This window comes from Prochlorococcus marinus str. MIT 9201, from assembly GCF_000759955.1.
GTDB lineage: Bacteria > Cyanobacteriota > Cyanobacteriia > PCC-6307 > Cyanobiaceae > Prochlorococcus_A > Prochlorococcus_A marinus_G.
The window spans coordinates 1-53,588 of sequence record NZ_JNAL01000011.1 but is presented as its reverse complement, the minus strand read 5'-3'; the positions used below and the strand labels follow the sequence as shown (position 1 = coordinate 53,588).

Sequence of the window (53,588 nt, the reverse complement as noted above, 5' to 3'; positions counted from 1 at the left end):
TTAAATCTCAAAATGAGTCTGCTCCTAATGTTGATTTAAAAAAAGAAAATGCTGCACCCTCTGAAAATAATCTTAAATCTCAAAATGAGTCTGCTCCTAATGTTGATTTAAAAAAAGAAAATGCTGCACTCTCTGAAAATAATCTTAAATCTCAAAATAAGTCTGCTCCTAATGTTGATTTAAAAAAAGAAAATGCTGCACCCGCTGAAAATAATCTTAAATCTCAAAATGAGTCAGCTCCTAATGTTGATTTAAAAAAAGAAAATGCCGCACTCTCTGAAAATAATCTTAAATCTCAAAATAAGTCTGCTCCTAATGTTGATTTAAAAAAAGAAAACAATATTCCCGTTAAAAATATTTCCAAACCAAAAAAAGAACTCCCTGTAGAGAAAAAACCTTTCCAAGAATTTATCAATGATCATTTGATTCCCTCTTTAATAGAAGAAATTAACCTAAGAGGATTAGAAATAAACGAAATAAATCTCGGAAACACCAATAGACCAATCGCAGGGGATAAATGTTGGGTAATAAATTGTGAAATTAAGGATACATGCAACTTTTGGCTTTCTTTTGAAAAGGAGGATATAAGTTCATTAAAAAGTATTTCTTTATCAAAGCCTAATCAAAAACCCAGTATTATTGAATCATTTCTTATTGACGAAAAAAGAATTACCCTAAAATTAATTATTTCAAGAGTGCTTCAAAGACTAAATGGACAAAAATTAATAGGAGTTAACTGAATGAAACAATAACACCAAGTTAACTTTTCCCTCGAAAAAGCAAATCATAGTAAATAATAGTATTAATAAACAAAAAGAGATGTCCAAATCAACTATTGAACCAAAAAATATTAAATCTGTTAACAGAGGAAAGGAGATTGCTAAAGATACAATCTTAACTCCAAATTTCTATACGACAGATTTTGAAGCGATGGAAAAGATGGACCTTACAATTAACGAAGAAGAATTGGAGGCTATTTGTGAAGAATTTAGGAAAGATTATAATAGGCATCACTTTGTAAGAAATAAAGAATTTGAAGGTGCCGCTGATAAATTAGATCCTAAAACGAGAGAACTTTTTGTAGATTTTCTGGAGGGAAGTTGTACATCAGAATTTTCAGGTTTTCTTTTATACAAGGAACTGAGTAAAAGAATAAAAGATAAAAATCCACTTCTCGCAGAATGTTTTGCTCATATGGCTAGGGACGAAGCTCGACATGCGGGATTCTTGAATAAGTCAATGAATGACTTTGGCTTACAGTTAGATTTAGGTTTTTTAACCGCAAATAAAGATTACACTTATTTCCCACCAAGAAGTATTTTTTACGCTACCTACATATCAGAAAAAATTGGTTATTGGAGGTATATAGCAATATTTAGACATCTCGAAAAAAATCCTGAAGGTAAAATTTTCCCACTTTTCAACTTCTTTGAAAATTGGTGTCAAGATGAAAATAGGCATGGTGATTTCTTTGACGCACTAATGAAAGCTCAACCACGTACAGTTAAGTCTTTAAGCAATAAAATCACAATAGGCGGAACTACCTTTACACATCCATTATTTGACTATTTCCATAGGTTTAGATATTTCTTGAACAATCATCCTTTAGTTTCAAAATTATGGTCTAGATTTTTCCTATTAGCTGTTTTTGCAACTATGTACATTAGAGATCAAGGCACAAAGAAAGATTTTTATAGTGCACTAGGTTTAGATGCCAGAGAATACGATCAGTTTGTAATTAACAAGACAAATGAAACCTCAGCAAGAGTATTCCCTGTAGTTCTAAACGTCTTCGATGAGTCTTTCTATAGAAGACTAGACAGTATTGTGGAAAATGGTAAGCGATTAGCAGAAATAGACAAAAACGATAATCAAAATCCAAATAAAGTATTATCAAAATTACCAATCTTTATTTCAAACGGTTACCAACTATTAAGACTATACTTATTAAAACCTCTAGACAGTAAAGACTATCAACCTTCCATTAGATAATCTTATTTAAAGAGTAAATTTATAGACTCAAATGCTTTCGTCACAAATCAAGTTAAATGAAATCGAATTTGGTAGTTGCAATAAAGATTTATTAGAAGAAGTCATATTTTATGGGATGGGACTTGGGGCTGATTTTGTTGAAATATTTATAGAAAATACTGATAACGCAAGTGTACTAGCTGAAGAAGATTTTATTACAAGTGTAAGTCCATCATTTGGAAAGGGTGCTGGAATTAGAATTTTCAAAGACAAAAGGGACGGATTTGTAAGTACAAATGATTTAACAAAACAAGGTTTGATGAGATCAGTATCTCAAGCTATTGAGATGTTGGATATTTCAGACAAAAATAATAGAGAATTATTTAACGGTTTAAATAAACATAAAGATTACAGTTTATCCAAGAAAAAATGGATTAATGAAGTCCCATCGATTCATGAGATAAGTGAAAAACTATTAGCCAGCACAAAGTCACTTAAAAAAAATAGTAAAATAATAACTAGAAAAGGAAGTTATTCAAGAAATCTGCAAGAAGTAATTATAGCCTCCAGCGATGGGACCTATGTCTCAGATATTAGGTTGCATCAAACAGTTGGACTCAACGTGATTGCTAGTGATGCCCAATATAGATCTAGTGGAAGTAGAAGATTTGGATCGTCAGGAATGCCTCATGAATTCAGATTATGGGATCACGAAAAAGCAGCAAATGATGTATTCGAAAGCTCAATGAACATGTTGTATGCAGACTATGTTGATGCGGGTCAAATGCCTGTTGTATTAGCTAATAAATTTGGTGGTGTTATATTCCACGAAGCCTGCGGTCATTTACTTGAAACTACTCAAATAGAGAGAGGAACAACACCATTTGAGAATAAATTGAATGAAAAAATTGCACATGAATCTGTAACAGCAATAGATGAAGGAATTTCAGAAGGATCCTTTGGTTCATTATCAGTAGATGATGAAGGAATGGAACCCGAAAAATCAGTTCTTATAAAAGATGGAATTTTAAAAAAATTCATATCCGACAGAGCAGGTGAATTAAGAACTGGCCATAAAAGAACAGGAAGTGGAAGAAGACAAAATTATTCTTTTGCTGCAGCTTCACGAATGAGAAATACTTATATAGCTAAGGGTGAGCACTCTAAAGAGGATTTAATCAATAGTATAAGTGATGGTCTTTACTGCAAATCAATGGGTGGTGGCAGTGTAGGCGCCACAGGACAATTTAATTTTGCAGTAGAAGAAGGATATCTTATTAAAAATGGCAAATTAACTAATCCAGTAAAGGGAGCAACTTTGATTGGTGAGGCTAAAGAAGTTATGCCAAAAATATCAATGTGCGGAAATGACCTCGAATTAGCTCCTGGATTCTGTGGATCCATCAGTGGAAGTGTCAACGTAACTGTTGGCCAACCCCACATAAAGGTTGATTCAATCACTGTTGGCGGAAGATAGGATATGAATTCAAAAGAAATAACAACTCAAATCTCTGAAGCTGCAGATTCTCTAAATCTCAAAAAATGGGATTATGGTGCAAGCTTTTCTAATGATTATTCTGTGCAAGTAGATAAAGGTGAGGCTAAACAACTTAAGGCATCACAAAAACAAATTTTAACTATAAGAGTTTGGAACGAATCTAATTTAGTTGGTATTACAACAACTAGTGATATCAGTGAATCTGGTATTAAAAAAGCTCTATATCAAGCAAATATTGCATCTGATTTTGGCAACAAGAATGAAAGAACAGAATTCTCACCACTAGCCAAGGACCCTATTGAAGTTAAGGACACAAAAGAAAGAAATCCTGTTGGAATAAAAAAATTACTTACTCTTTTAAGAGAAGCGGAAGTAAAACTATTAGAAAGCCATGAATCCATAAAATCTGTTCCGTATAATGGTCTATCTGAGAGTTTTTATGAGAGAGTCTATGCAAATAGTGATGGTGCCTTTAGGAGTTATACCAAAAGTCAAGCTGCACTTTATTTATATGCAAGAGCAGAAGAGAAAAATAAGAAACCTCGTAGCTCAGGTTCTGTAAAACTTGGATATGGAGTTGAAGATATAGATATAGAGTCGTGTATTAAAGAGGCTTTTAATAAAACAATTTCTCATTTAAATTATTCACCTATAAAAACTGATAAATATTTAATATGTTTTTCCCCAGAGTCTTTTTTAACGATCATTAATGCCTTTAGTTCAATGTTTAATGCTAGAAGCATTTTAGATGGAGTTAGTTTATCTAATAAAAATTCTATTGGAAAGAAACTATCTACAGAAGCACTTAACATTTATGATGATGGTCTTCACGAAAAGAATATTTCTTCATCACCATTTGATGGAGAGGGAACTCCTACCAAAAGGCTATGTTTAATTAATAAAGGGAGACTTGAAAATTTTATACATTCTGAATCAACTGCAAGAATATTTAAAACAATCCCCACAGGCCACGCTGGACTAGGATCAAAGGTCTCAGTATCTCCTGATTGGATAGTAGTTGAGAAATCAGAGGAAAACTCAGCTCTAAAAACATCATTAGATCACTCTACTTATGAGGGAGAATTTGTTTATATTGAAGAATTAAATGCAATCCATGCAGGTGTCAAAGCAAGTCAGGGTTCATTCTCTCTTCCATTTGATGGATGGCTCTATAAAAACGGTAAAAAAATCTCAATAGAATCTGCAACTGTAGCGGGGGATATCAAATATCTTTTGAAGAATATAGTAAATATTGAATCAAACCAGGAAGTAACAACAAGTGGTATTTCTCCACATATATGGGTAGATGAATTATCAATAACTGGTGACGCGTGAGAATTATATTCTGGGGAACACCTGAATATTCAATTGCTAGCCTTGATATTTTTATTAAATCTAAGCACGATGTAATTGCAGTAGTTAGCCAACCAGATAAGAAAAGATCTAGGGGGAATAAATTAATATCCTCACCTATTAAAAGCTTTGCTGAGCAGGAATCAATAAAGATTTATACACCAGAAAGAATCAGGGACAATATACATTTTATAAATGAACTTAAATCACTATCTTGTGATTTATTTATTGTGATAGCTTACGGGAAAATTTTACCCAAAGAGATATTGGAAATCCCAAAATTTGGTTGTTGGAACGCACATGCTTCATTACTTCCAAGATGGCGTGGTGCTGCCCCAATCCAATGGTCCCTTATAAAAGGGGATGAATTTACTGGTGTAGGAATTATGAAAATGGATGAGGGACTAGATACTGGAGACTTATTATTGGAAGAAAAAATTAAAATTGGTAATGACGATAATTTAAATACACTATCGGAAAAACTTAGTATTTTATCTGCAAAATTATTTTTAAATGCCACATCACTACTCGAAGAAAATATTTATAAAAATATAAATTCTCCATTGAAAAAACAAAATTCCGTTGGAAGAGAAATTACTTACGCAAGAATGATTGAAAAATCAGACTTTATAGTTGATTGGGGTAATGAGGCAACTGAAATTACACAAAAAATAAAAGGTTTATACCCGCGAGCAAATACAACTTTTAGAGGTAAGAACCTAAAAATACTCAAAATCAAAGTTTTGAGTAGTGATGAAATTAAAAATGAAAAATACCTTTTAATGATCAATTATTCAAGACCAGGTATTATTCTTGCTGTAATAGAAAATGAAGGAATAATAATTTCAACTAAAACTGATCCAATTATTTTGTTAGAAGCAAAACTTGAAGGCAAAAACATTACTAGCAAAAAGCAATTGATACAACAGTTAAAGCCATCAGTAGGTGAATATTTCTCAGATTAAGTTTTAGATTCTTTTTTGGAGAATCCCCAAATGAAAGCAAAAAGAATCAAAAAATAAAAATAATAGTCTGGAAGAATAGATTCTTTAATTAACGTATTTAGTAAAAGTTTAATCCCCACTATTAAAATTGCTATGTAACCGGCTGTTTCTAATCTAGAAAATATATCCAGAAGTTTTAGAAAAATCCCCGATGTAAATCTTAAGGCTAATACTCCAATCACTGCTCCAAATATAATTAATATGTATTGATCACTGATAGCTACTGCAGTAGTGATACTATCTATGGAAAAAGCAAAATCAGTAATTGAAAGAAGCGCTACAACCCTTAAGAACCTAAAATTATTTTTATCATTATCTGTCCCATTTTCAGTGTTTTCTATATCTGAATTTAAAAAAACATTTGAGAAGAATAAGTATATTAAATAAAAACCAGCAAAAACTCTAATAAGAATAAACTTTAGAAAAGCATTAGATAATATGATCAGAATAATTCTAAATAATAAAGATATTGTTATTCCAATATTTAAGGCTCTTGACCTTAATTCTGAACTGTCGAGGGATTTAGTAAGGGAAGCTAGTGCGACAGCATTATCTGCCGATAATAATAATTCTAGAGCAATTAATATTGGTAAAAGTGTAAAGATTTCGTACCAACTATCTACCTGATCTAGTGTGGGTATAAAAGAATTTATTGCAGCTGAATCCATCAAATATTATTCACAATTAGTATAAAATCTAATATAATAGATCGGATATTTGTAATCAAGATTGATATCTATAAATGAGTTTAAATACTTTAGTGGATTATATTTCGGACTCACAAATTACTTCTGAATTAATAAAAAGAATTTCAAAAAATAACGAATTAAATATTGTTGGTTCAAGTAGATATGCAAAATCAATAATCTTAGATAGCATCGCAAAAAAAGAGGGAAAAAATATATTATTAATTTGTCCTAATGTAGAAATTGCATACAAATGGATTGGTTATTTTGAAAGTATAAATGATAAAGCAGTTTTATATTATCCTCCAACAGAACATCTACCCTACGCATCAATAAATAAATCCAAAGAGATTGAATTTAGTCAGCTTACTGTTTTATCCAAATTAATAAAAAAAGAGAAAAATGAACTTAATATTGTTATATCAACAGAGAGATCATTACAACCTCATCTAATAAATAAAAACTTATTAATTGAAAACAAGTTAGATTTGCAAAAAGGGATTCAAATCGAGATTCAAGAATTAGCAAACAAACTTACTTTGCTGGGTTATAAGAAGGATAATGTAACTTCAACAGAAGGATTCTGGAGTAGGAGAGGGGAAATCATAGATATTTATCCTGTCAATAATGAGTTTCCCATAAGATTAGAATTTTTTGATAATGTAATTGAGAAAATAAGAGAATATGATCCATATACACAGAAAACATTAGAAAATATCAATAATATTGAAATAATGCATGCTGGATTTGATTTGCTAATAAAAGATAAGCTTAATAATTTATCTAAGAACGGAATTTTTAATTCAGAAGATATTAATAAAAATAATCTTGATTGTTATTTAGGAATAATTGAAAAAGAACCCTCAAATATAATAGATTTTATAAATAGGGAAACAATTCTTGTAGTTGATGAATTAGAAGATTGTAAAAAATTTGCTAATAATTGGTATCTTGATTCAGAAAGTAATTTTGATAATTGTGCGTATGAATTAAATAAGAACCTTAAAAATAATGACATTAATCTAGAAGCAAAACCTAATTTGCATTTAAAGTTTGACCAAATATTAAATTCACTAGAAAATTTTAATTTAATAAAATTTTATGAATTTGAATCTAAAGTCAATATTGATAATAGGTTTTTGTTAAACGATAAAAGATTGAATTCATACTCAAAAAATATAGGAAAATTATCAAATGATATTAATAAACATATAAAAAATAATGAAAAAGTATGGATTTTATCAGCACAGCCATTAAGAACAAGGACTTTACTTTTTGAGCACGAATGTAATACAAACTTCTTAAACAATCCTAATATTATTGATGAAGCATTTAAGTCAATTAATAATTCTACTCCTTTAATTTTAAAAAATAAGAACAATTATGAAATCGAGGGTTTTTATCTTCCGATATGGAAAGTTGTCCTGATAACAGATAAAGAATTATTTTCACAACAATCTCTCTTTAATAATGTATTCATAAGAAGAAAAAAAAGAAGTGTCAATTCAAATATAAATTTAAATAAGATTAATCCCGGTGATTTTATAGTTCATAAGAATCATGGAATAGGAAAATTTTTAAAAATTGAAAAAATAAATATAACTGGAGATTCGAGAGATTATTTAGTTATTCAGTATCAGGATGGAAAGATAAGTGTTGCCGCTGATCAACTTGGTAGTGTTAACAGATATAGATCAAGCGGAAAAATAAAGCCCAAAATAAATAAATTAGGAGGGACTGAATGGGAAAGAATAAAAGATAAAAATAAGAAACAAATTAAAAAAGTTGCTGTCGATATTTTAAAACTTTATGCAAAGAGAGAAAAGTTAAAGGGTTACATTTACCCAGAAGATGGACCTTGGCAAGATGAATTAGAGGAATCATTCCCTTATCAACCAACACCTGATCAAATTACTGCTGTAGAGGAGATAAAATCAGATATGGAAAGTGATAAGCCAATGGATAGGCTAATTTGTGGAGATGTAGGATTTGGTAAAACAGAAGTCGCTGTTCGGGCTATTTTTAAGGCTATTACATCAGGCAAACAGGTAATATTACTAGCACCCACAACAATCTTAGCTCAGCAACATTGGAGAACAATAAACAATAGATTTGCACCTTACCCAATAAAAGTATCATTACTCAATAGATTCAAAACCGTTAATGAAAGAAAGGAAATCTATGCAGGTTTGAAAAATAACAAAATTGATTTAGTTGTAGCAACGCACCAAATTTTAGGAAAAGAAATAGAAATTAAAAACCTAGGACTACTTGTTATTGATGAAGAACAAAGATTTGGAGTAAGGCAAAAGGAAAAAATTAAAAAAATCAAAACTAACATAGACGTTCTAACTCTCTCGGCAACCCCAATTCCAAGAACTCTTTATATGAGCTTATCTGGACTAAGACAAATGAGCTTACTAAATACTCCTCCTCCATCAAGAAGATCAATAAAAACATATTTATCTGAAATAGATATGGATGTTATAAGAACTGCAATTAATCAAGAACTTGATAGGGGAGGTCAAATTTTTTATGTTCTTCCAAGAATTTCTGATATTGATCAGGCAGTAAACAAATTAAAAAATATGTTTCCCAACTTAAAATTTATTGTTGCTCATGGACAAATGAACGAAACAGAGCTTGAAAATGCAATGATTGCTTTTAATAATGGAGAAGTAGATCTAATGATATGCACAACGATAATTGAAAGCGGATTAGACATCCCTAAAGTGAATACAATCATTATTGAAGATTCTCACAAATTTGGCCTTTCGCAACTTTATCAACTTAGAGGAAGAGTTGGCAGAAGCGGTGTACAAGCGCATGCTTGGTTGTTTTATCCAAATATAAATAAAATTAATGACGCTGCAAAACAAAGATTGAAAGCAATAAAAGACTTTTCAGAACTAGGAAGTGGATACCAACTTGCAATGAAAGATATGGAAATAAGAGGTGTTGGTAGTTTACTAGGAGAAGAACAAAGTGGAAAAGTTAATGCTATTGGATATGATTTATATATAGAAATGCTCCATGAGGCGATTTCAGAAATCAGTGGGCAAGAAATACCTGAAGTTAACGACACTCAAATTGATCTCCCAATAAATGCATTTATACCTGCAACATGGATATTAAACAGAGAAGAGAAGCTGGAGGCTTACAAATCTGCTACAGAATGTTCAAACAATAATGAATTAATTGAATTAGCTAAGGACTGGGGGAATAGATATGGAACCTTACCCAAACCTGTTGAGTCCTTAATTTTGATAATGAGACTAAAATTACTTGCCAAAAAATGTGGTTTTAATAAGATCAAACTAAAAAAGCCAAACATTTTGATAGAGACCAAATTAAAAAATTCTACTTTTAAAATTCTTAAAAATTCTTTAGCTAGTAGTGTTCAAAATAAATTTAATTTTGATGAGGGAGAACAATTATCAATCATAACCATAAGAGGTTTAGGAGTAACTGAAACTCAAAATCAAATTGATCAATTAATTTATTGGTTTAGTTCATTTGTTGACGAAATAAAAAATTTTGACAAAGACTTAGTAATTAAAAAAGAATAAATTATTAAATAATTATTTAAAATCCGCGAATGAGTTGAATTTCGGTTAGGTTTGTTAAAATTTAATTTTTTTTATGGGTGAATATATAGACGTCGGAATCCAAAATTCAATTTTACCCCTAACAATAATTTTGTCGTCACTAGTTCTTGGTATTTACGCACTTTTTGGAGTTGAAACAGAAAATGATGATGACGATTCAGATTCAGGAAGTGGTGGCTTAATGCAACCTATTTAAATTATTTATAAATCATTTTTTTTGAATTTCTTGTATAGACCCTAAATAATCGATAAAAACAACCTACCATTAAAATCAAAGCGGTAAAAAATGAGACAAAAATAAAAATCACCAAAAATATTTCGAAAAGATTAGATAAGAGATCAATAAATAATACATAGGATTTATTAAATGTCTTAGGTAGACTTTGTAGTAACAAATTTTTATTAGGAATTAAATAATTTATATAAACTAATAAAAGACTCAATATAAACAAAAAGGCAGACTCAGTAAATAGTCTTCTTTTAGATTTTCTTCTTAAACCTAATTTTTTTTTAAAAATATATTTATCAGATTTCATATTTAAATTTGGTATTTTTAAATCTGCCATACTTCGCTGCTCCAGGAATAAATAAATAATTATTCTGAATAGAAATTTCCCTATACTATCGTGTTTGTATTTAGGATGCTAATGGATCTTTATTTGGGATTTATTAGTTCATTTCTTTCCTTATCTTCAACAGGATTGTAAAAGTAAATAAAAGTAGAGGAGAGCAGAATTAAAGAACAAATTGCTATAAATGGGGGCATAATGAAATTGAAAAATTTAACTTTGTTATTTATCCCAAATCTTACTTTTTTAGGAATATTGATAGATAAACCAGTTTTTTTTGTTATTACTTTTGATGATTCATTTAACTGATCGAAACAATTTATGATGTCTGACAATAATGAATTACCGATCTTAAGAATTAATGGTTTTACATTTTCTTTAGAGCTCTTCAGAACAATATTATGTATGTAAAGATTGTCAGCTTTTATATCAATTAATCTAGATTCATATATGGGATTTTCATTTTTAATTAGAAGACTTGAATAAATATAAAAGGCATTCATGATAGGCCCTAAATGATCAATTTTTCCTTCAATAAGTGGCTTATCAATTATGGTTAGTTTCCATTCTGAAATTATTGATATTTGATCTTTATTGTCATTATTTGAATAATCTGGTAATCCGATTATTTCTAGACTCACCGAAGATTGATGAAATGATAATTTATTTTGGATCATATTAAAAATCAATTAAATAAGCCTTCATTTTTTGATAACCCTGATTTGAGATACAAAGAGATAAGGTAAGCAAAGATCTTATTATAATTTCATCATTTTCAGTTTGATTTAAAAGTTTTTTCACTCTCATACTATCTACGTTAAATCTCTCTTTTATCAACTCAACAAATCTCTTATTAAAATCATTCCAGATAACTTTATCCTTATCAAGCTCTTCTTTAGATTGAAGTATCCTCCTTATATAAGGATATAAATATCTAGACATTTCAACGGTAATTTTAATTAAGGCATTAAATTCATTTATTTTAATATTGTTTTTCACATAAGATTTTCTCAATGGATTGTTATTCCTTAATTTCCAAATGGTAATTTTATTTGGTAAAACATCATTTAAATTAAGTCTATTTGATATGACATATAGAGATTGTATCCCGTTTAAATCGATAGTTTCTAGGATTAATAATAATAAATCAAGCTTTTCTATAGATCGTCTTGATATCTGATTTTCCTTGTTTAAAAATGAAATTGTTCTTGAACAAATTTAGGCTAATTATAACAGAATTATTATTCCATTTTTTGAAATAAACATGAATATAACTTATCAAGTTCTTCAATAGTTAGCATTCCATAACTCCATAATAATATTGGCAATGGAGTATTATTTTTTATAGATAATTTTATACCGAGTGCAATAGAAGAATCATCTAAACCAGCTTCGTTTAATAAATAAATTATCATTTTTCTAGATACACAATTATTCATGAGTTTTATTTAATACTTGAGTAAATGAGAGATTTAGTCATTTGATTTAGGATTAATTTTCTTATAAAAAGAAAATTATTTAAAAGTAAAAATGAAAATTTTCTTATTGGAAATAGAAAAACGTTTCTATTCGCAAAAATTGATATTAATGAGTCAGTTATGAAGATAGTAGCAATAATATCCAAAATCCTGCTTAAAACATACCTAAATTTAAATAAGGTCAATTGCATTTTTGTTATAGCAATGTTTTCATTGAAAAGATCATAAATAGTATTAACATCTCTCCAACAACTATTTAGACCCTGACCACCTACAGGATGAAATGTATGAAATGCATCTCCTACAAAAACTAATTTTTTAAAATTTAAAACTGGTAAATTTAAGGATAATGAAACAGGAAAAATGTTAAATTCGCCAATTATTTGATCCAAGTTAAATTCATCTGGCAAGATTGTTGATAAATTATCCATTATAAAATTCTTGTCAGAATTTAACCTTTCAATTGCCTTTAATGTACTGGATGTCCAAATTACTTGATATAAGTTTTTTTCTAAAGGTAATAATGCAAGTGGTCCTTCTTTTCTAAAAATTTCATAAGCACGCTTTTCACAATGACCCCTAAGAGAAACTTTAAAAGTTAAACAAGACTGACTATAAGATTTTTTTATATCAAGAAAATTTAAGAATTTTTTATCAAGAGAATTTGCTCCTGTTGAAAAGAATTGATAATCAAATAATATTTTTTTACGTAACAATCTCTGTGGTGTCATAAAAAAAATATTTTCATAATTATCAATCTCTTGAAAAAATACCTTCATGAGATCCGAATGTTTAACTACCCAGCCAATATTTTCAGCAGAACTTATATCATCATCTAAGTCAGAAGTGGATAAATTGGTGAAAGCAGAAGTTATGCTATCTGAAATTGAAAGGGTATCAAAGCCAAATAAAAATGGTTCTAATTTTTCCCAAAGTCTGAATTTAGATAAGATTTTTCTTGTTGAGTGAGTAATTGCATAAGTTTTATCTTTTTCAATTAATCTATCTTTTGTTAATAAATCAGTTAAAAAGATATTACAATCAAATTTTGAAAGTGCAATTGAAAGTAATAATCCTGTGGGACCTGATCCAACAATTTTAAAATTGAATTTATTTTTCATCAGATTTTATATAATTATCAACTATCTATTCAAATAAATATAGCAAATTTCCTCAAATGCTGGTCTTAATAAATAGGGGTACTCACCAACCCACAAGTTAATTTCAGGAAGCCAAGCATCGGTCAAATAAAAATCTCTGTCAAAATTACTGTTATCAGATGTTATTAAACACCTAATACTCGAACCCAACCTAATTTGACTGTGCTTATTTTCCATAGGAAAACTTAATTTTGCCAAATAACCTTCTTCATCTTCTAATTCAAGTACTAACCAAGTCCTTTTGTTTTCTATAACTTCTAATCGACCTTGCCTATTAGATTGTTCTCTTGAACTTTCAATCTTTTCTGTTTTATAGATATCTGATATGTAGCCATCAAAAATAGAAAAAAATTTATATTTTCTTAATTGCAAATTTTTTCTACTTGATTCAAGAATTGGGCCCCAGATGATATACAAAAAGAAACCTACACATAGGAATAACCAGAAATTATTAGTTTGATCTCCAGTAGAACTAATAATTAATGAGATAAATCCACCAATTGAAGAAACTATTACTCTTTGAAGAATTTTTCTCGGATTACCCAATGCGTACTTAAATTGGCTTCCTGTACCAACTGCAGGAATAAGTTTTGAAATTTGACTTGAATTAATTGGAATTAACATTTTAAAAAATCAATTTTTCAAGTCCGTAAACTAAAGTTTCATAACTACCAATTTTTTTAATAGCCTGTAAAACTCCTGGCATATATGCTTTTCTATCAATAGTGTCATGCTTAATTGTGTAAGTTTCACCTGGAGACCCCATAATTACTAACTGATGAGCGAGTAATCCTGGTAGTCGTACAGAATGTATATTGATTCCTGAATCTCTTAGCCCCCCCCGTACACCTTTCAATGACTCAGACTCTTTTACTAAATTCTGATTAAATTTCTTAGGATATTCTTCAATCATTTCTGCAGTTTTTATACACGTCCCACTAGGAGAATCAGCTTTTTGATTATGATGCATCTCAATTAATTCAATATTGTCATAAAACCTTGCAGCTACCGATGCGGCCTGCTGAAGAAGAACCATACCTACTGAAAAATTAGGAATTATTGCACAACCAACCGATGCTTTCTGGGCAAAAACAGACAAATCTTTTATTTGCGAAGGGCTTAGACCTGTAGTTCCCACTACTGGTGATACACCATATGCAATAGCTGATCTGGTATTTTCATATACAGAATCAGGATGAGTAAAATCAACCAGCACAGGTTTAATTTTTTCATTTCTATAATTTTGACTAATAGAACATAAAGTTCCTTCAAAATCATTTGAAACAAAAACATCACAATTTTTTACTTTCAATAATTCAGAAATATTTGAGCCATTGTTCTTTTCGTTTATGTCGATTGCTGCAACAAGTTCACAATCTGTAGATTTTAATACAGTATTAACAACTTCGCTACCCATTCTACCTAAAGCTCCGGATACTAGTACTGGTATGGGTTTTTGAGAATTTTGAGTCATTTTTTTAAAAAATTTTTTTTTAAAGGTTGTTACACGCTATTTATATTGCACACAATAACGTCTTTTCATTCGTAGTCTGGTAGAAATACTTAAAGAAATCAATGTTTACGCAGGTCCGCTCAGCAAACCGCAGAGTATCTCCTGTTGAGGATAACAAACACAAAGTTGTAATTAAAGCAGTTTATGTTGTCCTTGAGCCACAATACCAAAATTCCTTAACGGAAGCTGCAAAGTCAATAAATCAGATTAATGGGCCAATAGGTATAGACCTTAGTGGCTATCTTATCGAGGAACTTAGGAATGATAGTAATTTCGAAGATTTTAAAGAAGATATAGCTAATGCTGACATATTCATTGCTTCTCTAATTTTCATTGAAGACCTTGCTCAAAAAGTGGTTGATGCAGTATCTCCATATAAAGACAAACTTAAAGCATCAATTGTTTTCCCCTCCATGCCAGAGGTAATGAGATTAAATAAGCTGGGTTCATTTAGTATGGCCCAACTTGGTCAATCTAAAAGTATTATTGGAGATTTAATAAAAAAGAAAAAAGAATCTGATGGAGCAAGTTTCCAAGATTCAATGTTGAAGTTATTAAATACACTACCTTCAATACTTAAATACCTACCAGTAGAAAAAGCACAAGATGCTAGAACATTTATTCTAAGTTTTCAGTACTGGTTAGGTGGTACCACTGAGAACTTAAAAAACTTCTTGTTAATGATTTCTGAAAAGTACGCTGTTTCAGAGATCATAAAAGATCAAATAGAAGAATTCAAAATTCAAGACCCTGAAACATTCCCAGATTTAGGAATTTGGCATCCTCTTGCTCCTTGCATGTTTGAAAGTCTTAAAGAATATCAAAATTGGGAAAATAATAGGAAAGACATAAACCCTAAAGATGAAAAAACTCCAACAATAGGCTTAGTGCTTCAAAGGAGTCATATCGTTACGGGAGATGATGCTCATTATGTTGCTGTTATTCAAGAATTGGAATACAGAGGTGCAAGAGTACTACCTATCTTCTGTGGGGGGCTAGATTTTTCTAAACCAGTTAATGAATTTTATTATGATTCCATAAATAAGGATCAACCTATAGTTGATGGAGTTGTATCTCTAACAGGATTTGCACTAGTTGGTGGGCCAGCAAGACAAGATCATCCTAAAGCTATTGAGGCCCTTAAAAGGTTAAACAGACCTTATATGGTTGCACTACCATTAGTCTTCCAAACCACACAAGAATGGGAAGATAGTGATCTAGGTTTACACCCTGTTCAGGTAGCACTTCAGATTGCAATTCCAGAGCTTGATGGTGCTATTGAACCTATTATCCTCTCAGGTCGTGATGATGCTACAGGTAAGGCGCATACGCTCCAAGATCGAGTTGATGTAATAGCAGAAAGAGCAATAAAATGGTCAACTTTAAGAGTCAAACAAAGAAAGGATAAAAAATTAGCCATCACAGTATTTAGTTTTCCACCAGACAAAGGAAATGTTGGTACGGCAGCATACTTGAATGTTTTTGGTTCAATTTATAGAGTACTTCTTGAAATGAAATCGAAAGGATATCAAATAGATGAACTTCCAAGTAATTCAAAAGAATTAATGGAAAAAGTAATTAACAACCCTGAAGCGATGGATGGCTCTCCAGAGTTAAATATTGCTCATAAAATGTCAGTAAAAGAATACCAAGAGTTCACACCATATTCACAAAGACTTGAAGAGAATTGGGGTAAACCTCCTGGGAACCTTAATAGTGACGGACAAAACCTTCTTATCTATGGAAAACATTTTGGAAATGTTTTTATAGGAGTTCAACCTACATTCGGTTATGAAGGTGATCCCATGAGATTGCTCTATTCAAGAAGTGCTAGCCCTCATCATGGTTTTGCTGCTTATTACACGTATGTTGAAAAAATCTGGGGTGCTGATGCTGTTCTTCACTTTGGAACTCACGGCTCACTTGAATTTATGCCTGGGAAGCAGATGGGCATGAGTGAAACTTGCTATCCAGATTCTCTCATTGGATCATTGCCTAATTTATATTATTATGCTGCGAATAATCCGTCTGAAGCAACAATTGCGAAGAGAAGAGGATATGCTTCAACTATTAGTTATCTGACTCCTCCAGCGGAAAATGCAGGACTCTACAAAGGACTTAAAGAACTAAGTGAACTCGTTGGTTCTTATCAACAATTAAGAGAAAATAGTAGGGGCATTCAAATTGTTAATGCAATAGTTGAGACTTCAAAACAATGTAATCTTGACAAAGATGTAGAGCTTCCTTCACAAGATGTAGAAGAACTTTCAATAGATGAAAGAGATTTATTTGTTGGTAATGTCTATAAACAGTTGATGGAGATTGAAAGTAGATTATTACCTTGCGGTCTTCATACTATTGGAGAAGCTCCAACAGCAGAAGAAGCTGTTGCAACACTTGTAAATATTGCATCTTTAGAGAGAGAACAAGAAGGATTACGATCTCTTCCTGGATTACTCGCAGAATCCATCGGTCTAACTATTGAACAAATTTATGATGGCAATAATAAAGGTGAACTTAAATTTGTAGAGTTAAATGAAAAAATAATAAAGACAGCAAGAGAGTCTATTTTTGCGATGGTCAACTCTTTAAAAATTGTTGATGGCAGAGTTTATTTAGAAAAATCACTTCTTTCCAAACTTTTCGATTTACTTAAAGTTTTTGGTCTTAATCTGCCTACCCCTTGGCTAAGAGTTTGCAGATTAAATGGATTTAATGAAGTTAATCAGAAGGAATTAAATAAATTATTTGATTACTTACTTTTCTGTCTAGAACAGGTTTGCGCTGACAAAGAAATGGATAGCCTTATTAAAGCACTAGATGGAAATTATGTTTTACCTGGACCAGGTGGAGATCCCATAAGAAATCCAGGTGTTTTGCCCAGTGGTAAAAATATACATGCTCTTGATCCCCAATCAATCCCAACTACAGCAGCAGTAGCTGCAGCAAAGTCTGTTGTTGACAAATTAATTGAAAGACAAAAGGAAGAGCAAGGAACTTGGCCTGAAACAATAGCTTGTGTTTTATGGGGTACTGATAACATCAAAACTTACGGAGAATCACTGGCACAAATCTTATGGTTTGTTGGGGTAAAACCAAAACCAGATTCTGTTGGAAGAATTAACAAACTAGAATTAATCCCTTTAGAAGAATTAGGTAGGCCAAGAATAGATGTAGTAGTTAACTGTTCAGGTGTATTTAGAGATCTATTTATCAATCAAATGGCATTAATAGACCAGGCAGTCAAATTAGCGGCTGAAGCTGATGAACCATCGGAATCTAATTTCGTAAGGAAACATTCACTAGAACAAGCTGAAAAAGAAGGTACTTCTATTAGAGAAGCTTCAGCGAGAGTATTCTCTAATGCAAGTGGAAGTTACAGTTCGAATGTTAATTTAGCCGTAGAAAATTCAACCTGGGAGGAAGAAAATGAATTACAAGAAATGTATTTATCACGCAAAACATATGCTTTTAATGCCGATAATCCAGGTGAGATGAATCAAAAAAGAGAGGTATTTGAGTCAGTAATGAAAACAGCAGATGTTACTTTTCAAAACCTTGATTCTTCAGAGATTTCATTAACAGATGTAAGTCATTATTTTGATTCGGACCCAACAAAGTTGATCAAGACATTAAGAGATGACGGAAAAGAACCAAGTAGCTACATAGCAGATACAACCACTTCTAATGCTCAAGTTAGAACGCTTGGTGAAACTATTAGATTAGACTCAAGAACAAAACTTTTAAATCCTAAGTGGTACGAAGGTATGCTCAAATCAGGATACGAAGGTGTTAGAGAGCTTTCTAACAGACTTAATTACACTCTTGGTTGGAGTGCGACAAGTGGTCAAGTAGATAATTTTGTCTATGAAGAAACTAATGAAACATTTATAAATGACGAAGAAATGAGGAAAAGATTAATGGATCTTAATCCTAATAGTTTCAGAAGAATTGTTGGAACATTGCTAGAAGTCAATGGTAGGGGATATTGGGAAACTTCAGATGAGAATATAGAACAGTTGAAAGAACTATACCAAGAGGTAGAGGACAAAATCGAAGGAGTTAAAGAATAATAAACTTGTTATTTTCTGTAAATCTTATCAGCTACCTTCAGGATTTGATAATTTAGTTTGACGTTGTGAACTCTCACAATGTCAACATTAAATTGAGAACAAAGACAACTTATTGCAAGTGTTCCTATATCCCTTTCTTTTGGATTTTTCTCATTCAAAATTTCTCCTATAAATCTCTTCCTAGATGCACCTATCAAAATTGGCAAATTCCATTTTTTAAATGCATCTAAGTTTCTCAAGATTTCCAAATTATGAATGATATCTTTTGAAAAACCAATTCCAGGATCTAATATTATATTTCTTTCAGATATATTTTTTTCTAAAGCATTCTTTATTAAATTATCTAGCGAGCACTTAACATCACTCAATACATCTTGGTAATTAGAAAGTTGATTCATATTTTGACTATTTCCACGACTATGAGTTATGACGAATGGACAGTTGAATTTTGATACAACATCCAAAATTTTTATATCCCTTCTTCCTCCCGTGACATCATTTATCCAATTAGCACCATTTAAAAGAGCTTCGTAAGCCACTTCAGAATTAAAAGTATCAATAGAAATTAAAACATCTGGAAATTCAGATTTTATTAATTTTAGATATGGGATCAATCTTTTTATTTCTATACTAGAGCCAACTTCTTCAGCCCCAGGTCTCGTACTTTGAGCACCAAGATCAATAACATCAACACCATTGCTCAAGAAATGATTTACTTGATCTAAAACTTTTTTTGAAGAGTTTAACTCCCCTCCATCACTAAATGAATCAGGAGTTAAATTAATAACTCCCATAATTGAAGTTTTTTGTCCCCAGCCTTTTGGCCATGGATTTTTCTTATTGATAATTTGCAATTCTCGCAAAACTATTCGGATCTAACGAAGCCCCTCCAACTAACACTCCATTTATATCACTCATTGACATAATTTCGTCAATATTATTAGGTTTAACAGATCCTCCATATTGAATAATTACATCATCAAAACCAATTAATTTCCGAATCAATGAACATATCTTATTAGCGTCTTCTGCCTCACAAGTTTTACCAGTACCTATAGCCCATATTGGTTCATAGGCAACAATTAAATTAGATGGATCTGTATTTTCTAATCCTTGTTCAACCTGTCTAGTAATAACTCTATCAGCTTCTCCTCTCTCTCTTTGTTCTAATGTTTCTCCTACACAAACTATTGGAGTAAGTCCACTAGATTGAGCAAAAACTGCTCTTTTATTTATTTGTTCATCACTTTCACTAAAATATTTCCTTGGTTCACTATGTCCAACTATTGCATATGAGACACCATGTTCAAGAAGCATTTTTGGAGATATTTCTGCAGTAAAGGCTCCTTGATCTTCCCAATGAATATTTTGACTAGAAATATCTATATAATCAAAATCAGAATGATCAGAAAAGGTTGCAATAGCAGTAAAAGGTGGAGCAATAACAACTTTACGATCGTCTTTTATGTTTTTTATTAAAGGAATAAACTCTTCTAAATAGGATTTAGCTTCAGCACAAGTCATGTGCATTTTCCAATTACCAGCAATTACAGATTTTCTCAAAATACTATCTCCAAGAAAAATATACTAATACAAAGTGAGTGGAATAAGCTAACTATTAAAAAATTAATTCATTTTTTAGAAATATTACTTTATCTCCCTTATTTAACTTTCTTCCTCTCCTAGTCTCAATTACACCATTAACCTTAACAGAACCGGATTTAATAAAAATTTTTGCTTCGCCACCAGAAGATACCAAATTTTTCCATTTTAAGAATTGATCCAATTTCATTGTTTTTTATACCCAAAGATATTGATAAAGTAGGATAAACAATTAAATATATAATATCTTGAGACTAATACCACAAGTCAGACAATATTCAAATAGGTTTTTCAAGGGTTTTATATGCATGCTGATTTACGTAGCTTGTTGGCCTTTATTAGCTTATTTAGCTGGAAACTTAATCCCAGCAATTGGGTCAGGTGATCTCTCAAAAGTTTCTAGCATAATAATTAAGTCTTTATTTGTATTTTTAGTTCAGAAAACTGCTCAATTTGGACAGGATGTATTCATAGCAAAACCATCTTTAGAAATTAGTGAAGTGATGAGAGGAAATTTATTTAGCAGAATTCAGAAAATAAAGATGAATTCTGTTGAAAATATTTCAGCCGGGGACATCACATATAGACTTACAGAAGATGCAGACAGGGTAAGCGAAGTTATTTATAAAACAGCTCAAGATACTATTCCATGCACTTTACAGTTGTTAGCGGTTATAGTCTATATGTTTTATTTAGACTGGTCACTAACAGTATCAACATTTGTTTTAGCACCATTGATTATTCTTTCTGTTAACAGTTTTGGAAGAAGAGTTTTAATAGCGTCAGAAAAAAGTCAAGAATCAACAAGTAATTTAGCAGGTTTAATAGGTGAATCCATCAATGGAATGTCCACTATAAGAGCTTTTGCTGCAGAAAATTGGATTGAGAAAAGATTTTATAAAAGATTAAGTACAAATAAAAAAGCAAAATATAAAACATTAAAACTTCTTGCATTTCAACATCCAGTTGTAGGATTTGTTGAGGCATTTGGAATATTAGCAATATTAGGTTTAGGAGCCGCCAGAATCAATCTAGGCCTTCTAACAAGTGAAGAATTCAGTAGTTTTTTTGCAGCAATATTAATGCTTATTGATCCAATAAGCCATGTAAGTACAAATTTTAATGATTATAAACAGGCAGAAGCCTCAATAAAAAGGTTGAAAAACATAAATCAAGAGCCTGTCGAAGACGATAAAGAAAATTTACGAAGGATATATAATTTTGAAGGCAAAATAAGTTTCAAGAAAGTAAATTTCGCTTACAAAAAAGATAATCAAGTACTTAAAAATATCAATTTAGAAATTAAAAGTGGGGAAGTCACAGCATTTGTTGGAGCTTCTGGAGCTGGTAAAAGTACAATGTTGGCTTTGATATTAAAGTTTATAGCTCCAAATAATGGAGACATTTTTATAGATGATAAAAATCTCAAAATATTAGATACAAAAGATATTAGAAAAAACATTGCACTAGTACAACAACAGCCTTTTTTGTTTTCAGGAACAATTATTGATGTAATAAGAATGGGCAGAAATTTTACAAAAGAACAAGTTATAGAATCAGCAAGAAAAGCAAACGCTCATAACTTCATTCAAAAGCTTCCTGAGAAATATGAAACCGAGATAACTGAAAGAGGATCAAATTTTTCAGGTGGTCAGATCCAGAGGATAGCAATTGCAAGAGCAATACTTGGGAACCCCTCAATTCTTCTTTTGGATGAGGCCACAAGTGCGTTAGATGCAGAATCAGAATCTGAAGTACAAAAAGGACTAAATAGTGCTATGAAAGATAGAACAGTCATAGTAATTGCTCATAGATTAGCCACTACTCAAGAGGCAAATAAAATAGTTGTTTTCGATAAAGGTGAAATTATTGAAGTTGGGAAACACATAGATTTAATAAATAAACCTGGAATTTATAAAGAATTATGTGAAAAACAATTGATTAAAAAATTTTAGTTCTATTTTATTTATTAAAAAAGTAAATCCATGAGCGAAAACACAAATGATTCTGCAAATCCAGTTTTAACCTTTGAAGGCAAAAAATACTTAATAAATGAACTTTCTAATGAAATAAAAGAATCTATAAAAGTACTACAAATAGCGGAGACACAACTTAAGATGCATCAAGATACTCTCAAATTACTTTCAATTAGTCGAAACTCTTTAGTTAATCAATTAAGAGAAAAACTAGAAAACTTAGAATAAAGTTTTAATAATTATGGATTTCTTGTAGAGAGTAAGTATTAATTTTATTGCATTGCAAAGCTTTGATCGCCTTAATGGCTGCCTTTGCTCCAGGAATGGTTGTAAAAGTTGGAATATTATATTCTAAAGCGGCACGTCTTAAATAAGCATCATCATGAAGAGCCTGCGATCCAATTGGAGTATTAATTATTAGTTGAACAAGTCCCGAACGAATTAGGTCCTCAATATTTGGTCTACCTTCATGAACTTTTAACACTTCTTCAACTTGAATTCCTAAATTCACCAAATATGAAGCTGTACCTTTTGTTGCTATTAATTTAAATCCTAAATTCAAAAGTTCTTTAGCAACTTCCTCAAGATTTTTTTTATCTAAATCATTTGTAGATAAAAAAGCAACTCCTTCTGAAGGAACCCCATTACCTGCTGCCAATTCCGACTTGGCATAAGCAATTCCAAAATCTTCAGCTAAACCCATTACTTCTCCAGTAGATCTCATCTCAGGCCCAAGTAATGTATCAGACCCAGGAAATCTTTTAAAAGGTAAAACGGCTTCTTTTACTGCCTGATATTTTGGAGAAAATTCTTCTGTGAAATTAAGATCTTCTAATGTAAAACCTTGCATTAACTGAGTAGCTAATTTTGCAACTGGCTTACCTATGGCTTTTGAAACAAATGGAACTGTCCTGGATGCTCTTGGATTTGCTTCAAGAATAAATAATTTATTTTCTTCATTATTTGTATTTATTACTGCAAATTGCAAATTAATTAAACCAACAACATTTAATCTTTGTGCAATTAATTTAGTCCAGTTTCTTACATTTTCAATTGTTGATGTTGAAAGAGAAATGGATGGTAAGCAACAAGCTGAATCTCCCGAATGAATTCCTGCAGGTTCCACATGTTCCATTAGGCCAGCAATTACAACCGAACCCTCTGAATCGCATAAAGCATCAACATCTATCTCAATTGCATTATTCAAATATTGATCAAGAAGGATTGGATGATCAGGTGATACCTTAACTGCTTCAGAAATGTATCTCGATAATTCATTCTCATCTTTAACAATTTCCATTGCCCTTCCCCCTAAAACATAAGAAGGTCTTACAACTAAGGGGAATCCTATATTTTTTGCTACTATTTCTGCTTCATTTTGATTACGTGCAATACCGTTTAAAGGTTGTCTGATACTTAATTCTTCAAGAATTTTAGTAAATTCCTCTCTATCTTCTGCTAAATCGATAGATATTGGAGAGGTTCCAAGAATTTTTGATCCAGTTCTGATCCCATCATTAGATTTAAGCCATTCAAATAAAGGTAATGATAATTTCAGTGGAGTTTGACCTCCAAATTGAACAATCAAACCATGAGGATTTTCAGCTTCTATTATGTTAAGCACATCCTCCAAAGTAACAGGCTCAAAATATAAAATATCGCTAGTATCATAATCTGTTGATACAGTTTCAGGATTACTATTAACCATTATTGTTTTATAGCCATTTTTAGAAGCTTGAAATGATGCATGACAACAACAGTAATCAAATTCTATTCCCTGACCAATTCTGTTTGGACCTCCTCCTAAAATCATAATTTTTTTTGATTTACTATTTTCTGAAATCTCGCTATCAAAAATTTGAGAATTAAAATTAATGAAAGATTCTTCGTAAGTTGAATAATGATAGGGAGTTGAAGATGAGAATTCTGCTGAACAAGTATCAACAGTTTTATAAATTGGAATTATATTTAGTTTTTTTCTATATCTTCTTACTTCAAAAAACTCAGAATTAGTTAATTTAGCTATCTGTTGATCTGAAAAGCCTAATTGTTTAGCATGTAACATCAAATCCCTATCTAGAGCATAAAGTTCCTTGTCTTTCAAAAAATCATTTTCAAAATTAAAGATATTACGTAATTTTTCTATAAACCATAAATCTATATTTGTAACTTCTTGGATATAATTATTAGTTTTCCCAAGCTGCATAGCTTTTTTAATTAAGAGAATTCTTTCAGATGTAGGGTTTCTTAAACTATTTTTAATTTGACTCTCATCTTTTAATTCATCTTGTGAATCACATTCCCATCCAAAAACACCTACTTCTAATGACCTTAATGCTTTCTGAAATGATTCTTCAAAAGAACGACCTATTGCCATTGACTCGCCAACAGATTTCATGGCAGTGCTCAAAGTATTAGATGAACCTTTAAACTTTTCAAAAGCAAATCTTGGGATCTTAGTAACTACATAATCAATTGATGGCTCAAAACATGCAGGTGTTTTTTTTGTAATGTCATTAATAATCTCATCAAGTGTATAGCCAACAGATAATAAAGCTGCAATCTTAGCTATGGGGAATCCAGTTGCTTTACTTGCCAAAGCAGAGGATCTACTTACACGAGGATTCATTTCTATAACAATTACTTCTCCATTAGATGGATTTATTGCAAATTGAATATTACTCCCTCCTGTTTCAACTCCCACCTCTCTAATAATCTTCAATGACAAATCCCGCATCCTCTGATATTCCTTATCTGTCAAGGTCTGTGCAGGAGCCACAGTAATCGAATCTCCAGTGTGGACGCCCATTGGGTCTAAATTTTCAATACTGCAAACTATTACCACATTGTCAGCAGTATCTCTCATTACCTCTAGTTCAAACTCCTTCCATCCAATGAGCGATTTTTCAATTAATATTTGATTACTTGGACTTTCCTCTAAACCTGATTTACACAACTCAACAAATTCTTCAAGGTTAAAAGCAATTCCACCACCTACTCCGCCTAAAGTAAACGCAGGCCTTATTATGAGAGGATAGGAACTAATTTTTTTTGATACCTCCACAGCTTCATCTAGGTTAGATGCAATACCAGATGGACAAACATTTACATTTATTTTCTCCATCGATTCTTTAAATAATTTCCTATCTTCAGCTTTATTAATAGCTCTTAAATCAGCTCCAATTAATTCAATATTATTTTGTTTTAAAAAATCTGACTCTGATAATTTAACCGCAAGATTCAATGCCGTTTGACCTCCCATAGTGGGAAGAATCGCATCAGGTTTTTCTCTTAGAATGATCTGAGAAACTATTTCAGGAGTCAATGGTTCAATATATGTTTTGCTTGCGATATCAGGATCAGTCATTATTGATGCTGGATTTGAATTTATCAAGACAATTTCATAACCAGCATTTCTTAATGCTTTGCAAGCTTGAGTACCAGAGTAATCAAATTCGCATGCTTGGCCTATAACAATCGGTCCCGAACCTAGAATAAGAATCTTTTTAAGATCACCTCTTTGAGGCATAATTTAAACGTTCATTTATCTCATGCTACTTATAAATCATCAGATGTTAATCAAGTTACTTGAAAAGCAACATTTGTTTCTATAGTATTGAAAGAAATTAATTTTTTATGAGCGAACTTCAGCGACTTAAAAGTTTGTTGCCTCCAGAGAATGAAAGTTGGGTATTTGTTGAAGCTGCTGCGGCTATTGATCCACCTTTAATAACACTTGAGGAAATCGGTCGTGACGAAGTAGAAATTCAAATAGACTTAGATGAATGGGATAACTTTGCTATTGACCATAGAAATTTATTATTTTGGCACGAGGTTGGGAAAATCCAAAATGACGCAATTCCCAGAGATGGATGGGAAATGGCAGCTCTTGCCATAGGACTTGGAGGGGCGATAGGAGAGTTGTGGGTACAAGATGGGTTACTTTTATTACTTGCTCTTGGTTTATCAAGTTTTGCAGGATATAGATTATATTTAAAAAATAATTCTGAAAAAAAGCTTCAAGATGCTATTTATGCAGATGAAAGAGCTATAGATCTTGCTTGTAGATTTGGATATAGTATCCCAAATGCTTATAAAAGTCTTGGAGGAGCATTGAAGGAGTTAATTGAAAAAACAAGAAAAAAGAAAAAAAGAAGTTTCTTTGAAGATAGATTAGATGCTTTAAGAAAAAGTGCCGAAAAAGCTAGGTCGGAATTATCTCAACAAGAAGGTTCAGAAAAATCAGTCTCAAGTGAAAATGTTTATGGACAATAAAACTTTAGTTTTGATGGCAGCTAAAGCTTGTGATGAAAAAAAAGCTAAAGATATAAAACTTATAAAGATAGATAAAGTCTCCTTCATAAGTGAATGGATTTTAATCGCAGAAGGATTATCTGATGTGCAGGTTAGATCTATTACAAATTCTGTAGAGGGCGAGTTAAGAGAGAAAGCCAAAATTGAACCAATAAGAAAAGAGGGGGTTAGCGAAGCAAAATGGGCTTTGCTTGACTATGGTGATTTAATCGTAAATATTTTTCAACCAGAAATAAGAAAATATTATGATCTTGAATCATTCTGGAGTAACGGAGATAATCTTGCATTCCCATAATGAATATTTTATGAAAGAATCTAAATGTCCTGTACCTAGAGAACAACAACCAACAAATGAATTCATTGAATTATCAAAATCAATAATTTTTTCTTGGCCAAAGACAAAAAAATCACTAATTATTGTATTGATAAAAATTTGGTTAGGTGCTTTTGTTTTATTTCTTGTTATTTCTTCAGGAAGTACATATTTCAAAACATCTACTTTAAAATATATTCTATTAAGTTTATTTAGCAGCCTATCAATACCTACTTTACTTTTAATAAGACTATATCTTGGTTGGAATCATGTATTTAAAAGATTGAATTCTGAAAAAGTTGAGTATGAGGAATCTGGTTGGTACGACGGACAAGTGTGGATAAAGCCATTAGTTTTAAAAGAAAAAGAATCACTTATAGCATCAATTGAAGTTAAGCCTATTTTAAAAAATTTAATTCAAATATTTTCTATTATTTTAGCTTTAGCTTTATCAGGTATATTGCTTTTTCAATATAACAATTTCTAAATGAATTCAAACTTCAAAAACCTCTATACATCAAATAATCCTCCTTTGCAGGCAACCTTAATAAGAGGATCGAATATTGAGTCAATACATAAAATTCATGCTGTTATTACCGATAAAAAAGGAAGAGTTTTAATGTGCGCAGGAAATCCAGAATATAAAAGTTTTATAAGGTCAGCACTAAAACCATTTCAGGCAATACCTTTTGTTAGTAGTGGAGCTGCATCAAAAATGAATAATGATGCAAAATCAATCGCATTAGCTTGCGGTTCACATAGTGGATCAAAACTTCATTCAAGGGAAGCCTTCAAGATTTTATGGGAATATGATATCGACATTAATAATCTAAAATGCCCAAAATTAAACACAAGCCCATTAGAACATAATTGTTCAGGTAAACATGCCGCTTTCTTGGCTACATCCAAAAAAATGAATTGGCCATTAGATAGTTATTTAAGAGGGGATCATCCACTTCAAGTAGAAATATTCAGAATTGTTTCTGAATTACTTGAAATTCCAGCATCTGAAATAAATGCAGAACGTGATGATTGTGGGGCTCCAACTCTCTATTTAAAACTATTGCAAATGTCCAAGTTATATTCGCTTTTAAGCAGTTCCGAGAATGCTGAATTAGAACAAATTAGTAGGGCAATAACAACTAATCCAATAATGATAAGTGACAATAATAAATTTGATACAGAAATCATTAAAGCATCCCATGGACAAGTTATTGGGAAAGGTGGCGCCGAAGGAATACAATGTTTATGTAAGGTAAATGAAGGTATTGGATTGGCTTTAAAAGTAGAGGATGGTTCTAAGAGAGCAAAACATGCAGTTAGTCTTCACTTACTAAAACAGTTGGAGTGGATATCTGACTTAAGAGTTCAAGACATTGAAGAAAAGATATTTAATTTTTCTCAAGGAGTGCGAATTGAAGTTAAAGGTCAACTAAAATTCCAAGAATCCTAAAAAAAAAAAAAAAAAGAACCCATTCAGATGTATGCTATGTATATGTCGCGGGGTAGAGCAGTCTGGTAGCTCGTCGGGCTCATAACCCGAAGGTCGGAAGTTCAAATCTCCCCCCCGCCACCATTTATAAGCAGCCTTAAGGCTGCTTTTTTATTATTTATTATTCTTTCAGGAATGAACAAAGATACTAGTAACTGATGGAATATATCTTATTAAAAAGAACTAATTACAAATCCTTTTGCATTGAGAATTTAAAATCAACTCTAACTAGAATACCAATAATTATAAAGAAAATTCCAATATAAGAATTAAAAGAGAGCTCCAAAATATTTATTTATGTTGATATCTAAATCTTAGCTTATAAATCATTTGTATTAAATAGCCCCATAATAAATTAGTAGGAAAATATCAGAATGTTGAACTTTTTCCTATTCGAATGATTAAGTCTTTAAGGTAAAGTAACATTCATTAATTTATAAATTCATGCAGAATTTGCTTCAGCGTGATCTAGGTTCAAGCTTATTATCAATAGCTGTTATTCTGGGTTGGTTTGGACTATTTTTTGTCTTCTTGAGAATATTAACAATTTCAATAAAAAGAATCCTTGAAGTATTATTCAAAAAGTCATAATTATTGAAATAAGTCAATAATTCTGAATTAATCGCATAAATCTTCTATCACTAAGTATGATAACCTAAAAAATGTCAATTTTAGATAAGGCTAAAATAGGGAGTTCAGTTCAGGTAAATTTAGAACTATCTAAGGATAGACTTACCAAAGAAACTATTGATGCAATAAATATTTCTTCATTGGGTAAGATAAGTGATTTCAGAATAACTGATGGTAAAGGTATTGGAGTTGTCTTGATATTATCCAATGGAAAAGAGCAATGGTTTTTTGAAGATGAAATTGATCTTCTCGACAAAAATGGTAATGTAATTAAAAAAAATAATGTTAAAAAAGAAAATAGTAATTTTATATTTAATTTTTTAAAAGGATTAAATTATGAAAACAAAAATAAGGTAAGCGAGTTATTAAATCCAATTAACTTTTTCATCTGGCTTGTTGTATCTTTTAAAGATATTTTTTAATTCGTTAAAAAATTTTCTAAAATAAAAATAATTTAACTATTTATTTAAATATATAACTTTAGTAATTAAATCTTTAAATGGTACAAAATATTATCGATGTAAAAAATTTATCTAAGTCATTTGATATTTCTTCCAAAGAACCAGGATTAAAAGGAACAATTAAACATTTTTTTAGAAGACAAACAAAAAGTTTAAAAGTTATAAAAGATATAAGTTTTGAAATTAAAGAAGGAGAGATAGTAGGTTTTTTAGGTGCTAATGGAGCAGGGAAAACAACAATATTAAAAATGCTTTGTGGCTTAATTTATCCAAGTGAAGGTTCGATTTTGGTTTCAGGTTACTTACCTTTCAGGAGAAAAGAAAATTTCCTAAAGAATATCACCTTAATAATGGGACAAAAGCAACAGCTTATCTGGGATCTTCCGCCAATTGAATCATTCTATTTGAATGCATCAATATATGACTTAGATAAGTTCGAAGCTAAAAAGAGAATAAAAAAGCTATCGGAAATGCTTGAAATTGATGAAGAGCTATACATACCTGTTAGGAAACTTTCACTAGGTCAGCGTATGAAGTCAGAATTACTAGCAGCTTTGATACATGAACCAAATATTCTATTTTTAGACGAGCCTACACTTGGATTAGATATTAATGCACAGAGAAATTTAAGAAAATTCCTTCAAAAATATAATAAGGAAACTAATGCAACGATATGCTTAACGAGCCACTATATGAAAGATATTACATCTCTATGCAAGAGAGTTATATGCGTCCACCAAGGGGCGATATCATATGATGGAAAACTTGACCTATTATTAAAAAAACTATCTCCCGTTAAAGAAATATTAATAGTTTGTCGCTCAGAAGACGATGCAATTAAATTAGGAAATTCCGGTTTTACTGTTAAAAATAAAATAAAGAATGAAATCACTATAAAAATTGAAAACAAATCTATTACCTCTTCACTAAAAACTATCCTAAATAATTTTGATATTTTAGACCTTTTTATAAATGAACCACCTATAGATGAAATTATTGGGAAGGTATTAATCAAAAAAGACTATGATATCTAATTTGATTAACAGTAAAATATTCACCTTATTAAAAGTCCAATATTCAAACATGTTGGAATATAGGGTAGAAATTGCATTATGGGCAATTTCAGGGATTATTCCTTTTTTCATGTTGAACATTTGGACAAATAATAATCTGAATGAATCCATAAACATTAGTGATGTTATGCTTTCTAGGTATTTCTTATGTGCTTTTTTTGTAAGGCAGTTTTCTGTAGTTTGGGTTGTATTTAGTTTTGAAGAGGATTCTCTTTTGGGGAAAGTATCTCCTTATTTAATCCAACCTTTAAATCCATTTTTTAGATATTTTGCACAACATCTTGCTGAACAAATAACAAGATTTCCTTTCGCACTAATAATCGCATTTTTCTTTTTTATTTTTAATCCAGAAAGTATATGGATTCCAAATTTAAGTCTTTTACTATTATCGATAGTATCTACTTTCTTATCCTTCTTGATTCAATTTTTAATACAGTCAATAGTTGCATGTCTATGTTTCTGGACAGAGAAAGCATCATCGATAGAAAGATTGTTATTTATTCCAACTTTATTTCTTTCAGGTCTTTTAGCTCCAGTAGTTTCATTTCCCGCATATGTTAAATCTTGGATTTATTTAACTCCTTTTCCATATCTAATTGATTTCCCTGCGAACTTATTATCTGGTAATGAAACAAATATTAGTGGAGGCTTAAGTATGCAAATTCTATGGATTTTTATACTTTTCCCATTATTTAAGAAAATCTGGTCTGAAGGAACGAAAAAATATACAGCTATGGGGTCATGAATTTAAGAAAATATCTAAAAGTTTATAAAAAATTCTTACATACTTCTTTGGCTTCTGAATTGGAGTATAAGACAAATATATTAGTTGATTTAATTACTGCAATTTTAAGTTTAATAGGGAGTATTTTTCTATTATCTATTTTCTTTCAAAATAATGGATATATTGGAGGGTGGAAATTTGAACAGGCACTAATAATTCAAGGTATTTATACAATTTTGAATGGAATAACAAATACATGGTTCAATCCTAATCTTACAGAAATAGTTAAACACATAAGGGAAGGAACATTAGACTTCGTACTTATAAAACCTATTGATAGTCAATTTTTTATTTCATTAAAAAAAATAAACCCATCTGGATTTTTAGAAATAATGCTTGGATTTTTGTTGTTGTTCTTCTGCATAAGAATAAATCAAATAAATTTAAATTTAAGTTTTATGACCCTATCCTTGATTACGATAAGCTGCTCAATTTGTATTTTATATAGTCTATGGTTTTTTATCTCAACTACTACTATTTGGTTTGTTAAGACTTGGAATGCAACAGAAGTATTAAGATCATTCCTTTATATTGGAAGATTTCCTCTAAATTCATTTTCATTTTCTTTAAGAATTTTTTTCAGTATTTTCATTCCTATTGCTTTCATAACTACAATTCCTTCTGAAGTTTTTCTTGGACTTTCTCAATTTTGGAAAATATTGCTTGAAGTTATTGTTGCTTCAGTATTTCTTATAACTTCAAGAAAGTTCTGGTTATTTGCATTAAAATTTTATACATCTGCATCTAGCTAATTATTATTTTATAGAGTCCCTGCAAAATTCCCAAATTTGTTGTTTACTTTTCAAATTAGAAAGCCTAGATAATTTCTTAAAATTAGGTTTAGATTTCTCAACAGATAAAAGTCTACAGCCGTATTCAATTTTATAATTTCTAGATATGATTCCTAATTTGAGTGCTACGTCACAAAGGATAATTATTAAAGTGATAAAAAAAAATATACCAATAAATTGTAAAAATGATTTTGAATAATTTTCTTTTTCAGTTTTTAATTCAAACTTCATTACTTAACTATATGCTGAGGGCACTTAACTGCAGCAATAGCAACAGCAACAACTTTAAAATTTTCTGACTTTTCAATAACCTTTTTAACCTCTAATGGTCCAAATTTATTACTTGCATCACTGTAAGAGAGAAGTAAAGATTTATAGTTATCATGACCAAGATTTCTATACTCACAGAAATTATCACCAACATAATTCAAAAGAGTTAGTAAAGTTAATTCAATCATTAAATCTTTTTACTAGCAAAGTTATTACGAATGATACTGTGCAGGACATTTTTAACAAGTAAAATTACCATAAAACATTTGAAATCATAAAATAAGATTTTTACTCATAAATTTTAAAATTACAAAAATATTTCGAAATTTTTAAATTTCCAAGGAAGAAAACCATAGAAGCACTACCTGTAGTGTTTATAGTTGGTAAGAGTTGCGCTACAGATAGGGGGTTGCATTTTTTATGAAATTGGTTTAAAAATAAGTTTCCCCATCACCCGGCCTCGCATATGTGAGGCTTTTTTTTTGGATTTAAAATAAGGTCTCTCAAAAAGTAATAATTAATTTATTTTTTCAATTAATAAAAATGCTTTAGACTTTTTTTATCAAATTGTACTGCTATTCTCAATTAATTTATAAAAAACTTTTTATGGATTTAATCAATAAGCTAATACCAACCAAAATACAAACTGTTGTAAAAGTTTTCTTAATTAGTATATTCCCTTTTAATTTTGACAGGTGAGCTCCGAAATATCCTCCTGTAAAGGAACCAATTATTAATACTATCAATATATTTGAAGGAACCGATCCTATTCTTGCCAAAAAAACTGCTCCGACAAAATTCCAAAAAATTCCAACAGTAAAGAATGTCATACTTATAGCTCGAAGAAAATCCATTTCAAAAGTTTTTATTAATAGTATTGTTACGAGCAATCCTGTTCCTGAAGAAATAGAACCATTTAAAATACCTATAAGGAATATAAAAATTAGAAATCTAATTTTATGAACAAAATTAAGCTTATTATTCCCAGATGACAACCCTAAATCTGGCTTAAGGAATGAGTAAAAAGCTAATAGTATTGATAATATTCCTAAAATTAAGTACAAATACTTTTCTGATATGTACTCAACTATTAAAGACCCTAAAATTACTCCTGGTAATCCATAAATTAAAATTTGCCAAGCAACACTCATATCATTACCTAAAGATTTGTAATTTCTTAATGAACCACCTATCCCTAGAGCTACTGTTGCTAATTTATGGCTAGCCAGAGCTTGATAATAAGGGATTCCAGATAAAATCAATGCTGGCAATTGTAATAATCCTGCTCCTCCTCCAGAAATCGCTGAGAACGTATTAGAAAAAAAGGATATCAAAAAGATATAAAAACTTTCAAATATGTGATGATCAATACTCTCCATTGATATTGTCAGTAGATAAGGGATAAAATACAAAACTTACTATTTAAATAATTAAAAAAATATTAAGACTTATAAAATCTTATTTTATCTTTTTCAATCAAATTTAAAAAAAACTGTTATTATCAAAAAAATTTTCAAGAATACTATGCATAGTCAGGATGCAATTTACCTTGATCAGTTTTGTCCTAAAATAAGTAATAAAAATTGGAGAGAGTCACTTAATAAACTCACTAAGTTTAAATGTATTTATTGTGGTAACCCTTCAGAATCACTTGATCACCTTCATCCAATGTCAAAAGGTGGTATTAGCAGTACAAGCAATTGTGTCCCATGTTGTTTGTCATGTAATGGTAAGAAATCAGATTCAGAAGTTCTTAGTTGGTACAGAAAACAAAATTTTTATGATCCTCGAAGGGCTATGGCGATACGAGCATGGTTTAATGATGATTTAAAACTAGCGGCAGTTCTTTTGAAATACTTAAATTAAACAATAAAATGATTATTTAATTGAGCATTAGAAAAATATTTTTGTATTTAGTTGGATATGATCTTCCTATTTTGGTAAATTATGAATATTTACTTAAATTATACTTTTACTTTCTGAATTTATTTTATTACTATAAACCCTAATATTAGAATAATCATCTTTCCACATTATTGGCGATTCTATAACCTTTCTCTCTGGGGACTTTATTGAAAAAATTAATCCAAACACAAAAAGAATAGTAATCAATATTATAGTCAATACTAATTTGTCTGAAATATTATTCATTAACCCAATTTATCTTGAAAAATTTTTATCAGGAGTGGTTTTTTCGTAAATTTCTAGAAAATATGATTTAAAATAATCAACTCCCTCCTTTCCAATTAATCCAAATGACCATCCACAATCATTTACTACTTGCAATGAAATTTGATTAGCCAAGTCACTCTTCTCAATCCATTTTTTCTGTGGATTGTAAGAGAAAGATATAATGTTTTCAGTTTTTACAATGGCTGATTTCATTGCTTCATCTTTAGAAAAACCATTTTGAATAGCATTGCAATATTTCTTAGAGAAATTATTAGAGATCCTATTTTGTAGCAAACTAACACTAGGATCTGACGTATCAAAAGCAAAACCTATTGCAGGTCTCAATTGAAAAAATATAATTAAAAGTAAGACAAAAAAGAATTTTAACAAACGCTATTAATCAATATTTATAATTAATATAATAGTATTTTAAAATTGTCTTTTCAATTAAATCTGATAATTATTAAAACCAAATTAAATTTCAATTTATTAAAAATTAAAAGTATTGCGATAAGTTCAGTAATAATAGTCAGAGGTTTATTTGACTACTTATATGTACGAATCATTGATGACATTGCTATTTTTTCCTGATTGGACAAATGGACTACCTTCAGATTTCTTACTACTTCACTTTTTTGTAGGAGCTGTGATTTTTCCATTCAACATGATTCATGCTAAAGCAAGAAAATTTGACAGTCAAAACCCACAGGAAGCAGCTAATGGTTATAAAAATTCAGATAATGTTTCATTTTTTGGTTACGAGGAAATCAATTAGATTTCCAATTCTTTAAGGAATTAGTTTATTGATGATAATTGCCCTTAATTCAGCTTTAGATCTCAAAATTTTTAGTCCTAGTGAACCCATAGGAATATTAATCATTTTTTTAGGGTTAATATTTACTGGTATGATTTTCTACATTATTTATGCCGTAAGTACTAATAAAGAATCACTAGAAGATAAAAAAATAAGAACTAAAAGAGAGTACTTGCAAAAAGAGAAAATAGGAAAATTGTTTCCTAAGAAAAAATAAATTTAATTGTTTTATTACTATAAAGGTATTTATTAATATTGTTAATGATCAAATCAGTAGGATCCAAAAACATAAGTTTTAGTTCTCTTAAATCAAACATTTGGTTAAAAAATCTATATTAACAACAAAAACATTTTTACGAGGAGTTTATTTTGTTAATTGCAAAGGAAAATTATTTTCATATCAAGCAAAAAATGTTAAAAATGGGAAAAATAATTCAAATCTTGCAGAATTCACCTCAATATCTATTTCTTGCTAGTGGAGTAAATAATGGAGAAGGTTTTTGGATTATAGGAATAAAAAATTGCGATGAAAATATTTCTGAGGATGAAAATCTTTTAGATTGTCATAGAAAAGAATTATTAGGTAATGAATCAGCAAAAGATATTCTTTTAGCTATAAATCTAAACGTAAATAATTTATTAAATGAACTAAGAAACAAAAATCATTTAATGGAAAGACCTTCAATGGGAATTTCATTTGATATACCTTTAGAAATCTTGGAAAATATCTTTGATTTTTGGTTAGAAATTTATAAAAATCAAGAAGCCTGGGAAACTTGTCTAGGTCTTCTTAAAGTTAGGAAAAGGATTCCTCTTACAAACCTAATTGAAAGCGAAAGTTTAAAGGGTAACTCAAAAAAATGGGCTATAAAAATTGAAACTTTACATACCTATGTTCCTTCTTCACTTAGAATTGAAAAATTAAATAATCCCATGTGGGAATAATTTTATCTTTAAATACTCAAAATATTTACTTCGTTGGAAATTTAAGTAAAAATAAAATAATTAATAATTTAAATATGAATAAACCCTATTCTTTTAGTATCGATCAAATGAACGGGATTGTAGAGGATACATACTCCAAGATAATAAATGAATGTGAAAATTTAAAAAAAAATACCAAATGTCCAAATGAGCAAGTAGTAGCACTATTAAGTGTAATTGCTTCAAATTATGCAACTACAAAAGAAAAAAAAGAAAATTAAGATGATTAATTATTTTTCCTGGAGCGAATTTGATAAGAGCGTAGAACAAATTGCTAATAAATGTAGTTTTAAGAAGTTTTCTGGTATATATGGAGTTCCTCGTGGTGGATTATGTCTTGCTGTAGCACTAAGCCATAAATTAAAAATTAAATTAATTTCAGAACCAATAAAAAATTCATTAATAGTAGACGATGTTTATGAAACTGGTCTTACATTAACTAACTTCAAGGATATAGAAGGAGCAATGTTTTTTGTCTTATTTAGTAAAATCAAACCTATATGGTGGAATACAGTATTTATATCAAAAAAAAGCGAATGGATAGTTTTCCCCTGGGAAAATACTTCAAATTCAAAAAGTGACCGCGAAGAGTACATCAAAAAAAGAGGTTTAAATTGAGAAAGAAATTATATTTAGCAAATCCATATGGATTTTCAAAACAAACAAAAACACTTTTAAATGAATTTATTGAAATCTTCAATGATTTAAATGTAGAAGTATTTGAACCTTTTGAGAGAACAAAACCTTTAACTCATCAAGAAAATGAATGGGCATATGACGTTGCAATAAGTAATTTCAATGATTTAAAAGAATGTGATTGTATTTTTGCGATTGTTAATGGAAATCCACCAGACGAAGGTGTAATGATCGAATTGGGTATCGCAATTGCTCTAAAAAAGGCAATCTTTTTATTCAGGGATGATTTTAGAAATTGTTCCGATAGCGATCATTACCCATTGAATCTAATGTTATTTCTTGGACTGCCAAAAGATGATTGGGGAAAATATTATTTTGAATCATTACAAGATATAAAAAGTAATGAAAAAAGATTTGTTGAGTGGGCAAAAAAATAAGCCAAATAAAGCATAAATCGTTCAGTCAAAGTTTTAAGTTTAAAATTATCTATTGAGGTGCTAGAATAATTTTTATTTAGAAAATTTTGACACAGGTAACAGTTGGAGAGAACGAGGGAATTGAGTCTGCCCTTAGAAGATTTAAAAGACAAGTATCTAAATCTGGGATTTTTGCAGATTTGAAAAGACTTAGGCATCACGAAACTCCCATTGAAAAATACAAAAGAAAGTTGCAACAGAGAAGAAAAGCTAAGAGAAGATGATTTTGTAAAAGTCCATAAAAATTTTACAAAACGTTAATATTACTACTTTTAATTTTAGAAAGGTTAAAAATATAACTATTTGAGCTTTTTAAGCTTCTTAACAAGATTTATTCCAACTCCTGATACAGCAAGAAGATCTTTTTCATCTGCAGCAATAACTGCTTTTGTTGTTTTAAATCCTGCCTCATACAAAGCTTTTGCACTTTTTGCTCCAACACCAGGAAGTGTGGTTAAAGTTTCAATATTTTTTTTAGAATTAACCGATTTGGTTTTTGTTTTTGTTTTTGTTTTTGTTTTTGTTTTTGAAGTTTTTGCAGACTTAGTTGCTTTTTTTTCTTTCTTTAAAGGAGCATCAACAGATACCGAACTTTTAAATAGAACTGATTTTAGTTTGCTTAGAAATTTTGAAATCATTGGATTATATAAGTAATAAAATTATCTCTCTAATTTAATATTATCAATTTTCGAGAGAAATTAGTAATAAAAAATAGCTAATTGAATAGAAATAATTTACTTACAATTATATAAAGACACATATTTTTTAGTAATGCAAGCTTTCAACCAATTGCAAAGGTATTAATATAAGTCTAAAAATTAAAAAAAAAAAAAAATGTACTTTCAAAAATTAAACGTTTTTTTTAATAGTAAAGTTAAAGTCTTAATAAATAGCAGATATTAAAAATGAAGCTTATATTTATAAGTGGTCCCTCTGGGAGTGGTAAAACAACTTTATCTAATAAATTTATAAAAAAAAATAAAAATGGCTTTGTTTTAAGTACCGACAATTATTATAAAACAGGGTTAATAAGTATAATACTATCAAAATTTATAGAAGGTTTTTTTGATAGAAGTATAAGTTTCAACTGTAAACTATTAAAAAAAGATTTTGATTTTATCTATAAACATGGGCTTTCATTAAATGATCGTTATTATAATTTCGAAAAGAAATCAATTAAAAAAACTTTAAAGAAAACAAATAATATTAGTTTTTTAATTGTTGAAGGTATTTTTGCCAAAGAATTCGCAAACACTTTAAATATTCAGAATTATTATTTTTTAGAAATAAAAAATAAAAAAAATGAGTGTATGAAAAGAGTTCTAAAAAGAGATTTAAAAGAAAGAGGTAAGAATAAAAAACAAGCTGAAAATGACTTCTTAAAATCTTGGGACATTTATTACGAAAAATTCAAAGCAAATAGCATAAACAAAAATAAAAATAAATTTATTATTAGAAAAAAATCTGATGTAGATGACATTATGAAAATATTATTTAATTAAACCATTAATTTTTTCCTCTAATATTAAAGCACTTAAAATTGATCCTTCAATTCTACCAAATCCTTCTCCTTCAAACCAGTCTCCACAAAATCCAATTCTATATTTTCTACTAAATTGTAAAGATAATGGGACGCCAATTCCAGAAGGTTGCGAAGCTCTCCATTTCATAATAGAGATTTCATCATCAAAAGTTAATTTATTTACTACAGAATTATTTTCAAAAAGTTTATTGAAATTTGTAATTATTTTTTGTTTAAAAACTTTTTCATGTTTTGCATTCATATAAGAATTAATAAATTCAATATTTTTTGTATGTACTACAATTCCTAATTTATTATTATCTTGCCGCTGAAAAATAATTCTTTCAAATTTATATTTATTTTCTAAATTTTTTCTTAAAAAAAAATACCTTTGTTTTTTAGAATAAAAATCTTTATAACTATAATTTTCATTTGTATATATTAAAAAAGATAACCTAGGAATAAATGATTGTTCTGATAAATAATTTAATATTAAATCTATTTTTTTATCATGATTTAAAGGAATAGCCTTTCTTAGTGGAATTTGATTTATATTTAATATTTTCAATGACCTTTTATGTAGCAACAAATTAGTTGAACAAATAAGATATTTAGATTTAAATTCGCAACCATTTTTTGATGTTAGTAACCATTCCTTATTATTAAACTTCAAATCAACTATTAAAGTTTCAAAGAAAAAATCAATTTTCCCCTTTAAATTATTAGAATCGATTATCTTTTGCGCTAATTGACTCATAGAACCTAATGGTAGATAATTAATCCCGCAAGAAAATTCAGATTTTTTTTGTTTTTCTGAATTAAAATTTTGATTTAGAAAAAATATATCTGAGTCGTCAATTTTAATAAATTTATTTTCCAATAATTCATCAATATAACTTTTTAATAGAAGATTATTTTTACTATTTGATATATTAAAATTTGGAGCCCCATGGTTAAGTTTCCATCCATTAAATCTTTTGCTTATTCTTGTACTTGATCTCCCTCCAAGTCCACGACCAATTTCAATTAATGCAATTTTTTTTGAAATATTATTTTTTAGATACTTCGATGCGAAAACACATGCAGATATTCCCCCACCTATTATTACTAAGTCATATCTAAAATCACTCTTCATAATTATCTATTGGCAGAAATTATCTTTCATTTTCTAAAAAACTATAAACTAAATCAAGTTTCTCTGATGATGAAAAATCAGATTCAATTACAGGAGTAATATTATTTTTTTTATAAAAACTAACTAAATCTTTTGTGAAATCAAAAAAATTCTCTAAGGAATATAAACATTCTTTAGATATATATACCTCTTTCCAAGGACGAAATTTAAAGCGCGCTATAAATTGTTTAGAGGGAATAAATAAACTTCCAAATAGATTTAATTTTTCTTCTTTTGCTACGTACTTAAGATGAGTCACCTCATTCTGAAGAACATTAATATCTGTGCCATATTGAAACCAAATTGAATTTATTAATCCTGTTGAAATTTTTCTTGCGAACCTTTCTCTTTCTGTAGAAATCTTATAATATTTTTTTAAGTATGGATTGTAGGCTATACCTAATTTAACTTTTAAATTTTTTTCTTTTTGTAAATGAGCTAATGCATCTATTGAATTAAAGTTTTTTTTCTTATTTGATCCTGACACAAGAAGAATTTCATAATTTTTATTAGCGTGAGAATTTTTAACAAATTCTAAAAAATCCTGATATGATTTATTTCTGTTTTTTGAATATTGATGAAAAAGACTATAATGATAAGTTACATTTAATGGATGAAAGTTTTTGGATATATAATTAATAGTTGAACTAAATAATTCTTTCTTAATAAGACCTTTACATGGAATATTGATATTTTTAATGTTATTTGATCTGCAGAAATTAAGTTTTTTTTCTAGCTGAGATATATTTTTAAATGATAATTCAAATCTTATATTATCGTTCATTAGTTAGTAGTAATACTTAATCCATAAACATATTAACGAAAACACGCATCTGCTACGATTCTTATTTTTAAAGTTTTCTTTTCATTCCTACTCTTTAGAAAATAAATGAGGGAATATCTATTGGAGCTTTTAAAGAAATTTTATCTTCTGCAGATTTTGAAATTTTGATTAAAACATTTCTAATTTTCTGGTATTACAAACACCAGGCAAGCATAAATAAAGACCTACAAAAAATATCGGAAAAATAAAAACAAAAAATCTTCATAACAAATAAAATTTTTCATTTTACTAATTAACATAAATAAAAAAGAAAGATAAAATTTTAATAGAAAATAATTAACAAATTATTTCCTTTCTTCTTTTAGCAAATATATATCCATCAAAGATTTTAATGAACTCGAGAGGTTAGAATATCAAAAAGTATTATTTTGAATATGGCTAGCCAAGATTATCTAATTGCAATAGCTTTAATAGAGCAAAACCTTGTTAGAGCAATGCCTCTTGGAGGTAAGGAAATTAAAGATAATTTAGAGAAATCAGAAAATTTTAAGAAACTTGGAGAAGAGGTGATTTTAAATCTCCTATTAAGAGTTTTCCAAAGAAGTGATGAGGGTGCTTTAAAAAGGGCTTCTGAAGAAAAAGGTTTACTACTTGTTCATATGCATCCTAAAAGGATGCAGAAAGAGCTTCCATTTATTAAATCCGAATGGATAAGAGATGGCGATACACAACAATTTTTAAAATACCTTGGAAATCTTTCCAAAGAAGTATGGACTGCATCATTTGTAAAGTACAAAGGTATTGAATTTACTTCAATCTCAAAAAATGAAGAGATATAAAATAATATATATTCTTTAATTAAAGGATTTCTTTCTTTAAAGTATTATTTTCCTTATAGACTCTAAAACTCTTTCTACCATTACCAAAATCTATTGAAGAATATTCATTATTATTTTTTATGTGAAAGGCACAATTCCCCTCTATACAAATACACGATTTAATAATTTCCTTATTGATGAGATCATTAACATAAGGTTCCCTCTCTTTTTCTTCATCGAAATGCGGGCAAGCAATACCTTCAATTATGCCTAAGCAATCGATTATGGCTAATTCATTAGCATAAGAATCAGTTATTCCTTTATCAAACCAACAAATAGCCCCAGCACTTACACCACTCATTACAATTCCTTTATCATAAGCATTTCGCAAAATTTTATTTAGATTCCATTCTTTCCAGACAGCTAACATACTTTTTGTATTCCCTCCGCCAACATAAATAATGTCTTGAGTTAAAACTTTCTCTTCTAAGTTTTCTGTCCGCGAGAAGAAATCAATATGGCTTGTTATACAATCAAGTTTAGAAAAAGCTCTATAAAAATTTAATTTGTACAAACTACTATCTCCAGATGCTGTTGGAATAAAGCAAATTTTAGGTCTTTTTTTATTACTTAAAGAAACTATATATTTTTCAATTTCAAGAGACCCTAATGAACGACCAAAACCTCCTCCGCCAATTGCGAATATATTTTTATTAGGCATATTAGATAAAAGATCTTTATATGAATTTAAGACAAATTACCATAAAAGATCAACTAGAATTAAAGAAGGTTTATTTTGATTCAATTCAATATTTAGATGAAAAAATTTATAGTCAAGAACAAAAAAGAGCATGGTCAAGCCAAGCATGGAATAACCCAAATTTTAATAAGTCAATAATTAAAGGGAAAGGATGGCTTATAAGTAAAGAAGGAATTATTATTGCTTTTGCCACAAGATATCCCACCGACAGAATTGCGTTATTTTACTGTAAAAGTAAATTCCAAAGAAAAGGCTTTGGCTCTAAGTTACTTCATAAATTAGAAGATGAAGCTAAGAAAGAAGGTTTAGATTATCTTTATACTGAAGCAAGCTTAATAAGTTATAAATTATTTCTTAAAAATAAATGGAAAATTATACGTAAAGAAAAAGTTAATATAAATAAAAATTTTTTTGAAAGATATAAAATGTCTAAAATTATAAAAACTCATTAATAATGTCTGGCAAAAGCAAAGGATTAATTCTGATTCAAAGAGTTCTAGTTTGGACGTTATACTTTTATTCAGGATTTATACTTTATTCAAACCAAGGTATTTTACCTTCATTGATAATTACTTTCTCAAGAATTATTTATCCATTATCTATTTTTTGGTTACAAATAAGAATTAAAAAAAGAACCAATTTTCTGCCTATTGATGCAAAAATGACAACTTCGCAATTGTGGTTCAATTTATTACCCGTTATTGCATCTCTATTAACTGTAATTTTTTCTTTAACTAATTCTTTTTTATATATCTTAGGAAAAATAATTAATTCTTAAATAAAAAAATAATCATCTATTAGCCTTAGAAATTTCTCTCATAAAAAACATAATGTAAAGAAATTTGTCTTTTACTCATATTTGTTTAAATTTTAAATAGTGATCAATAAAATCATGAAAAATATTTCATTAAAGGGAAATATTAATTTTGATAAAAAAAAAGATATAAATGATTATGAATTATTCTCTTTAAAAATCACAGATAGCTTGTATAAAAAAGATATTGGAAAATTCCTTGAGACTCTATCCTCTCACTTTATTTAGGTAAATATTCTTTTTCTGATCTTCAAATTCAAACAGTCCAACTAATAAATAAGTATTTGAGGGATAATAAGGAAAACCTAAAGAATACCTAATGCAATTATTTCTTGCTGACTGCCAATTCCCAGATATTGAGAACCAAGTGAAAGCTTATCAATTATTTGTAGAAGCTTGGGAAAACGGCGAAATTGCAAAATCAGATAAAACAGATAAATTTGAGATGTTATTTAGAGTTCATGCTCCAGGTGAGGGCAGGGTAGTCTGTTTATGTAAGGCACAGAGTGATAAAGAAATTTTTGAGCATTTTGCTCCTTGGAGAGCTAAATTTGGCATTCATATGGAATTTACGCCTGTAATAAGTTGTCAAAATATTGTTGATTACCATAAAAATCTGTTCAAAACTTTAGGGTAATTAGCTAAATCTAAAATTTATCGTGATTAAACCTTTTTCTAATCTTATTTATAAAAAAAAAGATAGCAATTTTTCTGCTTTAAAAAGTAAGCTCAAGAAAGAAGAAAATGTCAAATCTAAACCATTAATAATATTTGGTTTTATCATCTCATTAACTTCTATTTTTTTACTTTTATTCACCATTAATAATAAATTTGGGTGATATATAGGTAATTAGAACTTTTACCTAGCAACAAATATGTTCTACTATAAATAAAAAATAACTAACTAAATGGCGTTTAACGAAGGGGGGATGGCATCAGGCCTCCTTATAATCGCAGTATCAATAGTTTTTGCTGCCGGTTTTGGATTTTTAGTCTTACATTTTATCCCTGGAACCCCATTTTAGGTTATCCAACCCTAAATTAATTAATAAAATATCTTAAACATTAACAGTTTCTAAATCCTGCATTTGATTATCATCAGCATTAGATTTATTCTTTAATCTATAAGCATATACTAAAGATCCTAAAGCTATGGTACTAGAGGCAAAAATCCCCGAAATGAGTATCAAGGCAAAAAGGCCTCCTATTAGTCCACCTTTTAATCTAAGCAAATTTGATTTAATTAAAAGTATTGATAAAAAAACAATAGTGGCTTTAAGAGAAGAGATTTTCAAAAAAGCAAATGGATACAAAGGATTTAACAACATTTTTTGGCAGAATATGAATTAATTTAATTCTAAAAATAAATTTTAAAAAACGCATAAAAAAAGACTCAAATGAGTCTTTTAAAATCTATATTAAATTTGATGATTTATGCATCAGGATCAAAATTCTTTAAGTTTGGACCTGCCACAAGACCAACAAGACCAAAAAGTACTAAAGAACCAATTCCAAAGCCTGCTGCCCATGGATTGAAACCACCTAAAGCAAAAGAAGCTAATAAATTCATGATTTTAAAACATAATATCTCCGAGTTAGCATACAGATTTTTATGAAAAATATAACTATATTGAGACATTTCTTCGTAATTATGAGAATTTTTTATCTATCCAATTATTAGAAATCCACAAAATTTTTATTATTTGTTTTATTATCAAGTCATAAATATTTTGTTGGCGCACTTTAATACCATCAAAAATTTTTTTTCTAATGAATTCTAACTATACATTTATTTATGATGGAGAATGCCCATTCTGCAATCATTTTGCTGAGCTTCTGGAGATCAGAAGTAAGATAACTAATATTAAAATTCTTGATGGTCGTAAAAATTTAACTCTTATTAAATCCCTCATAGAGAAAGGCTATGACTTAGATAAAGGAGCTATTCTCCTGAAAGATGAAGACATCTTTCATGGGGCAGATGCAATTAATACTATTTGCAAAAAAATAAATAATCCCTCAAGTAATTTACTTTTATTACTTTCTAGAGTGTTTAAATCAAATAATCGAACAAAGGTGATATTTCCGTTATTAATCAGAGCCAGAAGATTCGCATTGATATCAAAAGGGATATCAACATCATTAGTTTAAAAATAAAAATTATCTAAATAATTAATAACATATTTATAAGCTTCTGTATCAATCAATGATAATTGATTATTTCTTAGCTAGAACTAGGTTGTGATTCTAAATTTTAATGATAGAAAACTTCAATCCCTTTATTTCATTGGGTGGTGATAACCAAAAAGTTAATCATATGGCTGAAGCAGCACTTGAAATGAATTTAACCTGCAATGATTTAAAGAAGGATTTAAATTTAACTGATGGAGATGTAGTGGATATGTTACAACTAGTCATGGATAGGTTTAAAAATAGTAATTAAGTCTATATCTTTATCAATTAATCAATATATATAAAACATTTATTAATGAAGACAGTACAAATTGAGTTTTCAAAATATGAATCAGTTAACTTTTTATGGTCTGAATTAATAGAAGATTACGGATTTGATAGAGCCAGAAAAATAGTTTCTCAAGCAATTGACCTACAAAAAATGAATGGAAAGAAAAATAACACCATGCCAATTATATTTTCAGGTACAGGAGGTTTAGCACTAATACCAATACAAATGCTAGAAAAAGAAGACTTTAAGATTAGTTATAAAGATAATCAAGTTTTAATATTTAACCTAAAAAGAAAGTCATTTCAAATTTTAAATGAAGCAAACTAATAAATTAAATTAGTAATTTCTCGATAAAGCCAAATTTATTCTATTATCAAATAAAACAATTCAGTTATAATGGCTTTTGAAGCAACCTACCTTGGATCAAATGGTTGGCTTATAAAATTTCAAAAAACCAACTTGATTATTGATCCTTGGCTAAAAGGAGATTTAATATTTCCTCCAGGTGAGTGGTTTTTTAAGGGATCATTAGAAGAAGAAATACTAATAGATAATGAAATTGATATTATCTTATTAACTCAAGGACTACCTGATCACTGTCACGTCCCAACATTAGAAATGTTTAGGAAAGATATTCCTATAATTTGCCCTAAAAGTGCTATTGAAACATTAGAAAAAATTGGTTTTAGTTCAATAAAAATGCTTAAACCATCTGAAAAAATTAATCAATGTAATTTAAGTTTTGAAGCCACTGCTGGGGCTCCGGTACCACAAATAGAAAATGGGTATATTGTTAAAAACGATGAAGATAATGGGTTTTATATAGAACCCCATGGATATCTTGATGAAAATTTAAAAACACAAAATCTTGATGCAGTCATTACTCCTACCAAAAATTTAGAATTACCCTTACTAGGTTCTTTTGTGAAAGGTGCTGATGTAATACCTAAATTAATTAACAAATTCAATCCTAAATATATACTTTCAAGTACCGTGGGGGGAGATGCAAAATATTCAGGTTTTTTAAATAATTTTATTTCAGTTCAGGATAATGAAGAAAAATTAGATTGTGATCTTATAGATCTAAAAAGTATGCAATCTATTATGATTTAGATTGATCCAAAAGGTTTTTATTAAGTTATTCATCTTAAAAGTAAATCTATTATAAAAGGAGTTCAAAAAATTCATTCATTTTTTATTACCTCAATACTTCTTTTAGCTTTAAATAATAGCTATGTCTGTGAAAATTCAAAGCTTAATCTTGTGATAAGAAATAATATTAATGGTGACTTTTCCATAGTAGAAAAGATATCTGAGTTAAAGCCAGGAGCATTTATAAATATTGATTGGAATAAAACAAAGCTTATGCTTCCATACTCTCTAAGGAAAGACTATATTTCCTTCACAGATAAAAAATGGGACTGGAGGTACCAATTTAATGAGGACGGATCGCCTGATATTAATAACCCTTCTTTGCACGAACTACTTCCTTCTGGAGAAATTAAAACACATTTTTGTGAAACAGCAGATAATAAGGTCTAACTTATAACTTCAAAATAAGTATTCTGCATTATTAAACTTCTTAACTTCTTTGCAAATATGAACAATCCAAAAAACCAAAAGAGTATTTCTAGATATGTAAAACTTGATGATTACAAAGTTTTTGATTATGAAATTCCAGAAATTTTTTTGGACTTCGTAATTAAGAAAAGTGCAGTTAATGTAACGACAAAACTAAAATTGGTAAAAAAAAATAAGAATGCCAGAAATCTTATTCTTGATGGCACGGATATACTAATAAAAAAAATATTTATAGATGACTCACTAATAGAAGAGAAATATTACAAACAACAAAAAAATAACTTAAAAATAAAAAATATAAATAAAGACAATTTTTTATTAAAAATAGAAGGAATAATTAAACCGAAGGAAAATACATCCCTTTTAGGAATGTATGAGAGCAATGGAATTATAACTACGCAATGTGAGGCAGAAGGATTTAGAAGGATAAGTTTTCACTCTGATAGGCCTGATATTCTAAGCAAGTATACCGTGAGAATTGAGGCAGACAAGAATGATTATCCTGTCTTACTTTCAAATGGTAACGTCGTAAAAGAAAATAATCTTACAAATAATCGACATGAAATAATTTGGGAAGACCCATATCCGAAACCCTCATATCTTTTTGCATTGGTAGCAGGGAAACTTAATTGTGTAAAAGACAATTTCATAACAAAATCAAATAAAAAAATAAAAATAAATATTTATGTTGAGTATGGCGATGAAAAATATGTTCAACATGCAATAAGTTCCTTAAAGAAATCAATGAGGTGGGATGAGAATAAATATAACCTTGAATACGATTTGTCATTGTTCAATATAGTTGCAGTCAGGCACTTCAACATGGGAGCAATGGAAAATAAAAGTCTCAATATTTTCAACTCAAAACTAATATTAGCTAATTCTGAGACAACAACTGATGAGGAATTAGAGAGAATAGAGGGTGTGATTGCCCATGAATACTTCCATAATTGGACGGGGAATAGAGTGACTTGTAGGGATTGGTTTCAATTATCTCTAAAAGAAGGTTTAACAGTATTTAGAGATCAACAATTCACTGCAGACCATCATAATTATGAAATCAAGAGACTTGAGGATGCAAAATTCCTTAGAAGAAATCAATTTAGAGAGGATTCTGGTCCAACATCACATCCTGTAATGCCAGAAAAATATCAAGAAATAGACAATTTCTATACGACCACGATATATGAAAAAGGATCAGAAATAATTAGAATGCTTAACAAGCTTGTAAAAGATGAAAATTTCTATAACGGGTTTAGTAATTACATATCAACATATGATGGTAAGGCAGCAACAATAGACCAATTTGTCGATAAAATTTTAGAGCACAATAAGGAAATCAATCCTAAAAAATTTAAAGTCTGGTACAAGCAAAATGGCACGCCAAAAGTTAAATTTAAGAGAATCTGGGATGAAACAGACGAAAAACTTATAATTCAAGCCTCTCAAAGTAATCCAATAAAGAAGAACCCATATAATGATTTACCTCTAATAATTCCTATAAATCTGGCTATATTTTGCGGTAAGAATAAAACAATAGAGAAAACAGTTGTTTTAAAAACAAAAAAACAAGAATTTATTTTTAGGAATGTAAGATCTCACCTCCAAATACCTTTAGTAACTTATTTTCGAGAATTCTCTTCACCAGTTGAGTGGGAATCAGACACTACCTTGGATGAAGAATTTTTAATCTTAAAATTTGAAGAAGATTTTTTTACACTATCTAACACTATGAAAGTATTTTATAAAAAAATCATTTTATACCGATTAGAAGAAAAACCAGATCATAAAGTTGAAAAAAAATTAATAAGCACCTTAATGTCATTTATAAAAAATAAAGATATTAATTTATCACTTTTATCAGAATTACTAAGTATTCCAACATTTGCTGAAATCGAATCAGAGATGGAAAATATAGACCCTTTAAAAATATATAAAACTATTGACGAATTAAATTATTTATTCGGTACCAAATTAAAAAAAGAATTATATTTTAAGCTTCAGGAAATAGAAAAAAATCTAAATAAAGTGTGGCCAGAAGGTAAAAACGAAAGAAAACTAATCGAAACTATTTGGAAACTACTTTTACACAGTGATGATGGGGCAATTAAAACCAAAATAATTAATTATGTCGATAGTAAGTCGATGACGCTAGCAAAAGCTGCATTAAATTCTTTCAGTAGGATTAATTGTCCTGAGAGACAGACTATTTCAAATATTTTCTTCAAAAAATGGAAAAATAATAGCGTCGTATTAGATAGTTGGTTTTCATTCAATGCATCTATAGAAACTGATGATAAAACTAGCGGTATAGAAAAATTATTTGAAAATAAGTTTTTTGATTCAAAATCACCAAACACTTTAAGAGCTATATTAAATACTTTCGTAACAACAAATAGTAATTTTCATGCAAAGGATGGTGCTGGTTATAAATATATTGCACAAAAGATAATTGACTTTGATAAATTAAATCCAATAGTGATTTCGCGTTTTGTAAAAGTATTTAGTAGATACAATTATTATTCTGAGCCTTACAAAAGTAATATGATAGAAACAATAAAGCAGATTAAAAAAAATAAACTATCAACAAATACTAAAGAAGTATTAGATGCAATGATAGAGTAATTAATTGATGATATTTAACTAAAAATAACAATAACAATTGTAAATATTAAAAATAAAATAAATATAAGATACTTATTGATAAAAATATAATCAAATACATTTTCTTTATTATCTTCATTCCACTTTTTATTTACGTATTCCTTAGTTATAAATTTATTAGGTCTGCCACAATACAAACATGTTGGAGAAGTTTTTAAAATTAAATTTTTACATTGGGGACACTTTTTTTTTTCCATAATTTAATCTTACTGAATAAAATTTAAATCAGAAACAATAAATAAAATAAGTAATTTAAATTAAATTTATTAAATTTTGAATAATTAACTATCATTGCAAAAACAAATTTTATTCAAACTATTTAAAAAAATTCAATATAATTAAAAATTAGTATTTGGTATGAAATGTTTGCTATTGCACTTGGAATGTCCCCTATCGAAAAAATCACTGTTGCAATATCTGTCTCAATTTTTTTAATTGCTTTTACATGGGTTTCAATTAAGGGGGATTTAAGAAAACTTGCTAATGAACTAATTGAAGATAATGAAAATAATCAGGATGATTAAAAAAATCTTCTAACTTACTTTGCATGCAAACTAGGATAATCAATAATATGCCTAATTTCTTTTAAAGAAGAACCATAGATTTTTTCACCATTTAAGTGAACACCAATCCATTTTTCCTTTTGATTAAAAAAATAATTTTTTGCAGTATCCCTCTTGAGATAATCATTATTACCCCAATTTAAAGTTATATCCCAACCTTTATAATTTTCTATCATTGAAAAAGAGAGTACATACTCAAATAATACCCAGAGAAACAGAGAACAAAAACGAAGGAAATAAGTATTTTTTTCGTTATTTTTTTTTAATATTTATTTTGTAAAGACTTTTATTTTACGAGCAGCTTCATCTGCATTTTTTCTAGCCAAATTAATGTCAGAATTTGATGAAAGAACAATACCCATTCTTCTGCCTTTTCTGGAAACTGGTTTTCCAAATATGAGCACTTTAGTCTTTTCAAATTCTAATGCTTCATTAACACCCGCATAAATAGGATTTATACATTCTTGATTGGAAAGTATAACTCTGGTAGCAGAGGGTTCTACTAGATCTATATATGGTATTGGTAAATTTAAAAAAGCCCTTAAATGTAATTCAAATTCATTAATATTTTGACTAACTAATGTAACCATACCGGTGTCGTGTGGTCTTGGAGATAATTCTGAAAATATAACCTCACTACCTTTTATAAAAAACTCTACTCCATATAATCCAGCTCCGTTAAGGTTATTTAAAATTTTATTTGTCATTCTCTTAGCTTCAATAATTAGAGATTCATTTATATCTATAGGTTGCCAACTACATTGATAGTCTCCATTAGATTGAAGATGTCCGATTGGTAAACAAAAAATATTTTCACCACTTTCTTTTCTTACAGTTAAAAGAGTAAACTCAAAATCAAAATTAATAAATTCTTCAATAATTACACCTTTAACATTTCCTCTTGAATTTGCTCGTGCCTGTTTCCAAGCATTTTGTAAATCGTTTTTTGTTTCAACCAAACTCTGTCCCTTTCCTGAAGAACTCATTAAAGGCTTAAGTAAAAGTGGGAATCCAATTTCATCCGCCTTTTTTTCTAAATCATCAAATTCAAAAATATAATCAAACTTTGCAGTTTTTATATTTAATTCTCTAGAAGCTAAGTCTCTAATTTTATCTCTATTCATTGTTATTTCAACAGTTCTGGCATTTGGAACAATATTGAATCCTTCATCCTCTAGTTCTTTTAAGGCCTCAATTGAAAGTGCCTCTATTTCAGGGACAACATAGTCAGGCTTAAATTCTTTTATAACATTTTTTAAAATATTTTTATCTCCCATATCAACTACTCTTGAATAATCAGCGACTTGCATTGCAGGTGCTTTTTCATATCGATCAATTGCAATAACTTCTAATCCTAATCTTTTGGATTCTATTACTAATTCTTTTCCTAGCTCTCCACTACCAAGTAATAAAATTCTCTTCTTAGAAAAAATTGAAACTTTCATATTTATTAAACTTATTCTTCATCTCGAGAATGTTGTGACGATGTATCATCTGTAATTTTTTTATTTTTAGAAAAACTAAATAAAAATTTTATATCAAACCAATTATGACTTCGAATGCTATTAGTTATTGATCTGGAAACTGCTCCTAAAAAAAAGACTCCAATCATCGCCCAAATAATTCTTTCCAAAGCAATTGAAGGTGAAAAACCTTGACCTGAATTAATAATTTCAGTAAGTGGGTCTAAAGGGTCCAAATTTAAACTGAGTAATAACATTAATTATAGAGGGTTAAAGAAATGAAAAATTAAAACTTATAAAAGAAATAATCATAACCATCAGATAATTTAAACACAAAAAAGTATATTCAATGCTATCTTCAAAGGGTAATTTCCTTTAGACATGCAAGTAGACGTACAAAATACTACTGTTCTTTCTTCAGACGGATCATCTATAAAACTTGGTGAATACTCAGGTGAAGTAATTTTAGTTGTTAATGTAGCTAGTTATTGCGGTAATACTGCTCAGTATGAAGATCTCCAAAAGCTACATGATTTATATGCAAGCAAAGGTCTAAGAATACTTGCATTCCCATGTAATGATTTCGGAAAACAAGAACCCGACTCTATTTCAGAAATAAAAGATTTTTGCACCACAAAATATGGCGTTAAGTTTGAAATCTATGAAAAAGTTCATGCTAAAGGCAACACCACAGAACCTTACACGACACTTAACAAAGTTGAACCTGAAGGAGATGTTGAATGGAATTTCGAGAAGTTTCTGATAGGAAAAGATAGTAAAGTAATTGCAAGATTCAAACCAGGTGTTAAACCTTTTGACGAAAACTTAATAGCAGCTATCGAAGTAGCTTTAGAGTCATAACAACATCTTTATAAGGTAAATTCAAATATAAAAAAATAAATAAATCCATATTTAATTAAAAATAACTAAATTATTCTCAAAAAATAAAATTATTGTTATCAATCCTGTCCAATAATCGTTTAATTTAATTTAGATTTTTATTTATTATCTGAATTAACATCTACGTCTATTGTTTCATCCTTATTTGTTTTTTTTTGTTTAATTAATTTTACTTCTGCCTCTACTGTTTCTTCTTTAACTTCACTTTCTTTTGGTTCCTCTGATTTTACTTCTGCCTCTACTGTTTCTCCTTTAACTTCACTTTCTTTTGGTTCCTCTGATTTTACTTCTGCCTCTACTGTTTCTCCTTTAACTTCACTTTCTTTTGGTTCCTCTGATTTTACTTCTGCCTCTACTGTTTCTCCTTTAACTTCACTTTC

Annotated in this window: 66 protein-coding genes, 1 tRNA gene and 1 pseudogene; 42 read left to right on the top strand and 26 right to left on the bottom strand. The window is 29.3% G+C overall.

Annotation, left to right across the window (positions count from 1 at the left end):
• The 5 genes from EU95_RS10150 to fmt form a co-directional block, all read left to right on the top strand.
• Positions 1-740, top strand: a 740-nt coding sequence (locus tag EU95_RS10150; protein WP_032522198.1) for a DUF2996 domain-containing protein, incomplete at its 5' end; no start/stop codon positions are given.
• 79 nt (positions 741-819) lie between these two features.
• Positions 820-1,992 carry a magnesium-protoporphyrin IX monomethyl ester (oxidative) cyclase gene (gene acsF, locus EU95_RS04260; RefSeq protein WP_032522197.1) on the top strand — a complete coding sequence of 391 codons (1,173 nt, stop codon included), beginning with the start codon at positions 820-822 and terminating at the stop codon, positions 1,990-1,992.
• 31 nt (positions 1,993-2,023) lie between these two features.
• Entirely contained in the window at positions 2,024-3,448 is a 1,425-nt protein-coding gene (locus EU95_RS04265) for a TldD/PmbA family protein (protein WP_032522196.1), read from the top strand.
• Between the two features lie 3 nt (positions 3,449-3,451).
• Positions 3,452-4,804 (top strand): TldD/PmbA family protein, encoded by a 1,353-nt coding sequence (locus tag EU95_RS04270; protein WP_032522195.1) that lies wholly within the window; start codon positions 3,452-3,454, stop codon positions 4,802-4,804.
• The gene (gene fmt / locus EU95_RS0108940; RefSeq protein ID WP_032522194.1) at positions 4,801-5,787 is read left to right on the top strand and encodes a methionyl-tRNA formyltransferase; all 987 of its coding nucleotides are present in this window, start codon (positions 4,801-4,803) and stop codon (positions 5,785-5,787) included. Before EU95_RS04270 ends, fmt begins: the two co-directional genes overlap by 4 nt.
• On the opposite strand, the gene EU95_RS0108935 is transcribed toward fmt, so the two are convergent.
• Complete coding sequence (locus EU95_RS0108935; RefSeq protein WP_032522193.1) at positions 5,784-6,494, bottom strand: TerC family protein; 711 nt, start codon at positions 6,492-6,494, stop codon at positions 5,784-5,786. The two genes, fmt and EU95_RS0108935, sit on opposite strands and share 4 nt — an antisense overlap.
• Before the next feature lie 74 nt (positions 6,495-6,568).
• On the opposite strand from EU95_RS0108935, the gene mfd reads away from it, so the two are divergent.
• Positions 6,569-10,081 (top strand): transcription-repair coupling factor, encoded by a 3,513-nt coding sequence (gene mfd, locus EU95_RS0108930; protein WP_032522192.1) that lies wholly within the window; start codon positions 6,569-6,571, stop codon positions 10,079-10,081.
• 73 nt (positions 10,082-10,154) lie between these two features.
• The gene (locus EU95_RS09900; RefSeq protein WP_193742470.1) at positions 10,155-10,316 is read left to right on the top strand and encodes a hypothetical protein; all 162 of its coding nucleotides are present in this window, start codon (positions 10,155-10,157) and stop codon (positions 10,314-10,316) included.
• Between the two features lie 459 nt (positions 10,317-10,775).
• On the opposite strand, the gene EU95_RS04280 is transcribed toward EU95_RS09900, so the two are convergent.
• From EU95_RS04280 to dapB, 6 genes are all read right to left on the bottom strand, one after another.
• A complete protein-coding gene (locus EU95_RS04280; protein ID WP_193742469.1) occupies positions 10,776-11,366 on the bottom strand; it encodes a DUF4335 domain-containing protein in 591 nt (196 codons plus the stop codon).
• A 1-nt stretch (position 11,367) separates the two neighbouring features.
• Positions 11,368-11,850: a DUF3038 domain-containing protein gene (locus EU95_RS09435; RefSeq protein WP_080728111.1), complete on the bottom strand. Its 483-nt coding sequence runs from the start codon at positions 11,848-11,850 to the stop codon at positions 11,368-11,370.
• A gap of 80 nt (positions 11,851-11,930) precedes the next feature.
• Positions 11,931-12,128, bottom strand: coding sequence for a DUF2949 domain-containing protein (locus EU95_RS04290; protein ID WP_032522189.1), 198 nt, complete (start codon positions 12,126-12,128; stop codon positions 11,931-11,933).
• 5 nt (positions 12,129-12,133) lie between these two features.
• A complete protein-coding gene (locus EU95_RS04295; protein WP_032522187.1) occupies positions 12,134-13,288 on the bottom strand; it encodes an FAD-dependent monooxygenase in 1,155 nt (384 codons plus the stop codon).
• 21 nt (positions 13,289-13,309) lie between these two features.
• Complete coding sequence (locus EU95_RS04300) at positions 13,310-13,951, bottom strand: hypothetical protein (protein WP_032522186.1); 642 nt, start codon at positions 13,949-13,951, stop codon at positions 13,310-13,312.
• A 1-nt stretch (position 13,952) separates the two neighbouring features.
• Positions 13,953-14,801: a 4-hydroxy-tetrahydrodipicolinate reductase gene (gene dapB / locus EU95_RS04305; RefSeq protein WP_032522185.1), complete on the bottom strand. Its 849-nt coding sequence runs from the start codon at positions 14,799-14,801 to the stop codon at positions 13,953-13,955.
• Between the two features lie 101 nt (positions 14,802-14,902).
• On the opposite strand from dapB, the gene EU95_RS04310 reads away from it, so the two are divergent.
• Complete coding sequence (locus EU95_RS04310) at positions 14,903-18,913, top strand: magnesium chelatase subunit H (RefSeq protein WP_032522184.1); 4,011 nt, start codon at positions 14,903-14,905, stop codon at positions 18,911-18,913.
• Between the two features lie 8 nt (positions 18,914-18,921).
• Here the strand turns inward: EU95_RS04310 and folP are convergent, their stop codons facing one another.
• Genes folP through EU95_RS04325 form a run of 3 tightly spaced genes read right to left on the bottom strand, consistent with a single transcriptional unit; the run spans position 18,922 to position 20,705 of the window.
• Entirely contained in the window at positions 18,922-19,767 is an 846-nt protein-coding gene (gene folP, locus EU95_RS04315; protein ID WP_032522183.1) for a dihydropteroate synthase, read from the bottom strand.
• Positions 19,751-20,476, bottom strand: a complete 726-nt coding sequence (gene tpiA, locus EU95_RS04320) for a triose-phosphate isomerase (RefSeq protein WP_032522182.1) — start codon at positions 20,474-20,476, stop codon at positions 19,751-19,753. The genes folP and tpiA overlap by 17 nt, the downstream gene beginning before the upstream one ends.
• A 55-nt stretch (positions 20,477-20,531) precedes the next feature.
• Entirely contained in the window at positions 20,532-20,705 is a 174-nt protein-coding gene (locus EU95_RS04325; protein ID WP_032522181.1) for an RNA-binding S4 domain-containing protein, read from the bottom strand.
• A gap of 118 nt (positions 20,706-20,823) precedes the next feature.
• Between EU95_RS04325 and EU95_RS04330 the strand changes: the two genes are divergently transcribed.
• Entirely contained in the window at positions 20,824-22,470 is a 1,647-nt protein-coding gene (locus tag EU95_RS04330) for an ABC transporter ATP-binding protein (RefSeq protein WP_052046861.1), read from the top strand.
• 30 nt (positions 22,471-22,500) lie between these two features.
• Positions 22,501-22,719 (top strand): DUF6447 family protein, encoded by a 219-nt coding sequence (locus EU95_RS04335; protein ID WP_032522179.1) that lies wholly within the window; start codon positions 22,501-22,503, stop codon positions 22,717-22,719.
• 4 nt (positions 22,720-22,723) lie between these two features.
• Here the strand turns inward: EU95_RS04335 and carB are convergent, their stop codons facing one another.
• Positions 22,724-26,020 (bottom strand): carbamoyl-phosphate synthase large subunit, encoded by a 3,297-nt coding sequence (carB, locus tag EU95_RS04340; RefSeq protein WP_032522178.1) that lies wholly within the window; start codon positions 26,018-26,020, stop codon positions 22,724-22,726.
• 107 nt (positions 26,021-26,127) lie between these two features.
• On the opposite strand from carB, the gene EU95_RS04345 reads away from it, so the two are divergent.
• The 10 genes from EU95_RS04345 to EU95_RS04375 all read left to right on the top strand — a co-directional run bounded on the left by EU95_RS04345 (position 26,128) and on the right by EU95_RS04375 (position 32,310).
• A complete protein-coding gene (locus tag EU95_RS04345) occupies positions 26,128-26,766 on the top strand; it encodes a DUF3318 domain-containing protein (protein WP_032522177.1) in 639 nt (212 codons plus the stop codon).
• The gene (rsfS, locus tag EU95_RS04350) at positions 26,756-27,100 is read left to right on the top strand and encodes a ribosome silencing factor (protein ID WP_032522176.1); all 345 of its coding nucleotides are present in this window, start codon (positions 26,756-26,758) and stop codon (positions 27,098-27,100) included. The genes EU95_RS04345 and rsfS overlap by 11 nt, the downstream gene beginning before the upstream one ends.
• Before the next feature lie 10 nt (positions 27,101-27,110).
• Positions 27,111-27,605: a CGLD27 family protein gene (locus EU95_RS0108925; protein ID WP_032522175.1), complete on the top strand. Its 495-nt coding sequence runs from the start codon at positions 27,111-27,113 to the stop codon at positions 27,603-27,605.
• On the top strand, positions 27,606-28,571 hold the full coding sequence (locus tag EU95_RS04355) for an asparaginase (protein WP_032522174.1): 966 nt from the start codon (positions 27,606-27,608) through the stop codon (positions 28,569-28,571).
• A 46-nt stretch (positions 28,572-28,617) separates the two neighbouring features.
• Positions 28,618-28,694, top strand: a tRNA-Met gene (locus EU95_RS0108920).
• A gap of 360 nt (positions 28,695-29,054) precedes the next feature.
• A complete protein-coding gene (locus tag EU95_RS09895; RefSeq protein ID WP_193742468.1) occupies positions 29,055-29,201 on the top strand; it encodes a hypothetical protein in 147 nt (48 codons plus the stop codon).
• Between the two features lie 71 nt (positions 29,202-29,272).
• Positions 29,273-29,662 (top strand): cytochrome b6-f complex subunit PetP, encoded by a 390-nt coding sequence (gene petP / locus EU95_RS04360; protein ID WP_032522172.1) that lies wholly within the window; start codon positions 29,273-29,275, stop codon positions 29,660-29,662.
• A 77-nt stretch (positions 29,663-29,739) separates the two neighbouring features.
• Positions 29,740-30,735: an ABC transporter ATP-binding protein gene (locus EU95_RS04365; protein ID WP_032522171.1), complete on the top strand. Its 996-nt coding sequence runs from the start codon at positions 29,740-29,742 to the stop codon at positions 30,733-30,735.
• Positions 30,725-31,519: an ABC transporter permease gene (locus tag EU95_RS04370; RefSeq protein ID WP_052046860.1), complete on the top strand. Its 795-nt coding sequence runs from the start codon at positions 30,725-30,727 to the stop codon at positions 31,517-31,519. The genes EU95_RS04365 and EU95_RS04370 overlap by 11 nt, the downstream gene beginning before the upstream one ends.
• Complete coding sequence (locus EU95_RS04375) at positions 31,516-32,310, top strand: ABC transporter permease (RefSeq protein WP_032522170.1); 795 nt, start codon at positions 31,516-31,518, stop codon at positions 32,308-32,310. The genes EU95_RS04370 and EU95_RS04375 overlap by 4 nt, the downstream gene beginning before the upstream one ends.
• 3 nt (positions 32,311-32,313) lie before the next feature.
• Here EU95_RS04375 and EU95_RS10090 read toward each other — a convergent pair whose 3' ends face one another.
• The 3 genes from EU95_RS10090 to EU95_RS04390 form a co-directional block, all read right to left on the bottom strand.
• The gene (locus EU95_RS10090) at positions 32,314-32,580 is read right to left on the bottom strand and encodes a hypothetical protein (RefSeq protein ID WP_032522168.1); all 267 of its coding nucleotides are present in this window, start codon (positions 32,578-32,580) and stop codon (positions 32,314-32,316) included.
• Positions 32,580-32,807 carry a hypothetical protein gene (locus EU95_RS04385; RefSeq protein WP_032522167.1) on the bottom strand — a complete coding sequence of 76 codons (228 nt, stop codon included), beginning with the start codon at positions 32,805-32,807 and terminating at the stop codon, positions 32,580-32,582. Before EU95_RS04385 ends, EU95_RS10090 begins: the two co-directional genes overlap by 1 nt.
• A 402-nt stretch (positions 32,808-33,209) precedes the next feature.
• A complete protein-coding gene (locus tag EU95_RS04390; RefSeq protein WP_032522205.1) occupies positions 33,210-34,022 on the bottom strand; it encodes a sulfite exporter TauE/SafE family protein in 813 nt (270 codons plus the stop codon).
• A gap of 121 nt (positions 34,023-34,143) precedes the next feature.
• On the opposite strand from EU95_RS04390, the gene EU95_RS0108915 reads away from it, so the two are divergent.
• Positions 34,144-34,485 carry an HNH endonuclease gene (locus tag EU95_RS0108915; RefSeq protein ID WP_032522166.1) on the top strand — a complete coding sequence of 114 codons (342 nt, stop codon included), beginning with the start codon at positions 34,144-34,146 and terminating at the stop codon, positions 34,483-34,485.
• A 294-nt stretch (positions 34,486-34,779) separates the two neighbouring features.
• On the opposite strand, the gene EU95_RS04400 is transcribed toward EU95_RS0108915, so the two are convergent.
• A complete protein-coding gene (locus tag EU95_RS04400) occupies positions 34,780-35,181 on the bottom strand; it encodes a hypothetical protein (RefSeq protein WP_032522164.1) in 402 nt (133 codons plus the stop codon).
• Between the two features lie 178 nt (positions 35,182-35,359).
• Here EU95_RS04400 and EU95_RS04405 point away from each other — a divergent pair, with 178 nt between their 5' ends.
• The 7 genes from EU95_RS04405 (at position 35,360) to rpsU (ending at position 37,925) form a co-directional block, all read left to right on the top strand.
• Entirely contained in the window at positions 35,360-35,566 is a 207-nt protein-coding gene (locus EU95_RS04405; RefSeq protein WP_241466722.1) for a hypothetical protein, read from the top strand.
• A gap of 31 nt (positions 35,567-35,597) precedes the next feature.
• Entirely contained in the window at positions 35,598-35,822 is a 225-nt protein-coding gene (locus EU95_RS04410; RefSeq protein WP_032522160.1) for a hypothetical protein, read from the top strand.
• Positions 35,823-36,046: 224 nt separating this feature from the next.
• The gene (locus EU95_RS04415) at positions 36,047-36,550 is read left to right on the top strand and encodes a hypothetical protein (RefSeq protein WP_032522204.1); all 504 of its coding nucleotides are present in this window, start codon (positions 36,047-36,049) and stop codon (positions 36,548-36,550) included.
• A 74-nt stretch (positions 36,551-36,624) separates the two neighbouring features.
• The gene (locus tag EU95_RS0108910; RefSeq protein WP_032522203.1) at positions 36,625-36,810 is read left to right on the top strand and encodes a hypothetical protein; all 186 of its coding nucleotides are present in this window, start codon (positions 36,625-36,627) and stop codon (positions 36,808-36,810) included.
• Between the two features lies 1 nt (position 36,811).
• Positions 36,812-37,207, top strand: coding sequence for a phosphoribosyltransferase (locus tag EU95_RS04420; RefSeq protein ID WP_080728112.1), 396 nt, complete (start codon positions 36,812-36,814; stop codon positions 37,205-37,207).
• Positions 37,204-37,662, top strand: a complete 459-nt coding sequence (locus tag EU95_RS04425) for a nucleoside 2-deoxyribosyltransferase (RefSeq protein ID WP_032522159.1) — start codon at positions 37,204-37,206, stop codon at positions 37,660-37,662. Before EU95_RS04420 ends, EU95_RS04425 begins: the two co-directional genes overlap by 4 nt.
• Positions 37,663-37,748: 86 nt before the next feature.
• Positions 37,749-37,925: a 30S ribosomal protein S21 gene (rpsU, locus tag EU95_RS04430; RefSeq protein ID WP_032522158.1), complete on the top strand. Its 177-nt coding sequence runs from the start codon at positions 37,749-37,751 to the stop codon at positions 37,923-37,925.
• A gap of 75 nt (positions 37,926-38,000) precedes the next feature.
• On the opposite strand, the gene EU95_RS04435 is transcribed toward rpsU, so the two are convergent.
• A complete protein-coding gene (locus EU95_RS04435) occupies positions 38,001-38,339 on the bottom strand; it encodes a helix-hairpin-helix domain-containing protein (RefSeq protein ID WP_032522157.1) in 339 nt (112 codons plus the stop codon).
• A gap of 267 nt (positions 38,340-38,606) precedes the next feature.
• Here EU95_RS04435 and EU95_RS04440 point away from each other — a divergent pair, with 267 nt between their 5' ends.
• Positions 38,607-39,203 carry a uridine kinase family protein gene (locus tag EU95_RS04440; protein ID WP_032522156.1) on the top strand — a complete coding sequence of 199 codons (597 nt, stop codon included), beginning with the start codon at positions 38,607-38,609 and terminating at the stop codon, positions 39,201-39,203.
• On the opposite strand, the gene EU95_RS04445 is transcribed toward EU95_RS04440, so the two are convergent.
• The gene (locus tag EU95_RS04445) at positions 39,192-40,358 is read right to left on the bottom strand and encodes an NAD(P)-binding protein (RefSeq protein WP_032522154.1); all 1,167 of its coding nucleotides are present in this window, start codon (positions 40,356-40,358) and stop codon (positions 39,192-39,194) included. The genes EU95_RS04440 and EU95_RS04445 overlap by 12 nt on opposite strands.
• Positions 40,359-40,377: 19 nt before the next feature.
• Complete coding sequence (locus EU95_RS04450; protein WP_032522153.1) at positions 40,378-41,181, bottom strand: hypothetical protein; 804 nt, start codon at positions 41,179-41,181, stop codon at positions 40,378-40,380.
• Between the two features lie 434 nt (positions 41,182-41,615).
• On the opposite strand from EU95_RS04450, the gene EU95_RS04455 reads away from it, so the two are divergent.
• Positions 41,616-42,020 carry a hypothetical protein gene (locus EU95_RS04455; RefSeq protein WP_032522152.1) on the top strand — a complete coding sequence of 135 codons (405 nt, stop codon included), beginning with the start codon at positions 41,616-41,618 and terminating at the stop codon, positions 42,018-42,020.
• A gap of 19 nt (positions 42,021-42,039) precedes the next feature.
• Here the strand turns inward: EU95_RS04455 and EU95_RS04460 are convergent, their stop codons facing one another.
• Positions 42,040-42,720 carry a peptidase E gene (locus tag EU95_RS04460; RefSeq protein ID WP_032522151.1) on the bottom strand — a complete coding sequence of 227 codons (681 nt, stop codon included), beginning with the start codon at positions 42,718-42,720 and terminating at the stop codon, positions 42,040-42,042.
• Between the two features lie 20 nt (positions 42,721-42,740).
• On the opposite strand from EU95_RS04460, the gene EU95_RS04465 reads away from it, so the two are divergent.
• The 4 genes from EU95_RS04465 (at position 42,741) to EU95_RS04475 (ending at position 44,210) form a co-directional block, all read left to right on the top strand.
• Entirely contained in the window at positions 42,741-43,211 is a 471-nt protein-coding gene (locus EU95_RS04465) for a GNAT family N-acetyltransferase (RefSeq protein ID WP_032522150.1), read from the top strand.
• Between the two features lie 2 nt (positions 43,212-43,213).
• Positions 43,214-43,537: a hypothetical protein gene (locus tag EU95_RS04470; RefSeq protein WP_032522149.1), complete on the top strand. Its 324-nt coding sequence runs from the start codon at positions 43,214-43,216 to the stop codon at positions 43,535-43,537.
• A gap of 114 nt (positions 43,538-43,651) precedes the next feature.
• Positions 43,652-43,801, top strand: coding sequence for a hypothetical protein (locus EU95_RS09890; RefSeq protein WP_167315823.1), 150 nt, complete (start codon positions 43,652-43,654; stop codon positions 43,799-43,801).
• Positions 43,802-43,892: 91 nt separating this feature from the next.
• Positions 43,893-44,210 (top strand): DUF3303 domain-containing protein, encoded by a 318-nt coding sequence (locus tag EU95_RS04475; protein WP_032522148.1) that lies wholly within the window; start codon positions 43,893-43,895, stop codon positions 44,208-44,210.
• A 421-nt stretch (positions 44,211-44,631) separates the two neighbouring features.
• On the opposite strand, the gene EU95_RS0108905 is transcribed toward EU95_RS04475, so the two are convergent.
• Both EU95_RS0108905 and EU95_RS0108900 read right to left on the bottom strand, forming a co-directional pair.
• Entirely contained in the window at positions 44,632-44,901 is a 270-nt protein-coding gene (locus EU95_RS0108905; protein WP_032522146.1) for a hypothetical protein, read from the bottom strand.
• Positions 44,902-45,005: 104 nt separating this feature from the next.
• Positions 45,006-45,143 (bottom strand): hypothetical protein, encoded by a 138-nt coding sequence (locus EU95_RS0108900; RefSeq protein WP_002806597.1) that lies wholly within the window; start codon positions 45,141-45,143, stop codon positions 45,006-45,008.
• A 200-nt stretch (positions 45,144-45,343) separates the two neighbouring features.
• Between EU95_RS0108900 and EU95_RS04485 the strand changes: the two genes are divergently transcribed.
• From EU95_RS04485 to pepN, 6 genes are all read left to right on the top strand, one after another.
• The gene (locus tag EU95_RS04485) at positions 45,344-45,724 is read left to right on the top strand and encodes a DCC1-like thiol-disulfide oxidoreductase family protein (protein WP_032522143.1); all 381 of its coding nucleotides are present in this window, start codon (positions 45,344-45,346) and stop codon (positions 45,722-45,724) included.
• A gap of 106 nt (positions 45,725-45,830) precedes the next feature.
• Positions 45,831-46,016 (top strand): hypothetical protein, encoded by a 186-nt coding sequence (locus EU95_RS04490; protein ID WP_011818521.1) that lies wholly within the window; start codon positions 45,831-45,833, stop codon positions 46,014-46,016.
• 45 nt (positions 46,017-46,061) lie between these two features.
• Positions 46,062-46,364, top strand: a complete 303-nt coding sequence (locus EU95_RS04495) for a hypothetical protein (protein WP_032522141.1) — start codon at positions 46,062-46,064, stop codon at positions 46,362-46,364.
• Positions 46,365-46,433: 69 nt separating this feature from the next.
• A complete protein-coding gene (locus EU95_RS04500) occupies positions 46,434-47,150 on the top strand; it encodes an MBL fold metallo-hydrolase (RefSeq protein WP_032522140.1) in 717 nt (238 codons plus the stop codon).
• A gap of 150 nt (positions 47,151-47,300) precedes the next feature.
• Complete coding sequence (locus EU95_RS04505) at positions 47,301-47,579, top strand: hypothetical protein (RefSeq protein WP_032522139.1); 279 nt, start codon at positions 47,301-47,303, stop codon at positions 47,577-47,579.
• A 57-nt stretch (positions 47,580-47,636) separates the two neighbouring features.
• A complete protein-coding gene (gene pepN, locus EU95_RS04510) occupies positions 47,637-50,243 on the top strand; it encodes an aminopeptidase N (RefSeq protein ID WP_032522138.1) in 2,607 nt (868 codons plus the stop codon).
• Positions 50,244-50,257: 14 nt separating this feature from the next.
• On the opposite strand, the gene EU95_RS10085 is transcribed toward pepN, so the two are convergent.
• The gene (locus EU95_RS10085; protein WP_032522137.1) at positions 50,258-50,479 is read right to left on the bottom strand and encodes a hypothetical protein; all 222 of its coding nucleotides are present in this window, start codon (positions 50,477-50,479) and stop codon (positions 50,258-50,260) included.
• Between the two features lie 165 nt (positions 50,480-50,644).
• Between EU95_RS10085 and EU95_RS04520 the strand changes: the two genes are divergently transcribed.
• The gene (locus EU95_RS04520) at positions 50,645-50,806 is read left to right on the top strand and encodes a hypothetical protein (RefSeq protein WP_032522136.1); all 162 of its coding nucleotides are present in this window, start codon (positions 50,645-50,647) and stop codon (positions 50,804-50,806) included.
• A gap of 14 nt (positions 50,807-50,820) precedes the next feature.
• Here EU95_RS04520 and EU95_RS04525 read toward each other — a convergent pair whose 3' ends face one another.
• The 3 genes from EU95_RS04525 to EU95_RS04535 all read right to left on the bottom strand — a co-directional run bounded on the left by EU95_RS04525 (position 50,821) and on the right by EU95_RS04535 (position 52,544).
• Positions 50,821-51,021, bottom strand: coding sequence for a hypothetical protein (locus EU95_RS04525; protein ID WP_032522135.1), 201 nt, complete (start codon positions 51,019-51,021; stop codon positions 50,821-50,823).
• Between the two features lie 93 nt (positions 51,022-51,114).
• Entirely contained in the window at positions 51,115-52,290 is a 1,176-nt protein-coding gene (gene purT / locus EU95_RS04530; RefSeq protein ID WP_032522134.1) for a formate-dependent phosphoribosylglycinamide formyltransferase, read from the bottom strand.
• Positions 52,291-52,301: 11 nt separating this feature from the next.
• A complete protein-coding gene (locus EU95_RS04535) occupies positions 52,302-52,544 on the bottom strand; it encodes a hypothetical protein (RefSeq protein ID WP_032522200.1) in 243 nt (80 codons plus the stop codon).
• A gap of 145 nt (positions 52,545-52,689) precedes the next feature.
• On the opposite strand from EU95_RS04535, the gene EU95_RS04540 reads away from it, so the two are divergent.
• Positions 52,690-53,169: a glutathione peroxidase gene (locus EU95_RS04540; RefSeq protein ID WP_032522133.1), complete on the top strand. Its 480-nt coding sequence runs from the start codon at positions 52,690-52,692 to the stop codon at positions 53,167-53,169.
• Between the two features lie 137 nt (positions 53,170-53,306).
• Here the strand turns inward: EU95_RS04540 and EU95_RS0108895 are convergent.
• Positions 53,307-53,588: pseudogene (locus EU95_RS0108895) on the bottom strand (hypothetical protein); the annotation flags it as partial.

What these genes read in the sequence shown, in the direction of transcription:
- acsF (WP_032522197.1), top strand. Translation starts at nt 820, where the DNA reads ATGTCCAAATCAACTATTGAACCAAAAAATATTAAATCTGTTAACAGA.
- EU95_RS04265 (WP_032522196.1), top strand. Translation starts at nt 2,024, where the DNA reads ATGCTTTCGTCACAAATCAAGTTAAATGAAATCGAATTTGGTAGTTGC.
- EU95_RS04270 (WP_032522195.1), top strand. Translation starts at nt 3,452, where the DNA reads ATGAATTCAAAAGAAATAACAACTCAAATCTCTGAAGCTGCAGATTCT.
- EU95_RS0108935 (WP_032522193.1), bottom strand. Translation starts at nt 6,494, where the DNA reads ATGGATTCAGCTGCAATAAATTCTTTTATACCCACACTAGATCAGGTA.
- mfd (WP_032522192.1), top strand. Translation starts at nt 6,569, where the DNA reads ATGAGTTTAAATACTTTAGTGGATTATATTTCGGACTCACAAATTACT.
- EU95_RS09900 (WP_193742470.1), top strand. Translation starts at nt 10,155, where the DNA reads ATGGGTGAATATATAGACGTCGGAATCCAAAATTCAATTTTACCCCTA.
- EU95_RS04280 (WP_193742469.1), bottom strand. Translation starts at nt 11,366, where the DNA reads ATGATCCAAAATAAATTATCATTTCATCAATCTTCGGTGAGTCTAGAA.
- EU95_RS04290 (WP_032522189.1), bottom strand. Translation starts at nt 12,128, where the DNA reads ATGAATAATTGTGTATCTAGAAAAATGATAATTTATTTATTAAACGAA.
- EU95_RS04295 (WP_032522187.1), bottom strand. Translation starts at nt 13,288, where the DNA reads ATGAAAAATAAATTCAATTTTAAAATTGTTGGATCAGGTCCCACAGGA.
- EU95_RS04300 (WP_032522186.1), bottom strand. Translation starts at nt 13,951, where the DNA reads ATGTTAATTCCAATTAATTCAAGTCAAATTTCAAAACTTATTCCTGCA.
- dapB (WP_032522185.1), bottom strand. Translation starts at nt 14,801, where the DNA reads ATGACTCAAAATTCTCAAAAACCCATACCAGTACTAGTATCCGGAGCT.
- EU95_RS04310 (WP_032522184.1), top strand. Translation starts at nt 14,903, where the DNA reads ATGTTTACGCAGGTCCGCTCAGCAAACCGCAGAGTATCTCCTGTTGAG.
- EU95_RS04325 (WP_032522181.1), bottom strand. Translation starts at nt 20,705, where the DNA reads ATGAAATTGGATCAATTCTTAAAATGGAAAAATTTGGTATCTTCTGGT.
- EU95_RS04330 (WP_052046861.1), top strand. Translation starts at nt 20,824, where the DNA reads ATGCTGATTTACGTAGCTTGTTGGCCTTTATTAGCTTATTTAGCTGGA.
- EU95_RS04335 (WP_032522179.1), top strand. Translation starts at nt 22,501, where the DNA reads ATGAGCGAAAACACAAATGATTCTGCAAATCCAGTTTTAACCTTTGAA.
- carB (WP_032522178.1), bottom strand. Translation starts at nt 26,020, where the DNA reads ATGCCTCAAAGAGGTGATCTTAAAAAGATTCTTATTCTAGGTTCGGGA.
- EU95_RS04345 (WP_032522177.1), top strand. Translation starts at nt 26,128, where the DNA reads ATGAGCGAACTTCAGCGACTTAAAAGTTTGTTGCCTCCAGAGAATGAA.
- rsfS (WP_032522176.1), top strand. Translation starts at nt 26,756, where the DNA reads ATGGACAATAAAACTTTAGTTTTGATGGCAGCTAAAGCTTGTGATGAA.
- EU95_RS0108925 (WP_032522175.1), top strand. Translation starts at nt 27,111, where the DNA reads ATGAAAGAATCTAAATGTCCTGTACCTAGAGAACAACAACCAACAAAT.
- EU95_RS04355 (WP_032522174.1), top strand. Translation starts at nt 27,606, where the DNA reads ATGAATTCAAACTTCAAAAACCTCTATACATCAAATAATCCTCCTTTG.
- EU95_RS09895 (WP_193742468.1), top strand. Translation starts at nt 29,055, where the DNA reads ATGCAGAATTTGCTTCAGCGTGATCTAGGTTCAAGCTTATTATCAATA.
- petP (WP_032522172.1), top strand. Translation starts at nt 29,273, where the DNA reads ATGTCAATTTTAGATAAGGCTAAAATAGGGAGTTCAGTTCAGGTAAAT.
- EU95_RS04365 (WP_032522171.1), top strand. Translation starts at nt 29,740, where the DNA reads ATGGTACAAAATATTATCGATGTAAAAAATTTATCTAAGTCATTTGAT.
- EU95_RS04370 (WP_052046860.1), top strand. Translation starts at nt 30,725, where the DNA reads ATGATATCTAATTTGATTAACAGTAAAATATTCACCTTATTAAAAGTC.
- EU95_RS04375 (WP_032522170.1), top strand. Translation starts at nt 31,516, where the DNA reads ATGAATTTAAGAAAATATCTAAAAGTTTATAAAAAATTCTTACATACT.
- EU95_RS10090 (WP_032522168.1), bottom strand. Translation starts at nt 32,580, where the DNA reads ATGAAGTTTGAATTAAAAACTGAAAAAGAAAATTATTCAAAATCATTT.
- EU95_RS04385 (WP_032522167.1), bottom strand. Translation starts at nt 32,807, where the DNA reads ATGATTGAATTAACTTTACTAACTCTTTTGAATTATGTTGGTGATAAT.
- EU95_RS0108915 (WP_032522166.1), top strand. Translation starts at nt 34,144, where the DNA reads ATGCATAGTCAGGATGCAATTTACCTTGATCAGTTTTGTCCTAAAATA.
- EU95_RS04405 (WP_241466722.1), top strand. Translation starts at nt 35,360, where the DNA reads ATGACATTGCTATTTTTTCCTGATTGGACAAATGGACTACCTTCAGAT.
- EU95_RS04410 (WP_032522160.1), top strand. Translation starts at nt 35,598, where the DNA reads ATGATAATTGCCCTTAATTCAGCTTTAGATCTCAAAATTTTTAGTCCT.
- EU95_RS0108910 (WP_032522203.1), top strand. Translation starts at nt 36,625, where the DNA reads ATGAATAAACCCTATTCTTTTAGTATCGATCAAATGAACGGGATTGTA.
- EU95_RS04420 (WP_080728112.1), top strand. Translation starts at nt 36,812, where the DNA reads ATGATTAATTATTTTTCCTGGAGCGAATTTGATAAGAGCGTAGAACAA.
- EU95_RS04435 (WP_032522157.1), bottom strand. Translation starts at nt 38,339, where the DNA reads ATGATTTCAAAATTTCTAAGCAAACTAAAATCAGTTCTATTTAAAAGT.
- EU95_RS04440 (WP_032522156.1), top strand. Translation starts at nt 38,607, where the DNA reads ATGAAGCTTATATTTATAAGTGGTCCCTCTGGGAGTGGTAAAACAACT.
- EU95_RS04445 (WP_032522154.1), bottom strand. Translation starts at nt 40,358, where the DNA reads ATGAAGAGTGATTTTAGATATGACTTAGTAATAATAGGTGGGGGAATA.
- EU95_RS04450 (WP_032522153.1), bottom strand. Translation starts at nt 41,181, where the DNA reads ATGAACGATAATATAAGATTTGAATTATCATTTAAAAATATATCTCAG.
- EU95_RS04455 (WP_032522152.1), top strand. Translation starts at nt 41,616, where the DNA reads ATGGCTAGCCAAGATTATCTAATTGCAATAGCTTTAATAGAGCAAAAC.
- EU95_RS04460 (WP_032522151.1), bottom strand. Translation starts at nt 42,720, where the DNA reads ATGCCTAATAAAAATATATTCGCAATTGGCGGAGGAGGTTTTGGTCGT.
- EU95_RS04465 (WP_032522150.1), top strand. Translation starts at nt 42,741, where the DNA reads ATGAATTTAAGACAAATTACCATAAAAGATCAACTAGAATTAAAGAAG.
- EU95_RS04470 (WP_032522149.1), top strand. Translation starts at nt 43,214, where the DNA reads ATGTCTGGCAAAAGCAAAGGATTAATTCTGATTCAAAGAGTTCTAGTT.
- EU95_RS09890 (WP_167315823.1), top strand. Translation starts at nt 43,652, where the DNA reads ATGAAAAATATTTCATTAAAGGGAAATATTAATTTTGATAAAAAAAAA.
- EU95_RS04475 (WP_032522148.1), top strand. Translation starts at nt 43,893, where the DNA reads ATGCAATTATTTCTTGCTGACTGCCAATTCCCAGATATTGAGAACCAA.
- EU95_RS0108905 (WP_032522146.1), bottom strand. Translation starts at nt 44,901, where the DNA reads ATGTTGTTAAATCCTTTGTATCCATTTGCTTTTTTGAAAATCTCTTCT.
- EU95_RS0108900 (WP_002806597.1), bottom strand. Translation starts at nt 45,143, where the DNA reads ATGAATTTATTAGCTTCTTTTGCTTTAGGTGGTTTCAATCCATGGGCA.
- EU95_RS04485 (WP_032522143.1), top strand. Translation starts at nt 45,344, where the DNA reads ATGAATTCTAACTATACATTTATTTATGATGGAGAATGCCCATTCTGC.
- EU95_RS04490 (WP_011818521.1), top strand. Translation starts at nt 45,831, where the DNA reads ATGATAGAAAACTTCAATCCCTTTATTTCATTGGGTGGTGATAACCAA.
- EU95_RS04495 (WP_032522141.1), top strand. Translation starts at nt 46,062, where the DNA reads ATGAAGACAGTACAAATTGAGTTTTCAAAATATGAATCAGTTAACTTT.
- EU95_RS04500 (WP_032522140.1), top strand. Translation starts at nt 46,434, where the DNA reads ATGGCTTTTGAAGCAACCTACCTTGGATCAAATGGTTGGCTTATAAAA.
- pepN (WP_032522138.1), top strand. Translation starts at nt 47,637, where the DNA reads ATGAACAATCCAAAAAACCAAAAGAGTATTTCTAGATATGTAAAACTT.
- EU95_RS10085 (WP_032522137.1), bottom strand. Translation starts at nt 50,479, where the DNA reads ATGGAAAAAAAAAAGTGTCCCCAATGTAAAAATTTAATTTTAAAAACT.
- EU95_RS04520 (WP_032522136.1), top strand. Translation starts at nt 50,645, where the DNA reads ATGTTTGCTATTGCACTTGGAATGTCCCCTATCGAAAAAATCACTGTT.
- EU95_RS04525 (WP_032522135.1), bottom strand. Translation starts at nt 51,021, where the DNA reads ATGATAGAAAATTATAAAGGTTGGGATATAACTTTAAATTGGGGTAAT.
- purT (WP_032522134.1), bottom strand. Translation starts at nt 52,290, where the DNA reads ATGAAAGTTTCAATTTTTTCTAAGAAGAGAATTTTATTACTTGGTAGT.
- EU95_RS04540 (WP_032522133.1), top strand. Translation starts at nt 52,690, where the DNA reads ATGCAAGTAGACGTACAAAATACTACTGTTCTTTCTTCAGACGGATCA.